The 46,582-nt window shown below is 68.6% G+C and carries 40 protein-coding genes and 4 pseudogenes; 19 read left to right on the top strand and 25 right to left on the bottom strand.

Features of this window, described 5'->3' with window-relative positions:
• A partial coding sequence (locus tag ACNFOC_RS10800; protein ID WP_416958866.1) for a polysaccharide lyase family protein occupies positions 1-207 on the top strand: 207 nt, incomplete at its 5' end.
• Positions 208-274: 67 nt separating this feature from the next.
• Here ACNFOC_RS10800 and ACNFOC_RS10795 read toward each other — a convergent pair.
• Positions 275-1,228, bottom strand: a complete 954-nt coding sequence (locus tag ACNFOC_RS10795; RefSeq protein WP_416958865.1) for a MerR family transcriptional regulator — start codon at positions 1,226-1,228, stop codon at positions 275-277.
• Between the two features lie 279 nt (positions 1,229-1,507).
• On the bottom strand, positions 1,508-2,014 hold the full coding sequence (locus tag ACNFOC_RS10790) for a hypothetical protein (RefSeq protein WP_416958864.1): 507 nt from the start codon (positions 2,012-2,014) through the stop codon (positions 1,508-1,510).
• Positions 2,015-2,523: 509 nt separating this feature from the next.
• Here ACNFOC_RS10790 and ACNFOC_RS10785 point away from each other — a divergent pair.
• From ACNFOC_RS10785 to ACNFOC_RS10775, 3 genes and pseudogenes are all read left to right on the top strand, one after another.
• Positions 2,524-3,099 carry a hypothetical protein gene (locus ACNFOC_RS10785; RefSeq protein WP_416958863.1) on the top strand — a complete coding sequence of 192 codons (576 nt, stop codon included), beginning with the start codon at positions 2,524-2,526 and terminating at the stop codon, positions 3,097-3,099.
• A 93-nt stretch (positions 3,100-3,192) separates the two neighbouring features.
• The gene (locus tag ACNFOC_RS10780) at positions 3,193-3,681 is read left to right on the top strand and encodes a hypothetical protein (protein WP_416958862.1); all 489 of its coding nucleotides are present in this window, start codon (positions 3,193-3,195) and stop codon (positions 3,679-3,681) included.
• 29 nt (positions 3,682-3,710) lie between these two features.
• A pseudogene (locus ACNFOC_RS10775) lies at positions 3,711-4,477 on the top strand (transposase).
• Positions 4,478-4,679: 202 nt separating this feature from the next.
• Here the strand turns inward: ACNFOC_RS10775 and ACNFOC_RS10770 are convergent.
• The 3 genes and pseudogenes from ACNFOC_RS10770 to ACNFOC_RS10760 form a co-directional block, all read right to left on the bottom strand.
• Positions 4,680-6,081 (bottom strand): annotated as a pseudogene (locus ACNFOC_RS10770) (IS1380 family transposase).
• 121 nt (positions 6,082-6,202) lie between these two features.
• Positions 6,203-6,685, bottom strand: coding sequence for a nuclear transport factor 2 family protein (locus ACNFOC_RS10765; RefSeq protein ID WP_416958869.1), 483 nt, complete (start codon positions 6,683-6,685; stop codon positions 6,203-6,205).
• A 173-nt stretch (positions 6,686-6,858) separates the two neighbouring features.
• Positions 6,859-7,107, bottom strand: coding sequence for a hypothetical protein (locus tag ACNFOC_RS10760; protein WP_416958861.1), 249 nt, complete (start codon positions 7,105-7,107; stop codon positions 6,859-6,861).
• 158 nt (positions 7,108-7,265) lie between these two features.
• Here ACNFOC_RS10760 and ACNFOC_RS10755 point away from each other — a divergent pair, with 158 nt between their 5' ends.
• Together ACNFOC_RS10755 and ACNFOC_RS10750 are read left to right on the top strand one after the other, a co-directional pair.
• Positions 7,266-7,688: an ATP-binding protein gene (locus ACNFOC_RS10755; protein ID WP_416958860.1), complete on the top strand. Its 423-nt coding sequence runs from the start codon at positions 7,266-7,268 to the stop codon at positions 7,686-7,688.
• Positions 7,685-7,903, top strand: coding sequence for a hypothetical protein (locus ACNFOC_RS10750; RefSeq protein WP_416958859.1), 219 nt, complete (start codon positions 7,685-7,687; stop codon positions 7,901-7,903). Before ACNFOC_RS10755 ends, ACNFOC_RS10750 begins: the two co-directional genes overlap by 4 nt.
• A 113-nt stretch (positions 7,904-8,016) precedes the next feature.
• Here the strand turns inward: ACNFOC_RS10750 and ACNFOC_RS10745 are convergent, their stop codons facing one another.
• Entirely contained in the window at positions 8,017-9,171 is a 1,155-nt protein-coding gene (locus tag ACNFOC_RS10745; RefSeq protein ID WP_416958858.1) for a right-handed parallel beta-helix repeat-containing protein, read from the bottom strand.
• Positions 9,172-9,410: 239 nt separating this feature from the next.
• Here ACNFOC_RS10745 and ACNFOC_RS10740 point away from each other — a divergent pair, with 239 nt between their 5' ends.
• A complete protein-coding gene (locus tag ACNFOC_RS10740; protein ID WP_416958857.1) occupies positions 9,411-11,639 on the top strand; it encodes a glycoside hydrolase family 43 protein in 2,229 nt (742 codons plus the stop codon).
• Positions 11,640-11,643: 4 nt separating this feature from the next.
• Here the strand turns inward: ACNFOC_RS10740 and ACNFOC_RS10735 are convergent, their stop codons facing one another.
• Positions 11,644-12,435: an HAD family acid phosphatase gene (locus ACNFOC_RS10735; protein ID WP_416958856.1), complete on the bottom strand. Its 792-nt coding sequence runs from the start codon at positions 12,433-12,435 to the stop codon at positions 11,644-11,646.
• 202 nt (positions 12,436-12,637) lie between these two features.
• Here ACNFOC_RS10735 and ACNFOC_RS10730 point away from each other — a divergent pair, with 202 nt between their 5' ends.
• The 3 genes and pseudogenes from ACNFOC_RS10730 to ACNFOC_RS10720 all read left to right on the top strand — a co-directional run bounded on the left by ACNFOC_RS10730 (position 12,638) and on the right by ACNFOC_RS10720 (position 17,639).
• On the top strand, positions 12,638-13,000 hold the full coding sequence (locus tag ACNFOC_RS10730; protein WP_416958855.1) for a hypothetical protein: 363 nt from the start codon (positions 12,638-12,640) through the stop codon (positions 12,998-13,000).
• Positions 12,990-17,268, top strand: a pseudogene (locus tag ACNFOC_RS10725) (DUF6531 domain-containing protein). The gene ACNFOC_RS10730 and the pseudogene ACNFOC_RS10725 overlap by 11 nt, the downstream one beginning before the upstream one ends.
• Positions 17,265-17,639, top strand: coding sequence for a hypothetical protein (locus tag ACNFOC_RS10720; RefSeq protein ID WP_416958854.1), 375 nt, complete (start codon positions 17,265-17,267; stop codon positions 17,637-17,639). Before ACNFOC_RS10725 ends, ACNFOC_RS10720 begins: the two are co-directional and overlap by 4 nt.
• A 75-nt stretch (positions 17,640-17,714) precedes the next feature.
• Here the strand turns inward: ACNFOC_RS10720 and ACNFOC_RS10715 are convergent, their stop codons facing one another.
• The 15 genes from ACNFOC_RS10715 to ACNFOC_RS10645 all read right to left on the bottom strand — a co-directional run bounded on the left by ACNFOC_RS10715 (position 17,715) and on the right by ACNFOC_RS10645 (position 34,610).
• A complete protein-coding gene (locus ACNFOC_RS10715; RefSeq protein WP_416958868.1) occupies positions 17,715-18,827 on the bottom strand; it encodes a right-handed parallel beta-helix repeat-containing protein in 1,113 nt (370 codons plus the stop codon).
• A 63-nt stretch (positions 18,828-18,890) separates the two neighbouring features.
• Positions 18,891-19,931 carry a pectinesterase family protein gene (locus ACNFOC_RS10710; RefSeq protein WP_416958867.1) on the bottom strand — a complete coding sequence of 347 codons (1,041 nt, stop codon included), beginning with the start codon at positions 19,929-19,931 and terminating at the stop codon, positions 18,891-18,893.
• 7 nt (positions 19,932-19,938) lie between these two features.
• Positions 19,939-21,108: a pectinesterase family protein gene (locus tag ACNFOC_RS10705; protein WP_416958853.1), complete on the bottom strand. Its 1,170-nt coding sequence runs from the start codon at positions 21,106-21,108 to the stop codon at positions 19,939-19,941.
• Positions 21,109-21,209: 101 nt separating this feature from the next.
• A complete protein-coding gene (locus ACNFOC_RS10700; protein WP_416958852.1) occupies positions 21,210-22,490 on the bottom strand; it encodes a pectate lyase family protein in 1,281 nt (426 codons plus the stop codon).
• A gap of 47 nt (positions 22,491-22,537) precedes the next feature.
• The gene (locus ACNFOC_RS10695) at positions 22,538-23,326 is read right to left on the bottom strand and encodes a rhamnogalacturonan acetylesterase (protein WP_416958851.1); all 789 of its coding nucleotides are present in this window, start codon (positions 23,324-23,326) and stop codon (positions 22,538-22,540) included.
• A 92-nt stretch (positions 23,327-23,418) separates the two neighbouring features.
• On the bottom strand, positions 23,419-24,756 hold the full coding sequence (locus tag ACNFOC_RS10690) for an ABC transporter substrate-binding protein (RefSeq protein ID WP_416958850.1): 1,338 nt from the start codon (positions 24,754-24,756) through the stop codon (positions 23,419-23,421).
• Positions 24,757-24,870: 114 nt separating this feature from the next.
• On the bottom strand, positions 24,871-26,382 hold the full coding sequence (locus ACNFOC_RS10685) for a glycoside hydrolase family 43 protein (protein ID WP_416958849.1): 1,512 nt from the start codon (positions 26,380-26,382) through the stop codon (positions 24,871-24,873).
• Positions 26,379-27,224: a DUF6807 domain-containing protein gene (locus tag ACNFOC_RS10680; protein ID WP_416958848.1), complete on the bottom strand. Its 846-nt coding sequence runs from the start codon at positions 27,222-27,224 to the stop codon at positions 26,379-26,381. Before ACNFOC_RS10680 ends, ACNFOC_RS10685 begins: the two co-directional genes overlap by 4 nt.
• Entirely contained in the window at positions 27,224-28,360 is a 1,137-nt protein-coding gene (locus ACNFOC_RS10675; RefSeq protein ID WP_521985011.1) for a Gfo/Idh/MocA family protein, read from the bottom strand. The genes ACNFOC_RS10680 and ACNFOC_RS10675 overlap by 1 nt, the downstream gene beginning before the upstream one ends.
• Positions 28,361-28,478: 118 nt before the next feature.
• Complete coding sequence (locus ACNFOC_RS10670) at positions 28,479-29,363, bottom strand: carbohydrate ABC transporter permease (protein WP_366494281.1); 885 nt, start codon at positions 29,361-29,363, stop codon at positions 28,479-28,481.
• On the bottom strand, positions 29,360-30,295 hold the full coding sequence (locus ACNFOC_RS10665; RefSeq protein ID WP_416958846.1) for a carbohydrate ABC transporter permease: 936 nt from the start codon (positions 30,293-30,295) through the stop codon (positions 29,360-29,362). Before ACNFOC_RS10665 ends, ACNFOC_RS10670 begins: the two co-directional genes overlap by 4 nt.
• 109 nt (positions 30,296-30,404) lie before the next feature.
• On the bottom strand, positions 30,405-32,135 hold the full coding sequence (gene araD / locus ACNFOC_RS10660; protein WP_416958845.1) for an L-arabinonate dehydratase: 1,731 nt from the start codon (positions 32,133-32,135) through the stop codon (positions 30,405-30,407).
• Entirely contained in the window at positions 32,123-33,031 is a 909-nt protein-coding gene (locus ACNFOC_RS10655) for a dihydrodipicolinate synthase family protein (protein ID WP_416958844.1), read from the bottom strand. The genes araD and ACNFOC_RS10655 overlap by 13 nt, the downstream gene beginning before the upstream one ends.
• Positions 33,028-33,741 (bottom strand): GntR family transcriptional regulator, encoded by a 714-nt coding sequence (locus ACNFOC_RS10650; protein ID WP_416958843.1) that lies wholly within the window; start codon positions 33,739-33,741, stop codon positions 33,028-33,030. Before ACNFOC_RS10650 ends, ACNFOC_RS10655 begins: the two co-directional genes overlap by 4 nt.
• Positions 33,742-33,860: 119 nt before the next feature.
• Positions 33,861-34,610 (bottom strand): MBL fold metallo-hydrolase, encoded by a 750-nt coding sequence (locus ACNFOC_RS10645; protein ID WP_416958842.1) that lies wholly within the window; start codon positions 34,608-34,610, stop codon positions 33,861-33,863.
• Between the two features lie 124 nt (positions 34,611-34,734).
• On the opposite strand from ACNFOC_RS10645, the gene ACNFOC_RS10640 reads away from it, so the two are divergent.
• Positions 34,735-35,328, top strand: a complete 594-nt coding sequence (locus ACNFOC_RS10640; RefSeq protein WP_416958841.1) for an HD domain-containing protein — start codon at positions 34,735-34,737, stop codon at positions 35,326-35,328.
• Between the two features lie 17 nt (positions 35,329-35,345).
• On the opposite strand, the gene ACNFOC_RS10635 is transcribed toward ACNFOC_RS10640, so the two are convergent.
• A complete protein-coding gene (locus ACNFOC_RS10635; protein WP_416958840.1) occupies positions 35,346-35,939 on the bottom strand; it encodes a TIGR03086 family metal-binding protein in 594 nt (197 codons plus the stop codon).
• A gap of 186 nt (positions 35,940-36,125) precedes the next feature.
• Here ACNFOC_RS10635 and ACNFOC_RS10630 point away from each other — a divergent pair, with 186 nt between their 5' ends.
• Positions 36,126-37,379 carry an MFS transporter gene (locus ACNFOC_RS10630; RefSeq protein WP_416958839.1) on the top strand — a complete coding sequence of 418 codons (1,254 nt, stop codon included), beginning with the start codon at positions 36,126-36,128 and terminating at the stop codon, positions 37,377-37,379.
• Here the strand turns inward: ACNFOC_RS10630 and ACNFOC_RS10625 are convergent.
• Positions 37,316-38,479 carry a hypothetical protein gene (locus ACNFOC_RS10625; RefSeq protein WP_416958838.1) on the bottom strand — a complete coding sequence of 388 codons (1,164 nt, stop codon included), beginning with the start codon at positions 38,477-38,479 and terminating at the stop codon, positions 37,316-37,318. The genes ACNFOC_RS10630 and ACNFOC_RS10625 overlap by 64 nt on opposite strands.
• Positions 38,476-39,453: a 5-dehydro-4-deoxyglucarate dehydratase gene (locus tag ACNFOC_RS10620; protein ID WP_416958837.1), complete on the bottom strand. Its 978-nt coding sequence runs from the start codon at positions 39,451-39,453 to the stop codon at positions 38,476-38,478. Before ACNFOC_RS10620 ends, ACNFOC_RS10625 begins: the two co-directional genes overlap by 4 nt.
• Positions 39,454-39,681: 228 nt before the next feature.
• Between ACNFOC_RS10620 and ACNFOC_RS10615 the strand changes: the two genes are divergently transcribed.
• The 7 genes and pseudogenes from ACNFOC_RS10615 to ACNFOC_RS10585 all read left to right on the top strand — a co-directional run.
• Entirely contained in the window at positions 39,682-40,506 is an 825-nt protein-coding gene (locus tag ACNFOC_RS10615) for an NAD-dependent epimerase/dehydratase family protein (RefSeq protein WP_416958836.1), read from the top strand.
• 318 nt (positions 40,507-40,824) lie between these two features.
• Complete coding sequence (locus tag ACNFOC_RS10610; protein ID WP_416958835.1) at positions 40,825-41,595, top strand: DeoR/GlpR family DNA-binding transcription regulator; 771 nt, start codon at positions 40,825-40,827, stop codon at positions 41,593-41,595.
• A gap of 105 nt (positions 41,596-41,700) precedes the next feature.
• Complete coding sequence (locus ACNFOC_RS10605; protein ID WP_416958834.1) at positions 41,701-43,071, top strand: ABC transporter substrate-binding protein; 1,371 nt, start codon at positions 41,701-41,703, stop codon at positions 43,069-43,071.
• On the top strand, positions 43,068-44,006 hold the full coding sequence (locus ACNFOC_RS10600; RefSeq protein ID WP_416958833.1) for a carbohydrate ABC transporter permease: 939 nt from the start codon (positions 43,068-43,070) through the stop codon (positions 44,004-44,006). The genes ACNFOC_RS10605 and ACNFOC_RS10600 overlap by 4 nt, the downstream gene beginning before the upstream one ends.
• The gene (locus ACNFOC_RS10595) at positions 44,003-44,851 is read left to right on the top strand and encodes a carbohydrate ABC transporter permease (RefSeq protein WP_406128132.1); all 849 of its coding nucleotides are present in this window, start codon (positions 44,003-44,005) and stop codon (positions 44,849-44,851) included. The genes ACNFOC_RS10600 and ACNFOC_RS10595 overlap by 4 nt, the downstream gene beginning before the upstream one ends.
• Positions 44,848-45,837, top strand: coding sequence for a zinc-dependent alcohol dehydrogenase family protein (locus ACNFOC_RS10590; protein ID WP_416958832.1), 990 nt, complete (start codon positions 44,848-44,850; stop codon positions 45,835-45,837). Before ACNFOC_RS10595 ends, ACNFOC_RS10590 begins: the two co-directional genes overlap by 4 nt.
• 102 nt (positions 45,838-45,939) lie before the next feature.
• Positions 45,940-46,443, top strand: a pseudogene (locus tag ACNFOC_RS10585) (TerD family protein); the annotation flags it as partial.
• Positions 46,444-46,582 lie beyond the last annotated feature (139 nt).

The raw sequence follows: 46,582 nt of genomic DNA, 5'->3' as shown, positions 1-46,582 counted from the left end.
CCTCCCACCCAGCCCTCGACGCGCGATCTCACCACGGGTTCGTACCGCGGAAACAACCACACGTTCGTTTTCAACGTCCCCTCCAGTGCGTGGAGTTCGGACGCGACGCAATACAACGTGCTGAAGATCAATGTCGTCAGTGGTTCGACGGGCTCGGGATTCCTCAGCCCGGGCACGTCGTTCGACTGCATTGACCTGCTGGCCTGAGCCCCCCTCGGTCAGCAGAGTGACGCCCCCGCCGGTGACGACCGGTGGGGGCGTCGTCCCGTGGCCCTCAGGGACTCGTGCGCCGCGGTGTGCGGACGCGCAGAGCCTGGACGGACCAGTCGAACACCGGAGCCAGACTCTCCGGGGCCGGCCAGCCGTTGACCACCGCGAGCAGTTGGAGATATCGCTCCCTGCGAGGGTCGTTCACACTCTCCAGCCGAATCACCAGCCGCCGGCGGAGCTCGGCGTCGTCGGGGCGGCCGAGGAGGTGCGCGTAGTGTGCCGTGAACGCCGCGACGAACGGATCGGCCTGGGGTGAGGCCGGATCGATGTCGGCGGTCAGAGCCTCGCCGGCCTGGTCGCGGACGGCCGCGGCGATGTCGCGGCGCGGGACCGTCGTACCGCTTCGGAGCTGCTCGGCCGCTTGCTGCTCGGCCATCCGCCGCACGGAGGTGCGGAAATCCGGGTCCAGGGACAGTTCGGCCAACTCCACCCACGCCTGGACCTGTTCAGGCTCCGGGTTGTCGGGCAGTTCGGGGGTCATGGAGCGCATGACCCCGGCGAACGCGGGGGCGGCGTCGTCGAGACCGCCGAATACGGCGTCGAGGAAATCGCCGATCAGACGTCGGCGTTCGTCCTCTGAGAGCTGGGCCAGCCGGTGCATGAGTTCCGTCTCCTCAGGTGTGGACCCGCGCTCGGCCACCGCCGTCAGCACCGCGCACCGCAGGCGCAGGACGCGGATCTGCACGGCCAGCGCCTCGGCGTGCGCCGCGGCGACCTCGGGAAGCGAGAGCTCACGGTCCACGACCTGGCGGATCGTGGAGAGGTCAAGTCCCAGTTCGCGCAGGGTCCTTACGAGGTCCAGGCGTGCGACGGCGTCGATGCCGTAGAGGCGGTAGCCAGCCGGGCTGCGGTCCATCGGCGCCACGATCCCGCGATCGGAGTAGAACCGAACGGTCTTGACCGTGAGCCCGGTCCGCCGAGCCAGTTCACCGATCGAGTAGAGCGTGTCGCCGTCCATGCACCCACCTTCATGTCTCCCCCTGCTGGAGACTCAAGCGCCTTCGCCTGCCGACAGCCACGCCGGGGTCCGCAAGGACTACCGCCGGATGCTCGCTGCCATCAAGTCCGGCCACCCTGAACGGGGTCAAGATGTTCTGGGTGTTGTCGGGGATCTTGGGGAGCTGGGTTTTTGCCGGCCAGGAGCAGTCAGCCCGTGCGCCTGGTAGCCGTCGCTGGCCGTCTTCGGTCACTGTCGAGCGACCTCGGACGGCCCGGAGAGGGTTCAGGCCTCCACTCATCAGCCCGCCTCGCCGCTGCCACTTGGTGGTGTCAGGGACCTGGTGTGGCTGCGCTGGTGTGCCCTCATCGCGGCTCGCAGGGCTTCGAGTTCGGTCCGGGGAAAGGGCCGACCCCAATGAGTCTCGTAGGACTCTTCACCCTGCTCGCGATCGATCCGGTCGAAGGCACGGACGGCAGATCGTGCAAGTGCCGTGACGGTGTGGCGGCCTGACCACAGAACCTTCCCTGAGTCGTCCGGCGCCTGGTCGTCGTCAGCCAGGAGCAGGCGAACATCGACCGCAGAACCATCCCTGTGGAAGAACCACCGGTACACCTGCGGCTCCCCCTCCAACTCGGCGCGGGTGTCCACGTCACCAAGAACGAGCCTGGCGATGCCATAGAGGAACTGTTCCGGTCCGTCCGTGACGTAAGAAGCCATGGCCTCGCCTTGGCCGTGATCGTCGGCAACCTTGACGGAAGCCCAGCCGTGACTGAACAGCGTCCATGTGATCGCTAGAGACGTCATCTCTCCCCTTTTGGGGGACCCTACGGCCTAGGCTCGGCTGCGCGGCATGACTCTCAGCTTGGGAAGCTCGGGTCTTCTGGCGGCAGTTGCCAGATTGATCTGCGGCGGAGCAGCGCTGGGACTCTGGACACACTTGCGCAATTCCCTGCTGTTCCCCGTGATTCCCCGCAGGACCTGGCACGCGAATGGCACGACTTCTTCGCTCCGGAGCACCCTGGACCGAGACTGGGCTCTGGAACTCCTGAGCCTCAGCCGACGACAGTCAGCCACGACGGCCGGGTGTCCCTCAGAGCAAGTCGTAACAGCGGACGTGTGGTGGCGGGGTGCCTGGAGTGTGTTGCCTGTAGTACGTAAGCCGGGTGAGCCGGTCGCCCCATCCAAAGGGCGCTCTGACCTGGCAAGAGTCGTGCGCCACACGGCGATCGCTTGGCAGATTGCATGGCCTGGCAGGCCCCGACAGTTTGCGTGATCAGCACACTTGATCACGGTCGGAGAATGAAGATGATCCGGTGCTTGAAACTGCGTTCACGATCTTTAGCATCCTGCTTCAAACGCTCGGGTTGGTTGCGTCTGCGACTGGCCTCTACAAGACGTTCAAGGACTCCTCAGCTCCCGGCGATCGCTTCTTCAGCAGCGTGCTGGCGACTGAAGTCGAAGTGGCCCGGCAGGTTCGGACTGCCCTTGAACGTCTGCTTCGGCGTCTCCTTCGACGCCCTCGACCGGCCGTGACTCACGCCCTTGGTACGGCTCTGTCCGTCGAGTTTGCAGGGAGCGCCAGCGGGCTCGTTCAGTTCGGCCGGCTGCCGGACCCCGTGCAGGATACCGAGGCCTTCAGGGTCGAGATTGAGAACCGCTTGAACCGTGTCTTCAAGCTTGCCCAGGACGTGCAACACGATCTGGGCAAGGAGGCGAAAGTCCGAGGCCAGGAAGACCAGCGCCTAGGAGAAGATCTTCAGGCTCGTATCGCCGACATTGATCAAGAGTCGAAGCGGGCCACGATTCGAGGCTTGCGTGAGCAGGTGCTCGGTCTTTTCTGCGTTGCTCTTGGGCTAGTGGTGCAAAGCGTCCTTGAGCTGGCCTTCTAACCCCGGAACTAAGGGCCGTCCCGTAACTGCCCCGGTGCGGGTGGTCCGTGGGCAGCCCGTCGCTCTCAAGCGGTGAGTTGAGAGACTCCTGTCATGGGATCATGGGGAACCTTGGGGCCGGCGCTGTTGTCTCTAGCCGGTGTTGCGCTCGGCGCGGGCGGGTCGCTGTTTGGCCAGTATCTGGTGTCGCGAGCGAGCGCCCGACAGCTTGAGATCCAGGAGTCGGCTGCGCACCGTGCGGAGCTGAAGAACGTGATCCTGAAGTTCCTGAGCATCGCGTCGCAGGTGAAGAAGGCGGCGCCCACGCGCCCGCTCAGGGGCGGGACCACAGCGGATCCCGTGGTCGACCAGCTCGTCGATGACCTGTGGCTTGCGCAGGCGGAGATCGACCTGGCGGCCAGAAGCGAGCCCCTGCGGGGCGCTACGTATCGTTATGCGGCGCGCCTCGCTGAGGCGGCCCGAGGCGAGATAGCCGACGCGTCGGCACTGCGCGGTCCGCAGGTGGAGTTCATGGACGCCGCGTATGACGACCTGTGGCCCGGACAGCGACGCGCGGCCGGGGATTCCCCGACACCTTCGTGAGGCGGGACGGCGGGTGAGACGATCTTGCCGTGGCTGGTGTGATCACGGCGTCGGAGCCCTCCTGGATAACCCCGTTCTCCGGGCTGAGCCCGTCCTGCTTCCGCAAGTTGATTGCCGCGCTACGCCGCGAAGGCGCGGAGCCGGTGCGCAAAGGCCGTCCTTGGAGCCTGCCGCTGGAGGACCGCGTGTGCTGGTGACCGCGTATTGGCGCACGAACTTGACGCTGCGCCAGCTGGCCCCGCTGTTCGGCATCTCGAAGTCCGCGGCCGACCGCATCATCGACCATCTCGGGCCGTCGCTCGCGCTCCGGCCCTGCAAGCGGTTCCGCGAGGACACAGTGCTCATCGTGGACGGCACCCTCGTCCCTACCCGAGACCACACGATCGCCGAACAGTCCAAGAACTATCGGTACTCCACCAACCACCAGGTCGTCATCGAAGCCGACACCCGTCTGATTGTCGTGGTCGGCCGGCCGTTGCCGGGCAACCGAAACGACTGCAGAGCGTGGCAGGAATCCGGGGCCAAGGCCGCCGTCGGCAAGACCATGACGATCGCCGACGGCGGCTACCCGGGCACCGGACTCGTGATGCCGCACCGCCGCCTGGCCGGTGAGGAACTGCCCGACTGGAAGCAGGAACACAACCGCTCGCACAAGCAGGTCCGGGCCCGCGTCGAGCACGCCTTCGCCCGCATGAAGACCTGGAAAATCCTCCGCGACTGCCGCCTCAAGGGCGACGGAGTGCACCACGCCATGCTCGGCATCGCCCGCCTGTACAACCTCGCCCTCGCTGGATAGACCGCCAAGTCACCAGCCAGACGGCCATGCTTGTCCATTCGGAGATCATTTACGGGACGGCCCTTAGCCTCGATGTTGCGTGACGGTCTGTCGACGGAGTCGGCAGGCTGTTTTGCAGTGGCCGGTAGGTGAGGGGCAGGTCGGTGGCCCGGCTGACGTGTCGGGTGGGCGCCGGGTTCCACTGTTCCGGTCGGTGGTGCTGCTAGTTGGGACGGGGAGTCTGCTGGTCAGCCGGGGCCGGGAGTTGGGCGAGCCGGTCGAGGGCGGTGGTGATGTGGCTGTTCCAGGGCCAGTGACGGGTGAGGCGGAGAATCCGCCGGCGGCCGGTGGTGGCGAGTTGTCCGGCAGTGGTGAACAGGCGGAGCCGCAGGCGGCGGGGCTCCCAGCATCTGGCCTTGCCGGTCAGCGCGAGCATCGGCATCGAGGCCAAGAGGTCCAGCGCAATCTGCACGGCCTCAAGCCAGACCTGGTTCTGGTCGGTGTGGTGCAGGGGAGGTTGCGCAGGCCGGTGGTCCGGGCGGCCCGGATCCGGTCCTCGGCCCGGGCCCGCAGCCGGTGACGGAGTTCGAGTTCGGCGATCGGCCGCCCGGTGGTGTTGGTGGCACAGCAGGTCCGCCGCTTGCCATCCGCATCCGTGATCCTCAACTGCGCTCCTGGATGCGGCCGTTCCTTCCGGACGATCAGTCGTATGCCCTTCGGCCGGCCGTCCAGGACGTCACCGGCGAGTTCGGCGACCCAGGCCCCGTCGCGGATCTCGCCGTCCGCTTCGATGGCAGGAGTCCAGGCCGATGCCGGGACTTCCAGCACGTGCTGGTGGATCGCGTCGGTGATCACCATGCCGACCGAGTAGAACAGCCATCGCCCGCGCTGGGCGAGCCAGGCGACGAAGTCATGGGTGCCGCCGCCGGAGTCGGTGCGGATCAGGGTCTGTCCGCCCGCGCCGGTACTTCATCGGCAACTGGGCCAGCGCCTGGCGGGCCGCGGTGATGTGGTCGGCGGAGGTGTTCGAGCCTGAGTTGCCTGGTCTGAGCAGGGCCGCGATGGGTTCCCCGGTACCGCCCGGGCCGTGGGCGACGAACCCCATCAGCGGGTGGTGGCCATAGGTCCGCTTCCAGGTCGGGGCGGCGTCCTCCTTGTCGGAATGGGCAATCACCAGCACTCCGTCCAGGCCGACGGTCACCATTCCGCTCGCATCAGGGGCTCTCTCACCGGCCAACCGCCGGACACGTTCGCGAACTTCGGACCGGGCGGTGCGGATCGCTCTCATCACCGTGTCGCCGCAGGCGGCGAGAGTGTCGACCGAGCGGGAGACCGTCGGGTCGGATGCCACGGGGCCGAAGACGGCCGGCTCGGCCCCGTGGCATGCCGGCATCGGCCAGACCGTCCCCTCCCAACGCGACCGCCGGCGCAAGGTCCAGGAGGATCTTCCCTGGATCGTGGACGGCCCGTGGCTTCCGCCAGGGCACCAGTGCCGCGGATATCGCTCGGTCAAGACCGGTCTTGCGGACCGTCTCCACCAAGAGGACCGCACCGGCCTGCGAGACCACCTGCCGGCCGTCACCCCGGACACGGACACGTGGGTAGGACGCGATGGGCTCTCTCACCTGGAAAGTACTCTTCCCCTCGCAGCCGACAGGATCCTCAGAAAGTCCTATCGTTGCAGGTCAAGAGCGCTTTCCGTGTTTCTGGTCAACTCTTGGACAGCCCACCTCGGAAAGCACGGGGTCAGGAAACGCCCTTGCGCAACGACGCGATGAGGCGGTCAAGGTCCCCGCGTGCCGTGTACGTACGGATCGGGTCGACGTAGTCGCGTGACTCGATGATCTGACCGTCCCGCACGCGCATGACGAAGATGCAGGGCACCTTGGCCATGGAGTCGTCCGGCAACGTGAACTCGTAGGCGAACTCGGCGACGATCACTTCAGGATCGGCGGTCTCGTGAACGACTACATCGACGACACTCCTCTTCGGCAAGGACTCCCGAACTTCCGGCGGCACCGTGAAGTGCTCCCGGAGCGCACGCCGACTCGTCAACGGCTCGGACTCCGGCGTCGCCATCGGATGCCGGACATCGGTGACCTCGCCATACAGGTCAGGCAACTCGCTTGAGTTCCCGTCGGCCACCCCATGAACAAGCCGGAGAAACACCTCGCGCGGACTCAGACTCACATGACCCCCTAGTAATACGCACAGACAGCTAACGATCATTATCGCCTGACGCGGGCCGGTACTGCGCACTGTCTCGACCAGCAGCACCCCACCCGTCCGACCCCACCGTGACGCTGGACGCGGACATGCGGATATGGGTCAGAACTCTTCACCTGAGAAGTGCTCCTTCGACAGCAACGGCCAGGACCTTCCACAGGTCTCATCGCTGCAGTTCAGGAGCACTTCTCGCGTCTCTGAGCAAGCGGTAGACGGCACCGCTCGTGAAAGCCCGAGGCTAAGGCTTCGCGTTGACGGGGGTGGGGCCAGCGGGTTTTTCCGGTGAGCCAGTTGCGGACGGTCCGGTCGCTCACCGTTCCTTCGTCTCCGCGAGTGCGCAGGAAGTCGTTGACGGCCTCGGCCAACTCGGCCTGTTTGAGGCCCGATTCACCCATGGCGCTGATGAGGCTCGCGTTCCCCTCCATGCACCCACGGTAGCCACTTCAGCCCCGTGAGTAAGTGTGAGTAGCGAGAAATTTCCGGTTGGCCTCGATCGACGCACGGCGGATTTTTCCTCCTCGCGGCGGCCGCACGGCCGTTGACTCAGGCAAGGCCGTCGTACACCGACACCCCTGAGGTCCAGATGATCGTGTCAGCACAGCCACGCCCTACCGGGCACCCCGAATACTCCGAGACATTCCCCGCTTCGGAGGAAAGCGCCGAGGCAGCACGCAAGTTCGTCAAAACGGCGTTAGCCGCCTGGCACTTGGAGCAGCTGACGGACTCCGGAATCCTCCTCGTCACCGAGCTGGTGGCCAACGCGATCAAGCACACGAACACCCGGAACATCCGGGTCATCGTCTCCAGACCGAGCGAGCGCTTCGTACGGATCGGAGTGGTCGACAAAGCCCGCGCACTGCCACAGATGGTCAAGCCCGGTGACGATCTGCTCACCAACGGTCGGGGGCTTCTACTGATCGATGCCCTGGCTGAGCGTTGGGGCACGGACATGTACCGCTGGGGCAAACAGGTCTGGGCAGAGTTGCTGAGCGAGTCGGCCGTATGACCGAGAAAAGGCCCAAGGTGTGGGTTGGTGACCAGGTGTACGACGCCGACGCGGGCAGAGAGGGCATTGTCACCGACGTGACGGGCGACGGAACGTACGTCCTGGGCCCCGTCTACATGTGGACGGGCACCTGGACGGTTCCCGGCGACGAGAAGCTGAAGGTCACCCTCTCCCGCGACGAGCGGAACAGACAGCATCGGGACCTGGGTTGGTGACTCGCCCCGGAGACCCTCACGAGGCGGGGGGCATCACACGGAGACGAGGCCCCGGTCGCTGCGAGTCGACCGGGGCCTCTCACGCGTCAGCGATGAGTTCGCGGTGAGGCACGTCAGTTCATCGTCGCGCCGATAGTCGTAGACCCCGTCGTAAGGAACGTCGTCGTCGGCAGCGTCCCGCTCGACGAGCGCGCCCCGTACGCCGTAGTCGCGTCCGTCGACTTGAAGGACGGAGTGGCAACGCCGCTGTCCCAGTTGTTGGCGGCGGAGACCGCGGACGAACCGAGCTTGTCCAGGCCGCCCTTGTTGCCGACCGCGAGGTTCCGTGCCAGGCGGGACTTGCTGGTGGCGAAGAAGAAGCCGGACTCCGTGTTGGCGTACGCGGTGTTGCGGTTGAGGACGATCGCGCCGGTGTTGGAGTTCTCGGTGAAGCCGTTGAGGGTGTTGTCCCAGGCCGCGTTGTCGTTGACGACGTGTGCGACCGAGACGCCTCCGCCGCCCAACTTGAAGCCGTTGCCGTTGCCCTCGAAGGCGGAGTCGTTCCAGCGGTTCTTGCCGTTGCCGAAGGCCCAGGAGTGCTCGATGGTGACCGGCGAGGAGAACTGCCACAGGTCGAGGCCGTCGTCCGAGTTGTTGTAGAGGCGGGCGCCGGTGACCTTGTTGCCGGTGCCGGAGCCGAACTTGATGGCGATGCCGTCGGCGTTCTGGCCGTGTCCTGCGGCGTCGTAGTTGCCGTAACTGTCCAGGTTCTGGACGAGGTTGTTGGTGGTGCCGTCGCCGCGCAGGGTGAAGCCGGAGTCGCCGTTGTTCGCGGTCACCAGGTTCTTGAAGATGCCGCCGATGGAGGACGTGGCTACGAAGCCCTGGGCCGGGGAGTTCTGGAAGGTGAGGTTCTGGACGGTCCAGTAGTCGCCGTAGATCCCGGCCAGCCACTGGCCGGCGGGCAGCTTGGAGCCGTCGATCTTCACCTTCTCCGTGCCGTACGCCTCCAGTGTGATGCGGGCCGAACTGGTGCCGTTCGCCGTGGACTTGAGGGTCGCTGCCGGGGTGTAGGCGCCGGCGCGGACCTGGATGACCGTCCCCGCCGTGGCGTTGGCGACGGCCGACTCCAGCTGGGCGGTGGTGGACACGGTGACCGTCGACGAAGCGGCTTGTGCGCCACCGCTGTTGAGGCCGAGGTAGACGCCGCCCGCCCCCGCGGCGACGGCCACCGCGGCGGCGATCGTGAGGGTGCGGGTCCTGCGGTGGCGTCCGGTGCTCGTACGCACGGCGTTGGTTCCTTTCCTGGATGACGAGGACGAAACGGGCCGGAGGGGCCACCCCGGCCCGTTTCTGATCCCTGGTCGTCGCCGTGGCCGGAAAGGTTGCCACGGCCACGGGAAGTGAACCGAAACTTTCGATCAGCTCGGCCCCACCCGCACCAATTGACGCACCGCACCCCGCTGGTGACACTCCGAAGGCAGCACAGTCATTCAACAGAATCCCCCACACCCCCACAGGATGTGCCATGCGACCCCGCACCGCCCGCACCCTCCTGCTCCCCTTCCTGGCCCTCCTCACCCTTCTTCTCGCCCTGCTCGCCGCCCCGCCCAGCACCGCGCACTCAGGAGCACCGCCCGTGACCCACCCCAAGTACGCCGGCTACCTCTTCGCCTACTTCACCGGCGAGGGCACCGCCGACGGCGAGCAGATCCGCTACGCCCTCAGCCGGGGCAACGACCCTTTGCACTGGCGGGAGTTGAACCAGGGCAAGCCGGTCCTGACCTCGACGATCGGGGAGAAGGGGCTGCGGGACCCGTTCGTGATCCGCTCCCCGAAGGGCGACAAGTTCTATCTGATCGCCACCGACCTGCGGATGTACCAGAACAGCAGCGGGAGTTGGGACGACGTCCAGCGGCACGGCAGCAGGTCCGTGATGATCTGGGAGTCGACCGACCTGGTCCACTGGACCGACCAGCGGCTGGTGAAGGTGGCCCCGGACAACGCGGGCAACACCTGGGCGCCGGAGGCCTATTGGGACGACTCGCTCGGTGAGTACGTCGTCTTCTGGGCGTCGAAGCTGTACGCCGACGACGACCCCGACCACACCGGCTCGACGTACAACCGCATGATGTACGCGACGACGAAGGACTTCCGCACCTTCAGCGACCCGAAGGTCTGGGACGACCCGGGTTACTCGGTCATCGACTCAACTGTCGTGAAGTACAAGGACACTTACTACCGCTATACCAAGGACGAACGCGACCCGTCCTCCAGCTCCCCCTGCTCGAAGTTCATCACCGGCGAGAAGTCGACCTCGCTGACCTCCACGTCGTACGACTTCGTCTCGGAGTGCATCGGCAGCGGCGCGATCGAGCGCGGCGAGGGGCCGACGGTGTTCAAGTCCAACACCGAGAAGAAGTGGTACCTGTTCGTCGACGAGTACGGCCTGCGCGGCTACGTCCCCTTCGAGACCACCGACCTCGACTCCGGCCGGTGGACGCCGTCCACGGACTACCAACTGCCGGCAAGTCCCCGGCACGGCACGGTACTTCCGGTGACGCAGGCGGAGTACGACCGGCTGCTGGCCGCGTATCCGGCGACACCGGCGTCGGTCGTGGACGCGACGGCGGGCGGGCAGAAGGGGTACGCCGTCGTCACGGAGGCCTCGTCGAAGGTCGTGCTGCCGATGCAACCCGGCGCGGATCTGCGGCACTTGGCGCCGTCGCTCGCCATCGGCGCGGGTGCGACGGTCAGCCCGGCCTCCGGTACGCGACGGGACTTCCGCACACCGCAGGCATACTCCGTCAGGGCGGCGGACGGGACGAGCCGTACCTGGACGGTGGAGGCGGTGCCGACGCGAAGTCCCGTGCTGCCGGGGCTGACCGCCGACCCGGACGTGCACTATCTCGACGGCCAGTACTGGATCTACCCGACGAGCGACGGCTACGCGGGCTGGAGCGGGACGAGCTTCAAGGCTTACTCCTCAAGGGACTTGGTCCACTGGCGGGACCACGGGGTGATCCTCGACCTGGGTCCGGACGTGTCCTGGGCCGACAAGAACGCGTGGGCGCCGGCGATCGCGGAGCGGGACGGGAAGTACTACTTCTACTTCTGCGCCGAGCAGCAGATCGGGGTCGCGGTGGCGGACTCCCCCGCCGGCCCCTTCAAGGACGCGCTCGGCAAACCCCTTGTGGCGAAGGGGGGTTCACTGAGCGGCCAGATGATCGACCCGGCCGTCTTCACGGACGACGACGGGCAGTCGTATCTCTACTGGGGCAACGGGCACGCGTACGTGGTGCCGTTGAACGACGACATGACGTCGTACGACGCGACGAAGGTGAAGGACATCACGACGGGCGACTTCCGTGAGGGGTCCTTCGTGGTGAAGCGCAAGGGGACCTACTACTTCATGTGGTCCGAGGACGACACCCGCAGCGAGAACTACCACGTGGCCTACGCGACGGGACCGTCCCCGCTCGGTCCGTGGACCAAGCGGGGCACGATCCTGTCCAAGAACCCCGAGTACGGCATCCTCGGCACCGGCCACCACTCCGTGGTGAACGCTCCGGGGACCGACGACTGGTACATCGTCTACCACCGGTTCGCCCTGAACGGGCCGGGAAAGCCTGGTGGGGACGGCACCCACCGGGAGACCACGATCGACCGCCTGCGCTTCGCGGCGGACGGCACGATCCTGCCGGTGGTGCCCACCCTCGGGTCGGTCAGCCTCGTACGGACGACCCGTACGAACTAGCGAACTAGCTGACGAAGTAGGTCGGGTTGGGGATCTTGTACGTCTTGTCGGCGTAGCCCCCGTCGAGGTCCGAGTACTGGTCGCCGAAGTTGGCGATGATGTTGTACCCGAGGTCCTCGATGTGCTTCCTGGTGCCGGACTTGTACTGCACGGTGGTGCAGGTCCAGGTACCGGCGGTCGCGCAACTGCTCAAGTACGACGGCGGGTTGGCCGTGTTCTTGAGGAACATGTGGTCGGCGTCGAGGTTGACGTCGGCGCCGACCTTCTTCAGGTTGTCGACCGCGTAGGTGCGCTGCGCCTCGCTGAGACCCGAGTTGTAGAACACCGTGACGCCCTTGGACGCGGCGTACTTGACCAGCTCGGGGGTGCCGAAGACCTCCGGGCGGTTGGCCTGGGCGACATACGCGGCCCAAGTGGCCGAGCTGTAGCCGTAGTTGTTCTTCTTCTCGTAGTCGAGGCTGAGCAGCAGCGTGTCGTCGATGTCGAAGACGACCGCGGGCTTGACGCCCTTGTGGTGCTTGCGCACGGCCTCGTCGATGTACTTCTTCGCCGACGCGTCGATGCGCGCCAGGTCCTTGGCGTACGGGCTGGTCGCCGAGGCCTGGTAGACGCCGCTGCTGTCGAGCGCGGTGCCGTAGTAGGTGTCGATGTCCTTCGACAACAGGCCGATGTTGTACGGCTCGTGCGTCGAGTTCGCCGTCGACTGGCCGGCGGTGGCGACACCGGTGCCGTACAGGGCGGCACCGGCGACGACACAGGCGGCGCCGAGGGCGGCCGCTCTAAGGGACTTCCGCATGGAATCTCCGGATCTGGTTCTGATGAGTGATGCACCAGGTCACGGACTGTCTACGCGCATCACACGCCAGGCGCGAGGAGCGTTATCCAATTGATACGCAATCCACAGGGCAGGGAATTACCCGCGCATGGGCGTCACTTGACCTTCTCTTGGTGGGCTTCTCCTAGGGTCGTGCACGCGACTGCGAACGGGGGAACGCGCGATGGGCGACGGCAAGGACCCGGCCAAGGTCCTCGACATCAAGACCGCCGACATAAAGCGGGCGGCACCGGACTTCCAGACGGCGGCCGTCGATCTGAGCAAGGCGCTGACCGCGCTCGTGAAGTCTCTCGACGGACTGGGCGAGCCCTGGGGAAACGACAAGCAGGGCAAGGAGTTCGGGGACTCCTACAAACCGTTGCAGAAGAAGATCGAGAGCGCGGCGGGCACGCTGGTCCTCGGTCTGACGAGCATCCACGAGGCCATGGTCGACATGGCGGACGGTCATGTCGACAACGACGAGTTGATCGCCGGAATGTTCACCGACGTGAAGGTCACCAAGACGGACGGTCCCGGTGAGCGTTGAGGACGAGGCCCGGAAGATCCTGCTCCATCTGGGCCTGTGGTGGCCGGAGGCCGACTCCGGGAAGCTGCGGTCGGCGGCGACGGCCTGGCGTACGTTCGGTTCGCGGACGCCGTGGACGATGTGCGCGGGCCCGTCCAGCAGAGCGCGTCGTCGATCATCCACAACAACACCGGTGAGTCGATCGAGGCGTTCGACAAGTTCTGGGGCCGCTACGCGCAGAACTCCAAGGGCAAGGACAGCGGCTGGCTGAAGGACCTGGCCGACTCCGGGCGTGAAATGGCCACGGCGCTGGAGAAGTTCGCCGACGCGATCGACGACGCCATCAACAAGCTCTGGACGCAGATCGGCATCGACGCCGCCGTGATCGCGGGCGGTGTGGCGCTGGCCTTCTTCACCGCGGGCCTGGCCTCCGGCGCGGCCCTCGCGGCGGCCGACCTGGTCATCGAGTTCGGCGCCGGTCTCGGTGTCGCCGTCTCCACGACGATCGCCGAGATCGCCGCGGGCACCCTGGTCGCCGCCACCTTCGGCGGCATCGAGTCGGTGACCGTCGATCTGGCCGTGGCCCAGCCGCTGAAGATGGCGACCGGACTACAGCAAGGCTTCAGCCTCGACGAGGTCAACCAGGCCGCCAAGGACGGCATGATCTTCGGCGGCGCGCTGGGCGCGGGCGGCGGGGTCGTCAAGGCGGGCATCGAGGGCGCCTTCAGCGACACGACACCGCTGTTGCTACGGCCGCCCTCACTCCGCCCCGACCTGGTCGAACTCGGGCCGGCTGCCCGCAACACCGACCGCACCCCCTGCGTCGGCGAGCCGATCGACGTGGCGACCGGCGCGATGCTGATGACGCAGACCGATCTGGCGCTGCCGGGGAGCCTGCCGCTGGAGTTCACCCGCACCCACCTGTCCTCGTACCGGGGTGGCGTCTGCTTCGGCCCGACGTGGATCTCCACCCTCGACGAGTGCCTCCAGATCGACGGCGAGGGCGTGGTGTTCGCCGCCTCCGACGGCATGCGCCTCGTCTACCCGGTCCCGGAACCGGGCGTCCCGACCATGCCCTTCAAGGGCGTCCGCTGGCCCCTGGAATGGGACGGCAAGCCGGACAGCGCGATGACGGTCACCGACCCGGCGACGGGAGTCGTCCGCACCTTCGCCGCCCCCGTCCCCTCCCCCACCTTCGGCGTCTTCCACCTCGCGCTGGACTCCTGGAGCGACCGCAACGGCACCCGCGTCGACGTCGAACGCGACGACGAGGGCGTCCCGTTCGGCCTCCGTCACTCCGGCGGCCACTACGTCGCCGTCGACACGATCGGCCCCCGCATCACGGCATTGCGCCTGCTCGACGAACCCCCGTCGCGCTACGGCCCCGACGGCCCGGTGAGCGAGGGCACGGTCGTGATGCGCTACGGCTACGACGATGCCGGCAACCTCACCGAGGTCGTCAACTCCAGTGGAGAACCACTGCGGTTCGCGTACGACGAGCAGGGCCGGGTCACCAAGTGGACGGACCGCAACGGCACTTGGTTCGCCTACGTCTACGACGACCGCGGCCGGGTCGTTCGAACCAAGGGCGTCGACGGCATCCTCTCCGGCACCCTGACCTACGACGACACGACGCGCACGACGACGTACACCGACTCCCAGGGCCGCGCCTCCACGCACCGCCACAACACGGAGGGCCTGGTCGAGGAGGAGACCGACCCGCTGGGCAATGTCACGCGGACGTGCTGGGACGAGTACGGCTCCCGGCCCGTCACGGTCACGGACCCACTGGGGCACACGACCCGGTACGGCTACGACGACGCGGGCAACCTCACCGAACTCGCCTTGCCCGACAGGTCGTTGGCGCAGGCCGCCTACAACGCGCTCGGCCTCCCGACGGAGGTGGTGGAACCGGGCGGGGCGGTGTGGCGGCACACGTACGACGAGCGGGGCAACCTGCTCACGACGACCGATCCGACCGGCGCGGAGACCCACTACGCGTACGACACGTCGGGCCACCCGACCTCGATCACGAACGCGCTGGGGCACACGCGGACGGTGGCGTACGACGCGGCCGGTCTGCCGGTGTCCCTGACGGACGAGCTGGGCCGCACGACCTCGGTCCGCCGGGACCCGTTCGGCCGAATCACCGCTGTGACCGACCCGCTCGGGCACACCACCCGCATGGGCTGGACCCCCGAAGGCAGGCCTGCCTGGCGTGAACAGGCCGACGGGACACGGGAGTCGTGGACCTGGGACGCCGAGGGCAACCTGCTCGCCCACACCGACGCCGCGGGAAACACCACACACCACACGGCCACCCACTTCGACGTACCGGCCACCCGTACCGACCCGGACGGAGCCACCTACTCCTTCGCCCACGACACCGAGCTGCGGCTGACGGGCGTCACCAACCCGCAGGGCCGTACCTGGTCGTACACCTACGACGAGGCCGGCCGGCTGACCGCGGAGACGGACTTCAACGGTCGCACCCTGAGGTACGCGCACGACGCGGCGGGCGGTCTGCGGTCACGGACCAACGGCGCCGGGGAGACGCTGTACTTCACGCGGGACGTGCTGGGCCGGGTCGTCGAGCAGCACAGCGATACGGGCGAGGTCACCACCTACGAGTACGGCCCGGACGGACAGCTCTCGCACGCCGTCTGTGCGGACGCCGAACTGACCATCGCGCGCGACGCGTCGGGACGCGTCCTGGCGGAGTCCGTGAACGGCCGGACCACGGTGTTCTCCTACGACGCGACGGGGCGCCGCACCCACCGCACCACCCCGTCCGGGCTGACGTCGCACTGGACCTACGACCGGGCGGGGCACCCCACCGAACTCGGCTCGGCCGCGGGAACACTGACCTTCTCGTACGATGCCGCGGGCCGCGAGACACGACGGGGCCTGGGCGAAGACATCCACCTCGCGCAGAGCTGGGACGCGAACGGCCGCCTCACCGTCCAGTCCCTGCACGCGACTTCGGGCACGTCGGTGCCGGACCGCCTCCTCCAGCACCGCGCCTATGCCTACCGGGCGGACGGCTGCCTCACCGAGATCCAGGAACTCGCCTCCGGCACGCGCCGGTTCGACCTGGACGCGATGGGCCGGGTCATCGGTGTGAGGGCGCACGGCTGGAGCGAGAGCTACGCCTATGACACGACGGGCAACCTCACCCACGCTGTGGCTCCTGCCCAAGGGGCCACCGGTGACCGGGAGTTCGAGGGCACCCTCGTCCGTCGCGCGGGGCGTACCACGTACGAGCACGACGCCCAGGGGCGTCGCGTGCGCAAGACCCTCAAGCTGCTCAACGGGCAGCAGCACACCTGGACCTACGTCTGGAACGCGGAGGACCGCCTGACGGAGGCCGTCACACCTGACGGCAGCCGCTGGCAGTACGGATACGACCCACTGGGCCGCCGAATCTCCAAGTACCGTGTGTCGCGGACAGTTCGCCGACAGACCGTACGGAGTTCGTCTGGGACGGCACGCGCCTGGCCGAGCAGACCGGCCCCGACGGCGAAGCGACCACCTGGCACTACGCCCCGGGTACGCACCGCCTCCTGGCGCAGACCGCCCACCGGCCGCGTGTCCGTAACGAGGGAACCTCCTTCCTCGCGCGACTGGCCGAGGACACGACCGCCGATCGCACCGCTCGCTTCCATGCCGTCGTCACGGACACGGTCGGCACACCGACCGAACTGGTCGACCCGGACGGCGTCGTCGTCTGGCAGCGGCGCACCTCCCTGTGGGGCAGCCCGATGCCCGCGATCGCCGAGACCGATTCCGTGGACTGCCCGCTGCGCTTCCCCGGTCAGTACGCCGACCTCGAGACCGGTCTCCACTACAACCATCTCCGCTACTACGACCCGGAGACGGCCTGCTACCTCGCCCCGGATCCTCTCGGTCTCGAACCCGCCCCGAACCATCACGCATATGTCCGCAATCCGCTCCGGTGGATCGACCCGCTGGGGTTGCAGAGCTGCACCCAGGAGGCGCTCGACAAGGCCTTTGAACTGGACAACACTCCTCGGAAGCTTGAGCACGTCATCGATCCACCGAAACACGGCTTCGAGCAGATCGTGGAAAACTCGGGAGGACGCTCGGAAGCGTTCCGGCGAATCCTCAACAGTCTCGCCGACAATGACGACCTTCCGAAATCAGGCGGTTTCGTCGTCGACCGTACGATCGACGGGGAGACAGTGACCATTCGTGGTGCCATGGTGGGCGGGGTTCCCCGTATCGGCACCGCGTTCATCTCGGAAAAATTCCCAGGAACGACATCATGACGGATCACCCGCACGGCCGTGCCCTTTCCTCTCGTGAACAAGCAGTCCTCGACAAGTTGCTCTCGGCGGAGTTCACGGGTGCGCATGAGCTGAGGAGCCAGCTCCCGGAGGTTCGTGCCACAGGCAACTGGGGGGAAGAATCCCCGAGCATCGACCTGGAAGCGTCGACCGGGACGCCGGCAGCGCCGATCAAGGACGGCGTCATTCCGTCCTGCGGCACAGTCACGGACAGCTCCGGAGAACTCTTCGGGGAACTGCTTGTCTGGGTGAGCGGCGGAAGACTCTCCGCACTCGAGTTCTCCTGGTACGGCGACACCGCTCCGACAGAACTCCCGGACCCGGAATTCGTCACCGTCGCCGTCTCGGGCTGACCCACCACACGGAGACGGTCCGATGAGCACGTGGGCCCAGCCCCGGGAAACCCCCGACCGGGCCCACCGCACAGGTCAGTTCATCGTCGCGCCGATCGTCGTGCTCCCCGTCGTCAGGAACGTCGTGGACGGCAGCGTGCCGCTCGTCGAGCGGGCGTTGTACGTCGATGACGCGTCCGTGGAGATGAAGGACGGGGTGGAGATGCCGGAGTCCCAGTTGTTGCCGGACGAGGTGACCGCGGAGCCCTTGGTGACCGAGCCGCCGCCGTTGCTCACGGCGAGGTTCTTGCCGAGTTTGGCGGAGCTGGTGGCGAAGTAGTAGCCCCACTTGCTGTTGGCGTACGCGGTGGTGCGGTTGAGGACGAGGGCACCGGTGTTGGAGTTCTCGGTGAAGCCGTTGCCCGCGTTGCCCCAGGCCGCCGAGTTGTTGATGACGTGCGCGACGACCTCGCCGTCACCGCCCAGCTTGTAGCCGTTGCCGTCGCCCGCGAACGCCGAGTCCGACCAACGGTTGTAGCCGTTGCCGAAGGACCAGGTGTGCTCGACGGTGACGGGCGTGGAGAAGGACCAGAAGTCGATCCCGTCGTCGGAGTTGTTGTACAGCCGCGCGCCGGTGACGAGGTTCCCGCTGCCGGAGCCGAACTTGATGGCGATCCCGTCCGCGTTCTCGCCGTGCGTCGCGGCGTCGTAATTGCCGTACGCGTCAAGGTTCTTGACCGTGTTGTTGACGGTGCCGTCGCCGGTGAGCGTGAAGCCGGAGTCGCCGCCGTTGATGGTCTTGACGTTGTTCCAGTTGGTGCCGGTGCAGGACTGGCAGACAACCGCGCTGTCCGGGGAGTTCTGGAAGGTCATGTTGGAGACGTTCCAGTAGTCGGCGGTCAGCTTGAAGATCCAGGATCCCGACGGCAGCGACGAACCGTCGATCTTGACCGTCTCCGAGCCGTACGCGGTGAGCGTGACCGGTGACGACGACGTGCCGTTCGTCGTGGACTGGAGGGTGGCCGTCGGGTAGTACGTGCCGCCGCGCACCTGAATGACCGTGCCGGCGGTGGCACTTGAGATCGCGCTGGTCAGTTCGGCCGTCGTGTCGACGACGACCGTGGCGGCCTGGGCCTGGGTGGGGAGGACGGCAAGCCCGGCGCCGAACGCCAGGACTGTGCCGAGGGTGAGAGCGGTACGACGAGACAGACGAGACATAGGAGTGCGGTCCTTTCCTCGTACGGGTGTTGGGGACGGTTCGTTGTACGGATTTCAGGGACGCCAGTCACCGAGGTATGTCGCGGGGGTGTGCAACGCGGCCTCGGTGGCCGTGAGTTGGGGCCGGTTCTCCGCGACGGTGATCACGGAGCCCGGTCCCGTGTTGCGGTACTCCTGGAAACGCATCGACTGCCAGGGATAGGCGTCGCGCATGTTCGTGTAGGGCGCGACCGGGTCGATGCCGGACCCGATCCGGGTGTCCCGCACGACGAGGGACGGCCAGGCCGTCGTCTCGTACGACGGGACCCACGGCCGGGCCAGCTTGTACGCGGCGTCCTCGGCGCCGGAGGTGATCCGCGAACGGACCGCGAGGATGCCGTGCGGGTTGGCGCGGGCGGTGGACGGGGCGAAGACCATGCCTTTGGGGGTGAAGTTCACGTCCCGTTGCAGGGTGTGGAATTGGCAGTCCGCGAACACCGCGGTGGCCCGCCCGAAGACGAAGTCGACGTCCCCCTCGATGTAGCAGCGGGAGAAGTACTGCCGGTCTAAGGAGTCCAGCGCCGTCGTGTCCACGAAGAGCGTGTCCTGGTGGGCCAGGAGACGGACGTGCGTGAAGTGCGAGCGGTCACCCGTCACATACGCGGCCACCGCCTGCGTCCCCGTGATTTCCGGATGGTCCGCGCGCAGCCAGTCGTTGGCGAGGGTCAGGTCCCGTACGGTCAGCCCGGGCGCCGCCGATGTGAAGGTCGCGGAGCCCGCCGTGCCGTACGTCCCCGAACCGTCCGGCTTCTGCGTCCCGTTGGCGTTGTCGTAGACGATGACGACGTCACGCGGATCGCGGGTGGCGCCGCGCAACGTCAACTCACCCAGTCCCACGGGCACGTTGACGACTTCGCGGTACGTCCCCGGGTGCACGACGATCGTCCAGCCGCTGCCGTCCACCGCGTCCACGGCCGCCTGGACCGAGCCGCCGGGCCGGACGTGCAGGACACGGCGCCGGTCGACAGCGGAAGCGGGCCCCGCACCGGCGGCCACCAGACCACCGGCGATCCCCGTCAATCCCGTCAATCCCGTCAGGAGTGTGCGTCTGCGCAGGGTCATCTCAGCGCCTCCGCCCCGGTGTCCAGTCACCCAGATACGCCTCACGGGTCGCCGACTCGGCCTGCTCGGCGGTGAGTTGGGGCCGGTTCTCCGGGACGCTGATCACGGCACCCGGGCCCGTGTTCCGGTACTCGGCGAACCGCTGGCTCTGCCAGGGATAGGTGTCCGACATGTTGGTGTACGGCGCCACCGCGTCGATCCCAGCACCGAGCGCCGTGTCCCGGACAGTGAGCATCGGGTGGGCGGTGGTGTCCGAGCCGGGCACCCAGGGACGGGCCAACTTGTAGTAGCCGTGCGGGGCTTCACTGCTCACGCGGCTGCCCAAAACCAGATACCCGCGCGGGTTCGCGACCGCCGTGGAGGGCGCGAAGACGAAGCCGTACGGCGCCGCCGCCAGGTCGGTGCGGTTCAGGGTGCGGAAGTGGCAGCGGTCGTAGACGGCCGTCGCCCGCCCGAAGACGAAGTCGACGTCTCCCTCGACGTAGCAGCGCGCGTAGTACTGGCGGGCGAAGACGCCGAGCGCCAACGAGTCGGCGTACAACGTGTCTTGATGGCCCAGGAAGTGGCAGTCGAAGAAGGCCGAGCGGTCGCCCTGCACCTTGATCGCGACCGCCTGCGTGCCGGTGATGCCGGGGTGGTCGGCGCGCAGCCAGTCGTTGGCGAAGGTGATCCGGCGGGCGGTGAAACCGTCGGTGCGGATGGTCGTGGTGGCCGAGCCGGAGGTGCCGTAGGTGCCCGAACCGTCCGGCTTCTGGGTGCCGTTGGCGTTGTCGTAGACGATGACGACGTCACGCGGGTCCTCGCTCGCGCCGATCCAGGTCATCTCGGAGGCGGCGTCGGTGAGTTGGCCGGTGGCCGGGTCGGTGACTCCGGCGGTGACCGTCTCGCGGTAGACGCCGGGTGCGATGACCAGGGTGTACCCGGCAGTGGTGGCGGCGGTGACGGCGGACTGGACGGTGGTGAAGTCGCCCCGGCCGCGCGGGTCGACGTACAGGGTGAGCGGGGTGAGGCGCGCGGCCGGCGAACCGTAGCGGCCGAACGGGTGTGGTCTGCCGACGGCGACGGCAAGGGCGGGGACGGCGGTGAGGCCGAGCGCGGCGCCCGCGCCGGCGCTCGCGATGAGGAATCCCCGTCTGGACAGGGGTAGTTGGCGGGAGTGGTGCGAGGGCATGCGGGTGCTCCTTCGCGGTGCGGCTCGTGAGGTGGGCGCCGGTGCCGGGCCGGTCGGACGGAACCGGCCCGGTTCCCGGCGTGGTTCCCGGTGTGGTGGTGTCAGCGCAGACGGCCCGCGCCCGCGCCTCGGTCGACGATGAACGGCACGGCCTTCGCGGGGTCGATCTTCGTGCGCAGGGTCGGTGTCCAGCCCGCTCCCGACTGGAGGATCTCGGTCGGAACACCCGCGTTGTGGACGGCGATCAGGTCGGTGAGCCTGCCGTTGACGTAGTTGTCGTCGGCGGTGAGCGGCGCCTCGGACCACTTCTTGAGGATGGTCGCCTCGGAGATGCCGGCCGGGACCGTGAACGCGTTGTGTTCCGCGACGAGTTGGGACTCCAGACCGATGCCGTAGCTGTAGCCGAAGCCCGGCTCGGCGACGAAGTGGTTGTTGTACGAGTCGACTTGGCCGAAGCGGACGCGCGGTGCGCGCTCGACGAGGTTGGCGAACAGGTTGTGATGGAGCGTCACCTTCAAGTGGCCCCGGTCGACGGCGGCCGTGGAGGCGCTGTCGCTGTTGCCGATGAGGATGGTCTTGTCGTGGTCGGTGAAGACGTTCCAGGAGGCGGTGACGTAGTCGGCGCCCTTCACGACGTCGAGTTCGCCGTCGTGCTGCTCGAAGATCCGCCCGTAGTAGGTGGGCAGCGAACTGTCCGGGTGGTCGCCGTCGGTGAACGTGTTGTGGTCCAGCCACACATGGGTGGAGCCGTAGATGACGGCGCTGTCGTACTCGGAGTTCCAGTTGCCCGTGTCGCCGTCGGTCGGGTCCCACTGCGGGAAGCAGTCCAACGGGCTCTCGAAGGCGAGGTTGCGGACGATGACGTTGTCGACCGCCGTGATCTGGAGGCTGGCGCCCTTGAAGCCGGCGTTCTTTCCGATACCGATGATGGTGGTGTTGGCGGGGACGAACGCCTTCATGGCGGTGTTCTGGTTGGCGGCGGAGACGCGGCGCAGACCCTCGGGGCTGTCGGCGGGCTCGTTGTCGAGGTTCTGGTCGTAGCCCCAGACGGCGGGGTCGTAGGTGGCGAGGTACTGGGCGAAGTCGTAGCCGGGCGCGGCGAAGGAGTCGCAGCCGTCTGCGTTGGCGTCGATCGTGCCCTTGATTCTGATGATCTTCGGCGCGGTACCGGCGGCGGCCAACGCGGCTTTGAAATCAGCCCAGTTGGTGACGGTGTAGACGTGCTCGGGAGTGGCGGCGGCGCCACCGCTGGTGCCGGTGCCGTAGGAGGCCCAGCCGTCAGCGGCGCCGAGGGTCTCGCGGGCGAGACTGCGCGGGTGGGCCTGGGCGGTGGTGCTGGTCAGGGCGAGAGCCAATGCCGTGCAGCCCACGAGCGACGCCATGACGCGTGCATGACACATAGATATACGCACTGTGCGGGTCTCCTTGCTCAGAGGACCGAGGCGTCCGTCGCCTCGGGCCAGGTGATCCAGGACGTGGGAATGTCGTCGCGCAACCGGACGACGTCACGCGGCGCGAGCACCCGGGAGCGCAGCAACTCCCGCGCCACCAGCCGCGCCACGGCTATCGCACCGGGCGGATTGAAGTGCGTGTTGTCCTGCTCGGTGTCGGTCCAGTTGAAGTAGACCTTCGTCTCCTCCACCCCGAGCCGCTGCCACAGCGCCAGCGACAACGCCTCGACGTCGAGCAACGCGACGCGCTCCTGCCGAGCGAGCGCACGCATCGCCGCCGGGTAATCACCGTGCGTCGGCAGCGCGTTGCCGTCGACGTCGAACCTGCGCCGCTCGACGGGGGTGACGAGCACGGGCCGGGCGCCATGAGCCCGGGCCCCTTCGATGTAGAGCCGCAGATAGTCCTGGTAGGTCGTCCAGGGCTCGGTGTAGCGAGTGGGATCGGCGGTCTTCTCGTCGTTGTGCGCGAACTGGACGAGGAGGAGATCGCCGGGCCGGATGGCAGCGAGGATCACGTCCAGCCGCCCCTCGTCGACGAAGCTCTTCGAACTCCGCCCGTTCACGGCTTGGTTGGAGACCTTCACCTCCTTCCGCAGAAAGAAGGGGAGGGCCATTCCCCATCCCGTTTCCGGAGCTTCGGTCGAGTACTTCTGGGCCGCGGTGGAATCTCCGGCGATGTAGAGAGTGCGGTCCCGTCGAACACCGCCACCACGTAACGGAACAGCAGCGAGAGCACCTAACGCGACTTGCCTGCGGGTAAGGGACACGATTGGTTCACCTTCCGGTTGTTAGGGGCGCGGGGAACTGCGCGACCAGCCACACACGGCCCGCAGTCCCCCACAAACCGAAACCACCCAGTTCAGTGGTTCTGCTTCCAATCAGCCTGAGCCTTGTTCAACTGGTCGGCCAACGTGTCCAGGAACTCCTTCGCCGTCATCTTCCCCAGCAACAGCTTCTGGAAGTTCGGCTCGTTGTCCGCCTTGGAGATCGTGTTCCAGTCCGGCAGGTAATACGGCAGCTGCACAATCTTCGTGGAGGCCCCGTTCAACGCAGCCGCCGCCAACTGCGTGGGCTCGGACTTCTGAATCCACGCCGCACTCGCCGCATCCGTGTTGGCGGGGACCTGCCCGGCGGACTCGTTGTACTTCGAGTTCTCCGCCGCGGACACCGCGAACTCGATGAACTTCCAGGCCGCTTCCTTGTTCTTGCTGGACTTGAACAGACTCAGCCCGTCAACGGGGTTGGAGATCTGCACCCGCGTACCGTCGTCCTGCGTCGGATTGGGAATGCCCTTGAACTTGTCCACGCCCAGAGCTTTCAAGTGGTCCTGATAGGACCCGAGGTTGTGACTCAGCATTCCGATCGTGCCGCTGTCCCACTGCGCGACCATCTTCGTGAAGTCGTTGTTGAGGTCGGCGGACGGAGTGTCCTTCTTGAACAGGCTGATGTACTTCGCCAACGCGGCAACGTTCTTGGGGTCGTTGACGGTCGTCTTGTCGCCGTTCCAGAAAGACGTGATCCCGGTCTGCCCGTACACCGCGTCGAGCGCCGGCGCGATGGACCCCTCGCCACCACGAATGGTGAAACCGAACTTGTTCTTCGCCTTGTCGGTGAGTTTGTCGGCGGCGGCGTAGAACTTCGACCAGGTCGTCGGCGCGTCCAGACCGGCCGCCTTGAACAGGTCGGTGCGGTACCACAACGTGCCGTTGTTGGCGGACGTCGGAATCTGGTACAGCGTGTCCCCTCCCCCCGCGCTCTTACTGACGTCGAGCAGGTTCTGGCTCAACTTGCCGTTCAGGGAACTGGACTTGAGCCGGCTGTCCAACGGCTCCAGCGCCCCCTGCACCGCCACCTCGGCGAGCACCGCGGTCCCCACACCGCCGACGTCGGGCAGCCCGCCGCCCTGGATCGCGGTGTCGTACTTGGACTGGGCGCTCGCGGCCGGTATCCCGACGTACTTGACCTTGATGTCGGGGTTCTTCTTCTCGAAGTCCGCGATGATCTGCTTCCAGATGTCGGTGCGGACACCGCCGTTGTTGTCCCAGAAGGTGATCGTGCCCTTGCCGGACCCCTCGTCGCCCTTGTCCCCCGCGGCGCCGCTGCCGTCGTCGCCGCACGCGGTGGCGGTCAGCGCGAGCACGGAGCCCAGGGCGACGGCCACGGCGGCACGCCTGCTTCTGCGGATGCTGGTCTTCATAGAGCGGCTCTCTTCTTGTGGATACGACGGTGTGGTGGCCTCGCGGGCGGTGGGCAAGCGCTTGCCACGGAGGTGCGTCATTGCGACTCCCAACAGGCGGACGGGCAGGGTGAGTTAGAGAGAACTGATCCGGAACCGCGTGAAACCGGCCGCGCCGGCATGTCCCGTGCCGACGGGCGCGAGCGCGAACAGCCCGAGCAGGGCGCCGACCCAGCGCCAGGGGGTGGCGGCGAAGACCTGGCCGCTCGGCCGCGGCCCGTCCCCGACGTCGTGGAAGAAACGGCACCGTGCGCCCGCGCCGATCTCGATGCGGAGGCGGACCCGGCCCTCGGGGGCCAGGCACGGCTCCCCCGCGTCCCGTTCCCTCTCGGCGACGGCCTCGGCGAAGCGGTGGACGAACATCACCCGGCCGTCCGCGCCCCGCTCCAGCCCGATCCAGCTGTACGCGTCGCCGAGCACGGCGAGCCCGGCGCGCGCTCCCAACTCCTCACTGTGCAGCCGCAGTTCGACCTCGACCGCGACGGGCGTACCGGGCAGGCGCTGGGTGAGGAGGTTCGGGAGTTTGCGCAGGTCATGCGCGTCGGCCGTCCGGGCGCAGGTCAGTCGTAGGCCGTCGCCCGAGTGGTGGGTGGCCCAGCCGTCCTGCGGGTTCGCCGTCCACTGCCACTGGCGGCCGTACCGTCCGCCGGGGAAGTCGTCGTCGGTGGCGGGTGCGGCGGGCCGCTGCGGCGGGAGGTCCGGTTTCCGGTGTACGGCTACGGGGGTGCCCGCGTCGCCGATGACCGGCCAGCCCTCGTCGTCCCAGCGCATCGGCTGGAGGTGGACCAACCGGCCGTAGGCGCCGCGCTGTTGGAAGTGCAGGAACCAGTCCTCGCCGGACGGGGTGCGCACCCAGGCGCCCTGGTGCGGGCCGTTGACGTCGGTGTCCCCCTGTTCCAGGACGACCTTCTCCTCGTACGGTCCGAAGAAGCCGCGTGAGCGGAGCGCGCCCTGCCAGCCGGTCTCAACTCCCCCTGCGGGGGCGAGGATCCAGAACCAGCCGTCGTGCTGGTGGAGTTTGGGGCCCTCCAGGGTGAACCAGCCGGGGATGCGGTCCGCGTCGACGATCACCTTGCCGTCGTCGAGCAGGGTCGTGCCGTCGGGGTGCATACGGTGGCCGGTGAGGCGGTTCTTGATGCCCGCGCGGGACTTGGCCCAGGCGTGGACGAGGTAGGCCTCGTCGTCATTTTCGTCGTCCCACAAGGGGCACGGGTCGATCAGGCCCTTGCCCTCCTTGAGGAGGTGCGGGCGGGTCCAAGGGCCGCGTATCTCGGGGGCGTTGACCTGGAAGATGCCCTGGTCGGGGTCGCCCCAGAAGATCCAGAAGCGTTCGTCGTGGTACCTCAACGCCGGTGCCCACACGCCGCCGTCGTGGCGTGGGGTCCTGAACTCCCTTGCCGGTTCGAGGCGTTGGAGAGCGTGGCCGACCAGGGTCCAGTTGACCAGGTCGCGGGAGTGCAGCAGCGGGAGGCCAGGTACGCGGCCGAAGCTGGACGCGGTGAGATAGAAGTCGTCGCCGACACGGATGACGTCCGGGTCGGACCAGTCGGCGTTCAGGACGGGGTTCGTGTACGTCTCGTGCGTCACTGGCTGACCGCCTTCCGCACGAGCGCCGCGGCCTCGGCCCGGTCCAGGCCGCCGTCGGCGACGACGGTGACGATCCGTCGTACGGCCGTGTCGCCGGGCGCTATCGGCAGCCGCTCGTCCGAGGCCAACGACGCGCCCACGCCCGGGTATTCGGCGGTGCGGACGAACCACGGATCGCGGCGGGAGCGGTCCGTGGCGCCGGCGAAGACGAGCGTCCAGCCGGTGCCGGCGAGCGCGAGCCAGTCGGCGCGGGTGCCGTGGACCTCCGGTTCGCCCTCGTGGTCGGCGGTGAAGACACGCGGGGTCTCCGCCTCCTTGCGGGCCCGCCAGAAGAAGCCGCCGTACGCGGCTCCGGGGCGGCCGTTGGTGGCGGGGCTGCCGATCGAGAGGGGGCCGGGCGTCACATTAGTGAGGGAGAAGGTGAAGTCCAACGCCCAGGCGGTGTCGGTGAGTTCGGTGGCGGCGACCGTACGGCGTTCGCGGAGCAGCTCGGCGCCGGAGGCGACCCAGCGCAGTTCCTCCACGAAGCCGTCGGGGTCGCGGAGCTGGAACGTGGAGTGGCGCTGGGCGCCATGGTTGTCCAGTTCCGTGGGGCCCTGGTCACGGACGTAGGTGCGGCCGCCCCAGAAGTTGTGCCCCTCGACGTCGGGAACGGCGACACCGACGCCGAGGTGGTGGGTGTGGTCGACGGGGCTGAGTTCGGTGACCGCCGTGCCGGCCAGGGTGGTGACGGGGTGCAGATACGGGCGCGGGGAGAGCCGGTCGGGCAGCTCGGGCCGGGTGACGTACCGGGCGACCGGGCGGCCCGCGACGCGCAGCACCGGCGTGTCATGGGTGATCATCAGGTGCTCACCTCTTTCGGTGGGGCCCAGGAGGCGCCCAGCTCGGAGTAGAGGGCGAGGGTGTCGGCCGCCGCCGTGACCAGTGCGTCGATGCCGGGGACGACCCGGCGGTTCTCGGTGGGGATCAAGTGCCAGGCGTCGGCGGGGAGTTGGGCCGGGTCGGGGGCCTGACGGATCGCTTCGACGACCTTCATGAAGGCGCCTGTCGCGTCCGGTTCGGCCAACAGCGCGTCGCCGTCGGTGAGATGGGCGACCAGGTTCTCCAGCAGGTCCGTGCTGCCGTACTCGAACTCCTCCGGGCCGTGGCCCGCCCGCTGGAGCAGGACGCGGTCCTGCTTGTACCAGTAGGTGATCCGGCCCTGGCTGCCGTGCACCAACACATAGGGCTCGCCGGGGTGTTCGGCGCACAGGGTCACGGCGACGGTGACCGGGCGGCCCTGGACGGTGGTGACGCGGACGCAGGAGGTGTCGTCGGACTCGATGTCGTTGGCCCGCAGGAGTTCGGTCTCGATACGGACGACGTCCTCGGCGCGGGTCGTGTCGTTCAGGGCGAGGGCGGTGGCGACCGCGTGCGCGAGGGGGTTGGTGAGCGCGCCGTCGATCACGTCGACGCCGTTCAGGCGCCGCTTGCCCGCCCAGGGGGCGCGCCGGTAGTACGCCTCGTCGCGGGCCCAGGCACCGGCCCCGCCGACCCCGGTCACCGTGCCGATCGCGCCCTTCTCGATCAGCCCGCGGATCCCGGGCACGGCGTGCGAGCCCAGCGACTGGAACCCGATCTGGCAGACCACCCCGGCCGCGGCGACCCCGTCGGCCATCCGGCGGAACTCGGCGTACGAGGGCGCGGGCGGCTTCTCCAGCAGCAGGTGCACGCCTCGCCGCGCGGCGGCCAGGGCGAGGTCCGTGTGGGTCGGGATCGGGGTGCAGATCACCGCGACCTGGGCACCGGTGGAGTCGAGGAGGGCGCCGAAGTCCGGTGACTGCGCGGGGAGTTCGCCCCCGAACTCCTCCTCGGTCAGCGGTGTCAGCTCGCAGATTCCGGCGAGGCGTACGAGCCCCTTGTCCTGGAGCCGGCGGATGTTCTCGACGTGCCAGCGGCCGTGACCGCGGGCGCCCGCGAGGACGACCGGGACGGGCATGGCGACGGGCGCGGTGTCGGTCGTAGCAGCGGGCGTGGTGGCGGTCGTAGGACCGGTGTTGGATGTCATGGGATTCTCCCTGCGTCGACGATCTTCGCCAGCAGGGTAAGCGGTTGCCTCATCCCTTCACCGCCCCCGCGCTGAACCCGGTGATCAGCCACTTCTGGATGAAGGCGAACACGATCACCACCGGTATCGCCGCGACGATGCCGCCCGCGGCGAGTGCGCCGAGGTCGACGCTGTCCGCGCTCATCAGGGTGTTGAGGCCGACCGGGATCGTCTGCTTGCTCTGGTCGGACAGGAACATCAGGGCGAACAGGAAGTGGTTCCAGGCGTGCACGAAGGCGAAGGAGCCGACGGCGATCAGCCCGGGCCGCAGCAGCGGGAGGACGACGATGCGGAACGCGGCGAAGCGGTTGCAGCCGTCGACCCAGGCGGCCTCTTCCAGGGACTGCGGGACGTTCCGGATGAAGCCGCTGATGAGGATCATCGACAGCGGCAGCTGGAAGACGGTCTCCGCGAGGATGACGCTGCCCAGCGAGTTGATCATCTGGAGCTTGGCGAAGATCTGGAACAGCGGGACCAACAGGAGGGCGCCCGGCACGAATTGGGAGCAGAGGAGGGCCAGCATGAACGCGCGCTTGATCCTGAACTCGAAGCGGGCGAGCGCGTAGCCGCCGGCCAGGGCGACGACCGTGGTGAGGATCAGGGTCGCGACACCGACGTAGACGCTGTTCTGGAAGTAGACGCCGAAGCTGCGCTCGGTCCACACCTTCTGGAAGTGGTCGAGGGTCATCGGCCAGGGGACCAGGGAGGTCGAGCCGGCCGGGCGGAACGCGAAGAGCAGGATCCAGTAGAAGGGGATCAGGGTGAAGACGAGGTAGATCCCCAGGGGGAGGTAGATCTGCCAGCGCGGGACCTCGTCCCAGGCGCGGCGGACCTTGCGCGGCTGCTGCGGCGCGGCGGACTCCCGCTCGCGGGCCGGAGCGATCTCGGTGATCACTTGTCGCCGCCTCCGAACTTGCTCAGCCGCAGATAGATGATCGAGAAGAAGAGCAGGATCACGAAGGCGACCGTGGTGAGGGCCGACGCGTAGCCGAAGTTGTGGCCCTCGACGCTGGTGTTGGCGACGTAGAGCGGCAGCGTGGTCGTCTCGCCGGCCGGGCCGCCGCCGGTCAGGGTGTAGAGGAGGTCGACGTTGTTGAACTCCCACACCGCGCGCAGCAGTGTGGACAGCACGATCGCGTCCTTGAGGTGCGGCAGGGTGATGTTCCGGAACTGCTGGAAGCGGCTGGCACCGTCGACCTCGGCGGCCTCGTAGAGGTCCTTCGACACGGACTGGAGGTCGGCGAGGATGAGGATCGCGAAGAACGGGACGCCTCGCCAGAGGTCCGCGACTACGGCTGCGGAGAAGACGGTTGAGGGGTCGGACAGCCAACTCGTGCCGTACTGGCCGATGCCCATGTCGGCGAGGTAACGGGTCACGCCTGTCTGGGAGTTGTAGAGCAGTACCCAGATCGCGGAGGTCAGTACGCCCGACACGGCCCACGGGGAGAACACCAGCGCGCGGCCGATGGACCGGCCCACGAAGGTCTGGTTGACGATGAGGGCGAGTGCGAGTCCGAAGAGCAGTTGGAGGCCCACCTCCACGACGACCCACTTGGCGCTGAACGTCAACGTGTCCCAGAACTGCGGGTCGTTGGTGAAGGCGTGGGTGAAGTTGTCGAGGCCCGCGAAGCCGTTGCGCCATGGTTTGGTGGGGTTGTAGTTCTGGAGGCTGTAGTAGAAGACGCTGATCACCGGGTAAGCGATGAAGCCCAGCATGAGCAGGGCCGCCGGGGCGATCAGCAGGTACGGGAGCCTGCGCGGGGTCGCGGAGGCACGGCGCCGCCGGGGTGGCGCGGGCGGTTTCGCCACGGCTGCGGCTTGGGCCATGACTGTTCTCCGTTCAGTACAGGACGCTCAGTGCGGAAGCTCGGTACAGGAGGCTCGGTACAGGAAGCGCTTGCTCGACGGGCACGGGAAACGGGCGTGCGAAGGGTGCTCAACCGGCATACGGATCAGGCACCTTGCCCGGCCGGGCCAGGAACTCGAAGTCGCAGCCGGTGTCCGCCTGGGTGATCTGGTCGTTGTAGAGCGCGCCGTAGCCGCGCTCGTACCGTGCGGGCGGCGGTGTCCACTCCGCCCGGCGTCGCTCCAACTCCTCGTCGTCCACGTTGAGTTGGAGGGTGCGCGCCTCGACGTCCAGGGTGATGGTGTCCCCGGTCCGGACGAGCGCCAGCGGTCCCCCGACGTACGACTCGGGCGCGATGTGCAGCACGCAGGTGCCGTAACTCGTCCCGCTCATCCGGGCGTCGGAGATCCGGACCAGGTCCCGGACGCCCTGCTTGAGGAGGTGGTCGGGGAGCGGGAGCATGCCGTACTCGGGCATGCCGGGGCCGCCCTTGGGTCCCGCGTTGCGCAGCACCAGCACGCTGTCGGCGGTGATGCCCAACTCCGGGTCGTTGATGGTGCGTTGCATGGTCCGGTAGTCGTCGAAGACGACCGCGGGGCCGGTGTGCTTGAGCAGGTGCGGTGCGGCGGCGATGTGCTTGATGACGGCACCGTCCGGGCAGAGGTTGCCGCGCAGGACGGCGACCCCGCCCTCGTGCGCGACCGGGTTGTCGCGGGGTCGTATGACGTCGTCGTTGTGCACCCGCGCGCCGGCCAACTGCTCGCGCAGGGTGTCGTACGAGACCGTCGGCCGGTCCAGGTGGAGCAGGTCCGTGATCCGGGAGAGGAAGCCGGGGAGGCCGCCGGCGAAGTGGAAGTCCTCCATGAGGTACGTCCGTCCGCCGGGCCGTACGTTCGCCAGGACCGGGACCGTGCGGGCGATGCGGTCGAAGTCGTCGAGTGTGAGGTGGACGCCCGCGCGGCCGGCCATGGCGATCAGGTGGATCACGGCGTTGGTGGAGCCGCCGAGGCCGAGGACGGTGGTGACGGCGTCCTCGAAGGCGTCCTGGGTGAGGATCGACGAGAGAACACGCCCCTGGTGGACTTGTTCAACGATCCTCATGCCGGATTGCGCGGCCATCCGATCGTGCCCCGAGTCCACGGCGGGGATGCTCGACGCGCCCGGTACGGTCACCCCGAGCGCCTCGGCGGCGGCCGTCAGCGTGGACGCCGTCCCCATGGTCATGCAGTGCCCGGGCGACCGCGCGAGGCCGCTCTCCAGCTCCGTCATCTCGCACTCGCCGATCAGCCCGGCGCGCTTGTCGTCCCAGTACTTCCACATGTCGGTGCCGGAGCCGAGGATCTCGTTGCGCCAGTGGCCCGGCAGCATCGGCCCGGCGGGGACGAAGACGGTCGGCAGGTCGACGCTCGCGGCGCCCATGAGGAGCGCGGGGGTCGATTTGTCGCAGCCGCCCATCAGCACGGCACCGTCCACGGGGTACGACCGCAGCAGCTCCTCGGTCTCCATCGCGAGGAGGTTGCGGTAGAGCATCGGGGTCGGCTTCTGGAAGGTCTCGCTGAGCGTGGAGACCGGGAATTCGAGCGGGAAGCCGCCGGCCTGCCACACGCCCCGCTTGACCGCCTGGGCGCGCTCGCGGAGGTGCACATGACACGGGTTGATGTCGGACCAGGTGTTGAGGATCGCGATGACGGGCTTGCCGAGGTGTTCCTCGGGGAGGTAGCCGAGTTGGCGGGTGCGGGCCCGGTGGCTGAAGGAGCGCAGCCCGTCGGTGCCGTACCACTGGTGGCTTCTGAGCTCTTCCGGTGCCTTCATACGGACCATCCGGTGGCTATCGCGGCGACCTCGGCGCGCTCGCTCTCGGGCAGGGGCCTGCTCGGCGGTCGGACCTCGCGGCGGCACAGGCCGAGGGACGCAAGCGCTTCCTTGACGATCGTGACGTTGTTCGCCGAGCCGTTCGAAGCCCTTAGTTCCTCAAATCGGCGGATCTGTTCCCATACCTTCATCGCCCCCGGATAGTCCCCTGATCGAAGCGCTTCGATCATGTTCAGCGAAACGGACGGGGCGACGTTCACGAGTCCTGAGGTGAAGCCGGTGGCGCCCGCCGAGAAGTAGGAGGGCGCGTACGGTTCGGCCAGACCGGCCACCCACACGAAGCGTTCGAGGCCCGCGTCCCGGGCGAAGGCGGCGAAGCGGGCCGCGTCCGGGACTGCGTACTTGACGCCGATGACGTTCGGGCAGTCGTCGGCGAGTTCGGCGAGGCGTGCGCCGAGGAGCTGGGCGTTGCGGATGTACGGGACGACGCCCAGGTCGGGCACGGCCTCGGCGATGGCGCGGTGGTAGTCGACCCAGCCGTCCTGCGAGACGTACGGATGCACGGGCTGATGGACCATCACCATCTGGGCGCCCGACTCGCGGGCGTGCAGGGCGGATTGGACGGCGGTGGGCACGTCGTGGCCGACGCCGACGAGGATCGCGGCGCGTTCGCCCGCCTCGTCGATGGTCAACTCCGTGACGAGTCGCCGCTCTTGGGGAGTCAGGGCGTAGAACTCGCCGGTGTTCCCGTTGGGCGTCAGGATCCTGACCCCGCCGTCGAGCAGTCGGCGCAGCAGGGCCCGGTGGGTGTCCTGGTCGACGCCGCCGTCCTCGGCGAACGGGGTCACCGGGATCGCCACCACGTCGGCCAGGGCGGTGCGTTGGGCCTCGAACCTCGCCGTCATGCCCGACCGTCCTCTCCGTGGGTGTCCGGTCCGTGGGTGTCCCGTCCGCGGGTGTCCCGTCCATGGGTCTCCAACTCGGTGCCGGGGAAGGCCCGTTGGACGAACGACGCGATGTGGGCGTGCAGCGCGGTGGCCGCGCCGTCCGCGTCGCCGTCGAGGGCGAGCCGCAGGATCTCCCGGTGTTCGCCGGCCTCCCGCTCCCAGGAGGGCGAGGCGGCCCAGGCGACGGCGGAGACGAGGGCGGCCTGGTCGCGGACCTCGTCGAGCATCCGGCCGAGCAGCGGGTTGCCGCACGGCAGGTACAGGGCGCGGTGGAACTCCCGGTTGGCGAGGGAGCGTTCGGCGGTGTCGGTGGCCTCGTCGGCGCGGGTCAGCGCCTCGCGGGCGTCGTCGAGGGAGGCGTGGCGTCGTACGGCACGCCGTAGCGCTTCCGGCTCCAGGAGCAGCCGTACGTCGTACACCTCGCGCGCCATGTCCGCGTCCACCATGCGCACCGTGACGCCCTTGTACTGGTTCATCACGACGAGCCCGGTGCCGGCCAGGGTCTTGAGCGCCTCGCGCACCGGGGTCTTGGACACCCCGAACTGTGCGGCGAGGTCGGTCTCGACCAGTGGCTGACCCGGCGTCAACTGCCCGGTGAGGATGCGGCGTTTGATCTCCTCCTGCACGTACTGCGTGCGGGAGGGGATCGGCGTGGGCACAGAGGTCATGCGCGCCTCTCGGATCTCACATATGGCGTCTCATATATGACGTACGAAGTACGACGCGTTGAAGGTAGGAGCGGCCCTGTGTTTCGTCAATGCTTCTGACAAAGGAAGCAGAAAGCGCTTCACATGGTCTTGGTGACGCCTTCCAGTGCGGCGGAAGTGCGGCCGGGAAAGATCGCGGCGGCACGCTCCAGGGCCGCTTCCCTGGTGAGGGTGGGTCCCACGTGGGTGATGAGGAGTTCGCGCGCGCCCTTCGCGCAGGCGCCGGCGTCCTCGGGCGTGAGGTGGACCTGGCGTTCGCCTTCGCGATGCCGGTCGATGTCGGCCTCGCAGAGGAACACGTCGGCGCCGCCCGCGAGTTCGGAGAGTGCCTCGCAGGGTCCGCTGTCCCCGGAGTACCCGAGCACGCTCCCCTGGCACTCGGCGCGCAGCCCGTACGCCTCGATGTCGTGGACGACGGCGCGCGCGGTGAGCCGGAGGTTCCAGTGCCGGACGGCGTGGCCGTCGTAGAGCGGGCGGAAGTCGAAGACGCCGCTCAGGAACCGTACGTCGGGCTGCCCGAAGAAGCCGGCGAGCCGGCTGGCGCAGGCCTGCGGGGCGTAGACCGGGATCGGCGCGGCCGGGGTCATCCCGCCGAACGCGAACGCGTAGGCCGCCGCGAGGAGATCGGCGCTGTGGTCGGCGTGCAGATGCGAGATCCAGATCGCGGTGAGCCGCGCCGGATCCGTGTGCCGCTGCAATTCCGCGAACGTCCCGGTCCCCGCGTCCAGCCACACCTCGGCGCCGCCGCCGCGCAGCAGGTACCCGGAGCAGGGGCGGCCGGGGCGCGGATGCGGGGAGGCGGTGCCGAGGACGGTCAGACTGAGAGGCATGGTGGGGAAGAGTACGGTTCCGGGACCCGGGGCACTCACAGTTCAGGGCGTTCCGTGGCGCCCGGCCTCCGGGTGGTCTACGGGGATCCACAGGACGAAGCGCGGTCAGTACCCTGACGCGGTGATGACCGACGCTCTCCTGTCGAAGGCGATGAGCGGCACCGTCGACCCCCCTCTGCTCCCCCTGCCGGATCGGGTCGTCGAGCTTCTGTCGGAGCTGGGCAGCCCGCCGCGGCTGGCGGCTCACCTGCGAGCCGTCCATGACGTCGCGCATCAGCTGGTCGTCTGGGTGGAACAGCGCTACCCGGACGTGGTCTTCGACCGCGATGCGGTGCTCTTCGGGGCGGCGACGCACGACGTGGGCAAGACGGTGCACGTCTCCGAGCTCTCCGGGCCAGGGGCCGCGCACGAGAAGGCGGGGCAGACCCTCCTGCTCGGGCACGGCGTCAGCCCGGAGTTGGCCCGCTTCGCCGCGACGCACGCATCGTGGGCGCGGTCACCTGTCGGTCCGGAGGACCTCCTGGTGAGCCTCGCCGACAAGATCTGGAAGAACAAGCGCGTTCCCGAACTGGAGGATCTCGTCGTGGCCCGGCTGACCGAAGCGACGGGCAGGGCGGTGTGGGAGGAGTTCCTCGCGCTCGACGAGGTTCTCGCCCGCATCGGTGACGGGGCCGACGAACGCCTGGCGTTCCAGGCGTCCTTCCCGATTCACGTCTGAGCGCTCGCCGGACGCTGCTACGGCTTCCAGCCCGGGTCCCGTCCACTGAGCCCCAACGCCCTTTCCAGCAACGGCGCTTGCTCCGCCACCGGCACCACCGGCCCGAAGATGCCACCCCCGCGGGTCGGGTCCTCCGTGGCCGCGAGCAGGAAGCCGTACGACGCCTGGAGCGCGGCTGGGTCGGGCTCGTAGGGCCGGCCGGTGGCCACCGCCAAGTCCCAGCCGTGGATGACCAGTTCGTCGGCGGCGACGGCTGCGGCGACCGCGCCGGGGAGGTCGACGCCACCCGCGCGGGTCATGCCGGTCCAGGCGGCCGGATCGCGCCAGGCCTCCGCCAACTCGTCGAGAACCTTGGGGAGTTCCTCGCGCCAGGCGGGGCCGAGGTTCGGGGCGGCGGCGCCGCCCGGGTTGGAGTCGGTCGTGACGCCCAGGTCCTTGCGCGCCGCGTCGCGGAAGGCGACGGACAGCCCGAGCACGTGCCCCATCAGATTGCGTACGGCGAGTTCGGGACACGGCGTCCCGGCCGCCAGCTGCTCGTCGGTCACCCCCTCGGCGAGCCGCGCGATGACCCGGGTCTGCGGGCCGAGGTCGAGGATCGTGTCGTCGGTCATGCGAATCTCCTCAGTGATCGAAAGGGCGTCGAGAGGGGGCCGAAAGGGGATTGGACTCCGCTCTTGAGGTAGACCGACGGCGGCCCCGAAACTCATCGCGGGCCCCCGCCGCTCCCCCGCCGCCTCACCTTTCTACGGCACCTGCCCGATGCCGTCTCCCCCGCCTTAGACCCACGATGACCAGGCATGACGACAAACTGGACGGTGACGCGCATCCTGCGGGACCGCAATGCGGGGCTGTATTTCACGGGCCTGGTGGTGTCCGCCTTCGGCTCGTCCGCGATGAACCTGGCAGCCGGCGTGTGGGTGAAGGACCTCACCGGCTCGAACGGCCTGGCCGCGCTCTGCGTGTTCGCGATCTGGGCCCCGACCCTGTTCGGCCCGGCCCTCGGCACGATCGCCGACCGCGTTCGCCGCAAACCCCTGCTGATCAGGACGAACCTCGGCCTCGCCGCCCTCCTCCTCACCCTCTTCGCCGTCCACTCCCGCGCCGGCCTGTGGCTCCTCTTCACGGTCTTGTTCGTCTACGGCACCACCATCGTCGTCCAGGACCCCGCCGAGTCGGCCCTCCTCGCCACCGTCGTCGACCGGGACCTCCTCGGCGACTTCAACGGGCTGCGGATGACCGCCGTCGAGGGCATGAAGCTCGTGGCGCCGCTGACGGGCGCCGGCCTGTACGCCGCGTTCGGCGGGTCCGCGGTGGCCGCTCTGGACGCGGTCACGTTCGTGCTGGCGGCCGGCCTGTGGCTGCTCATCCGTGCCCACGAGGAGCGGCCCGAACGCCCCGCCGGTACCTGGCGGACCCAAACCGCCGAAGGCGTACGCGAGTTGTGGCGGCACCCCCTGCTGCGCCCGCTGGTCCTGGCGGGCGGGGCCACGATGTTCCTCGCGTCCTTGAGCAGCAGCACGATCTACGCGATCGTCGACGCCCTGGGGCACACCCCGGCGTACACCGGCGTGCTGTACGTGGCCCAGGGCGCCGGCTCGGTGGCGGTCGGCCTCGTCTCCGGACCTGCTCTACGACGGCTCGGCGCGCGTCGGTTCGGGGCGGCCGGGATCGCCCTCATGGCGGTCGCGGTGGCCGCGCGGGCGGTGCCGTCCGACCCGGTGGTCCTGGCGTGCAGCGCGGCGATCGGACTGGGGCTGCCGTGCGTACTGATCGCCGCGTTCACCGCTGTGCAGGCCGAGTTGCCGGGCCCGCTGCTCGGCCGCGCGACCGCCACCGCCAACACCCTGATCTTCACGCCGAACGTGATCGGGCTGGGGGCGGGGGCGGCGCTGGTCGAACTGGCCGACTACCGGGTGCTGTTGGTGCTGATCGGAGTGGCGTTGCTCGCGACGGGCGCGGCCTTGGCGCTGCTGGACACGTCCCCGCCTCAGAGCCCGCCCAACGCCTCCCGCACCTCCACCAGGTCCCCCTCCGACGCCAACCCCGCGTGATACAGCCGCAGTTCCGTGGCCCCGAGGTCCCGAGCCCGCGCCGCGTCCGCCGCCAGCGCCCCCGGCCGTCCGCCCATCCCGGAGACCACCGTGAAGTTGGCGGCCAACACGACCCCGCTCACGCCCTGTTCGGCGAACGGCGTCAGCAGGCCCGTGCCGCCCGCGCAGGGGACGACCACGCCGTCGGCCACGGACAGGATGTGCCCGGGGTCCACGCCCGCGTTGGCGCCGCAGTGGTACGACACCGGGTCCGCGTGGAGCAGGACCTGGAAGCCGGCGGGTGCGGCCGCCCGGACCGCCGCGACCGCCGTCTCCTGGAGGGTGCGGGCCCGGTCGTCGCGCCACGCGCGTGTGGCCGTCGCGTTCGCGTCGCCGAGGAGTTTCTCGACCCCCGCCCAGCCGCCGTCGGAGGGCGCGCCCTGCCACACCGGTTCCAGCGCGGTGCGTACCGTCGCCGCCAACTCCTCGGCGTCGAGGCCCTGTTCGCCGTAACCCTCCCGACAGGTCGGGCAGAAGCACAGGGCCATCAAATACTGGCCGGCGTCCCCGAGGCCGATGCCGGCGGTCTTGTCGTGGGCGTGCAGATGGGTGAGGCCGTACCAGCCGAGGGACTCCAGTTCGGTGCCGCGCGCGCCGGGGCGTACGGCTGCCTCGGCGGCGAGGTCGACGAGGTACGCGCGCGTGGCGGGCTGCGCGATACAGGGTGCCCAGGGGTAGCGGTCGCCGTAGGCGTTGACCACCGAGGTGTCCGGATGGTCGGCGCCCAGGCGGGAGTTGTGGGCGAGCACGACCCAGGTGTGCACCTCCAGGCCCGCGTCCGCGAGGGCGGCGGCGGCCTCACCGAAGGCGTCGCCCGGCGCCCAGTCGCCCGCCGGGTACGGCCTCAACTCCCGCCCCTGCCAACGGTCGTCCGGCGGATACAGGACGGCCGCGTGCTCGGCGGTGACGATGCGGTGACGCGGGTGGCGGGGGGTCAGCGCGCGCGTGGAGTGATACGCGGAGGCGAGGGTCGCCTGCTGGACGCCGAGTCCGGCGATCCTGCCGCCCGCCTCCGGGTCGCCGTTGACGTCCCAGGGGTAGACGAAAGCCGATGCCTTCACGCGCCCTCCTCCATCGCCGGCTCCATCGCCGACTCGATCTGTGACTCGATCAACGTGTAGCCGCGCTCGATGAGTTGGGCCAGCTGTTTGACATGGTCCTCGGTCGGTTCGGTCAGCGGCGGGCGGACCTCGCCGACGTCCAGCCCCCGCATGCGCACACCCGCCTTGACGAGCGAGACGGCGTAACCGCGTCCCTGGGCGCGCAGTTCGACGAACGGCAGGTAGAAGCCGTCCAGGAGACGGTTCGCCGTGGTGTCGTCGCCGGTCGCGAGCGCTTGGTGGAAGGCGAGCGCGATCTCGGGGACGAAGCAGAACACGGCGGAGGAGTAGAGGGTGATGCCGATGCCCCGGTAGGCGAGCTGGGTCTGTTCGGCGGTCGGCAGTCCGTTGAAGTACAGGAAGTCGCCCGGGACTTCGGCCCGTACGGTGCTCACGATCCGCTGCATCAGGTCGAGGTCGCCGAGGCCGTCCTTGAAGCCGATGATGCCCTCGGTGCGGGCGAGTTCGACCACCGTGGCGGGGGTGAACACGGCGTTGTCGCGCTGGTAGACGATGACGGGCAGCGCGGTCGCCGCGGCCACCTCCCGGTAGTGGCGGAGCAGTCCCTCCTGCCCGGCGACCACGAGGTACGGCGGCATGGCGAGCAGCCCGTCCGCCCCGGCGGCCTCCGCGAGCCGTGCGTACCGTACGGCGAGCGCGGTGCCGTAGCCCGCGCCCGCGATAACCGGCACCCGGCCCCCGGTCGCCTCCACGGCGGCCCGTACGCACGCCTCGAACTCCTCGGGCAGCAGCGCGTGGAACTCCCCGGTGCCGCAGCACGCGAACACGGCGGCGGCCCCGGCCTCGACGCCCCGGCGGACATGCGCGCGGTAGACGTCGAGATCGACGGAGCCGTCGGGGCCGTAGGCGGTGACGGGGAAGAAGAGCGGCCCGCTGGGGATACTGAGCCGGGCGGCGAGAGGGGCAGGCGTCACGGGCTCTCCCTTGAACAGGCGCGTGCGTTCTTCTGATCCACGTCTACATTTCTGAACGATGCCACCCTAAGGAGCTGCCTCAGGATGGGTCAAGCCAGCAAATGAGCAAGAAGGAAGCGGATTTCGCAGGTCCGCGCCACACTTGACGAGCATGGTGACGGATACCTAGCTTGTCCATGCATGTGAATGCAGTCCATGGATGAGACCGCCCACCCAAGGAGACCGAGGATGCCCGCTCCCCGCACCGTTCTGCTCACCGGCGCCGCAGGCGGACTCGGCACCCTGATGCGGGACCTGCTCCCCGCCTACGGCTACGAGCTGCGGCTGCTGGATCTGCGCCCCATCGAGGGCGAGCCGGACGCGATCACCGCCGACCTCTCCGACCGGGCGGCGCTCCGCGAGGCCGTGCGGGGCGTCGACGCGATCATCCATCTCGCGGGCATCTCCCTGGAAGCCTCCTTCGACAAGATCCTGAAGTCGAACATCGAGGGCACGTACAACCTCTACGAGGCCGCCCGCGAGGAGGGCGTCCCCCGCGTCGTCTTCGCCTCCTCCAACCACGCGGTGGGTTACACGCCGAGGCCCCAGGGCGACACACCCCTCGATCCGAGCGCGCTCATCCCGATCGACACCCCGCACCGCCCCGACACCTTCTACGGCCTGTCGAAGTCCTTCGGCGAGGACCTGGCGCAGCTCTACTGGGACAAGCACGGCCTGGAGACCGTCTCCGTCCGCATCGGCTCCTGCTTCCCCGAGCCCAGCAGCGTGCGCATGCTGTCGGTCTGGATGAGCCCCGCCGACGGCGCCCGCCTCTTCCACGCGGCCCTGACCGCCGAGGACGTCCAGCACACCGTCGTCTACGGCTCCTCCGCCAACACCCGCCTGTGGTGGGACCTGTCGACCGCGCGGGCGCTCGGTTACGAGCCGCGGGACGACTCCGAGCCGTACGCCGAGAAGATCGTCGCGGAACAGGGCGAGCTCCAGCCGGACGTCAAGGCCCACGCCTACCTGGGCGGCCACTTCGTGAACGACCCGCCGATCTGGCCGTACTGACAGCGGAGCCGTACAGACGGCAGAGACGTATCGGCATCGGTCGCACTGACCGGAAATGGAAGTCCAGGGCTGCGGGCGGGCACCGAACGGGCCCGCCCGCAGCCGTGTTCGGGCACGGACGCTGCCCGATCCCACGCCCCGGCGGACAGCCGTGCAGGTCCGCGACGGGCACACCGCGCGGTAAACGGTCACACACGGGCAGCATCGGGCGTGCAACAGGCCTGGTCAGTGCCGCGCACCCGCTGTAGAACTTCCCCCAAGGGTCGCACCGGGCCCGAACGGGCAGTTCTCCAGGTGAGCGGGAAGGCGGTGTCGGCCATGAGCACGAGTTCGGCGGAGGAACGTCAGCGGGAGATCGTGCGGACCGCGCGCCGCACCGGCGCGGTCGACGTCACCGCGCTCGCCGCCGAGCTGGGCGTGGCCAAGGAGACCGTACGACGCGATCTGCGCGCCCTGGAGGACCACGGGCTGGTCCGCAGGACCCATGGCGGTGCCTACCCCGTGGAGAGCGCCGGTTTCGAGACGACGCTCGCCTTCCGCGCCACCAGCCATGTCCCCGAGAAGCGCCGGATCGCGGCCGCCGCGGCCGAGCTGGTCGGGGACGCCGAGACCGTCTTCGTCGACGAGGGCTTCACCCCACAGCTCATCGCCGAGGCGCTGCCCAGGGACCGGCCGCTGACCGTGGTCACCGCGTCCCTGCCCGTGGCGGGCGTGCTCGCCGAGTCGGAGAACACCTCGGTACTGCTGCTCGGCGGCCGGGTCCGGCACGGCACCCTCGCCACCGTGGACCACTGGACGACGAAGATGCTCGCCGGTTTCGTCCTCGACCTCGCCTACATCGGCGCCAACGGCATCTCCCGTGAACACGGCCTGACCACGCCCGACCCCGCCGTCAGCGAGGTCAAGGCACAGGCCATCCGCGCCTCCCGGCGCACCGTGTTCGCGGGTGTGCACACCAAGTTCGGGGCGGTCAGCTTCTGCCGGTTCGCCGAGATCGGCGCCCTGGAGACGATCGTCACGAGCACGCTGCTCCCGTCGGCCGAAGCCCACCGCTACTCGTTGCTGGGGCCACAGGTCATCCGCGTCTAGCGCACCCCGAGTGCGCGGCACGCCGTTTGAAATCCCAACTCACCCACCAGGGGTGTGCCGTTCCCGAGCGCACCCCTTTTCTCCCCATACGTGCAGGAGCGATCCATGCGAACCCAGAGCCGACGACGGCCGCCGCGAGCCACGCTCGCCCTGGCCGCCGTAGGGACGCTGCTCGCCCCGCTGCTCTCCGGCTGCTGGGTCGGAGCGGGCGGCGCCGGATCAGGCGGCAACTCGGTCAACGTCCTGATGGTCAACAACCCCCAGATGACCGAACTCCAGAAGCTGGCACCGAACTTCACGAAGGAGACCGGCATCAAGGTCAACTTCACGGTGCTGCCCGAGAACGACGTCCGCGACAAGATCAGCCAGGACTTCGCCAACCAGGCCGGCCAGTACGACGTCGCGACCCTCTCCAACTACGAGATCCCGATCTACGCCCGCAACGGCTGGCTGCACGAGATGGACTCGTACGTGGCGAAGGACCCGGCCTACGACGAGCAGGACATCCTCAAGCCGATGCGCGAGTCCCTGACCGCCGACGACGGCAAGCTCTACGGGCAGCCGTTCTACGGCGAGTCGTCCTTCCTGATGTACCGCAAGGACGTGCTCGCCGAGAAGGGCCTCACCATGCCCGCGCACCCGACCTGGACCCAGGTGGCCGACATAGCAGCCGCGGTCGACGGCGCGAAGCCGGGCATGAAGGGCATCTGTCTGCGCGGGCTGCCCGGCTGGGGCGAGCTGATGGCGCCGCTGACCACCGTCGTGAACACCTTCGGCGGCACCTGGTTCGACAAGAACTGGAAGGCGCAGCTCGACTCCCCCGCGTTCGAGCAGGCGACGAAGTTCTATGTCGACCTCGTCCGCAAGCACGGCGAGTCCGGCGCGGCCCAGTCCGGCTTCGCCGAGTGCCTGAACAACATCACCCAGAGCAAGGTCGCCATGTGGTACGACGCCACCTCGGCGGCGGGCTCGCTGGAGGCCAAGGGCTCCCCGGTGAAGGGCAAGATCGGCTACGTCCCGGCCCCCGTCGAGAAGACCGATTCCTCCGGCTGGCTCTACACCTGGGCGTGGGGCATCCAGAAGGCGTCCCACAACTCCGACAAGGCCTGGAAGTTCGTGTCCTGGGCGTCCAGCAAGCAGTACGAGCAGCTGGTCGGCGAGAAGGACGGCTGGGCCAACGTGCCGGCCGGGAAGCGCGCCTCGACGTACACGAACCCGGACTACGTCAAGGAGGCCGCCGCCTTCCAGGAGATGACGAAGGCGGCCATCGAGGGCGCCAAGCCCAACGACCCCGGCGTGCAGCCGCGGCCCGCGCCCGGCATCCAGTTCGTCGACATCCCCGAGTTCACCGACCTCGGCACGAAGGTCTCCCAGGAGATCAGTTCGGCCATCGCCGGACGGCAGTCCGTCGACTCGGCCCTGAAGAAGTCCCAGAAACTCGCCGAGAAGATCTCCAAGGAGTACGAGGGACGATGACCGCCACGACAACGGCCCCTCTGGCCGCCACTCCGACCCGCACCGCGCGACAGCCCTCGGACAAGCTGCGCGCCTGGGCCACCCGCGCCCCCCTGCTCCCCGCCCTGATCTTCATGATCGTCGTGACCCAACTCCCGTTCGTGGCCACGCTGGTGATCTCCTTCTTCGACTGGAACGCGCTCTACCCGAAGGCCCGGCACTTCACCGGCGTCGACAACTACCAGCAGGTCCTGACCGACGCCGACCTGCGCCACTCGGTGTGGACGACCATCCTGCTCACCGTGGCGGTGGTGCTGGCCAGCCTGGTCCTGGGCCTGCTGCTCGCGCTGCTCCTGGACCGGAAGTTCAAGGGCCGGGGCTTCGTCCGCACGCTGCTGATCGCCCCGTTCCTGGTGGTGCCGGTGGCCGCGGCCCTGCTCTGGAAGCATGTGCTCTACAACCCTGAATACGGCCTGTTCAATGGGCTGTTGCACTATGTGGGCGGGCCGCAGCCGGACTGGATCTCCAACACCCCGCTGCTCGCCGTAGAGGCATCGCTCGTGTGGCAGTGGACGCCGTTCATGATGCTGATCCTGCTGGCCGGGCTGCAGAGCCGCGACCAGCAGCAGATCGAGGCCGCGAAGGTGGACGGCGCGAACGACTGGCAGGTCTTCCGCTATCTGACCCTCCCGCACCTGCGCCGCTATCTCGAACTCGGCGGTCTGCTGGGCTCGATCTACATCGTCCAGAACTTCGACGCGGTCTTCACGATCACGTCGGGCGGCCTGGGCACCGCCAACCTTCCGTACACCGTCTACCAGAGCTTCTACCAGGCCCACGAGAACGGCCTCGCCTCGGCGGCCGGCGTCCTGGTCGTCATCGGCTCGATCATCATCGCGACCTTCGCCCTGCGCGTCGTGTCGTCCCTGTTCCGTGAGGAGGCGTCCCACGCATGAGCAGTGTCGCCGTACGCGTGCGTGCCCGCCGCAAGGGAGCGGGCCTCGGCCTGGTGGCCTGGCTGCTCGGCATCGTGTTCTTCCTGCCCATCGCCTGGATGGCGCTGACGTCCTTCCACTCGGAGACGGACGCGGCGACCAACCCGCCGTCCTTCGGGGCCGCCCTCACCCTGAGCGGCTACCGGGAGTTCTTCGGCACGGGCGGCGGCGCGAGCCCCTGGCCCGCGCTGGTCAACTCGCTGGTCGCATCGGTGGCCTCGACGGTCTTCGTGCTGCTGCTGGCGTTCCCGGCGGCCTACGCGCTGTCGATCCGCCCGGTGAAGAAGTGGACCAACGTCCTGTTCTTCTTCCTGTCCACGAAGATGCTCCCCGTGGTGGCCGGCCTGCTGCCGATCTACCTGTTCGCCAAGAACGCCGGGATGCTCGACAACATCTGGCTCCTGGTCATCCTCTACACCTCCATGAACCTGCCGATCGCGGTGTGGATGATGCAGTCCTTCCTCGCCGAGGTCCCGGTCGCCGTCATCGAGGCGGCGCAGATCGACGGCGCCCGGCTGCCGACCATCCTCGCGCGCGTGGTGGCGCCGATCTCCCTCCCGGGTATCGCCGCGACAGCTCTCATCTGCTTCATCTTCAGCTGGAACGAGCTGCTGTTCGCCCGCGTGCTCACCGGAGTGGTGGCGGAGACCGCGCCCGTGTTCCTGACCGGCTTCATCACCAGCCAGGGCCTGTTCCTGGCGAAGGTGTGCGCCGCGTCGCTCGTCATCTCCCTGCCGGTGCTCGCCGCGGGGTTCGCCGCCCAGGACAAACTGGTCCAGGGCCTCTCCTTGGGAGCCGTGAAATGAAGGCCGCCGTCATCGAGTCCGTGGGCCGCGCCGTCGTCACCGAGGTCCCGGACCCGACGCCGGGCCCGCGCGAGGTCGTCGTCGAGGTCGCCGCGTGCGGCCTCTGCGGCACCGATCTGCACATCCTCCAGGGCGAGTTCGCGCCCAAGCTGCCGATCGTGCCGGGCCACGAGTTCGCCGGCGAGATCGTCGCGGTCGGCACCCAGGTCACCGAGGTCTCGGTCGGCGACCAGGTGGCCGTGGACCCGTCTCTCTACTGCTACGAGTGCCGGCAGTGCCGCAACGGCCACAACAACCTCTGCGAACGCTGGGCCGCGATCGGCGTCACCACGGCGGGCGGCGCGGCCCAGTTCGCGGTGGCCCCGGTGGCGAACTGCGTGAAGCTGCCCGAGCACGTGCGCACCGAGGACGCGGCCCTCGTCGAACCGCTCTCCTGCGCGGTGCGCGGCTACGACGTCCTCAAGTCCCGCCTCGGCGCGCACGTCCTGATCTACGGCTCCGGGACCATGGGCCTGATGATGCTGGAGCTGGCCAAGCGCACCGGCGCGGCGAGCGTCGACATCGTGGACCTGAACCCGGCCCGCCTGGAGACCGCCCGCACGCTCGGTGTCTCCGGTTCCGCGGCGAACGCGGACGAGCTGGACCGGCCGCAGGGCTGGGACCTCGTCGTCGACGCGACCGGCAACGCGGCGGCGATCCAGGACGGCCTGGACCGGGTGGCGAAGGCGGGCACGTTCCTCCAGTTCGGGGTGGCCGACTACGCGACCCGGGTGTCGATCGACCCGTACCGCATCTACAACCAGGAGATCACCATCACCGGCTCCATGGCCGTGCTGCACAGCTTCGAGCGGGCGGCGGAGCTGTTCGCGAACGGGGTCCTCGACCCGGAGATCTTCATCAGCGACCGGATCGAGCTGGAGCGGTATCCGCAGGCGCTGGAGCAGTTCGCGGCGGGTGTGGGCCGGAAGATCGTGGTGATTCCCTAGGGAATCGAAGGGGTTCGGGCCGGTACTTCCAAGGCTTGGCCAATTGGTCGCTTGGTAAGGGAACGGCAAAATGGTCTCGGTCGTTCACGAGTCATGACAGCTATGACCCCCGGCTCGAACATCCCTCTCTCCGCCGCGCGCGTGACGGTGGACGTCGCCGCCCCGGTGCGGCTCGACGTATCGGGCCTGCTGCTCACGGGCGACGGCAAGGTGCGCTCCGACGACGACTTCATCTTCTACAACCAGCCGACGGGCCCCGGCGTGACCTACCGCTCAGGCGGCGGTACGGCACCCGACGCGATCACCGTCGACACCGGCGCCGTCCCGCCGGGCATCGAGAAGATCGTCGTCACCGCCAGCCCGGACGCGGCCGGCCAGAGCTTCCAGGGCATCGAACCCACGGCCACGATCCGCAACGCGGACGACAACAGCGTCCTGGGCACCTTCACGCCCCCGCAGCTCGGCGCGGAGACGGCTCTCGTGGTCGTGGAGATCTATCTGCGCAACGGCGTCTGGAAGGCCCGCGCGGTCGGCCAGGGCTATGCGAACGGCCTGGCGGGCATCGCGACGGACTTCGGCGTCTCGGTGGAGGAACCGGCCCCGGCAGGGCGACGGTGGTCTTGGCGCAACCGATCGGCTTTGCCGAACTTCGCCGGAAGCGGGCCAATCACCGAACTCGGCCCGGACTCCGCCACGAGCGGCAGGATTCCGGTCCTGCCCCGGCCGGCCTGAGGAGACTCCATGT

The organism is Streptomyces colwelliae (assembly GCF_048158785.1).
Classification (GTDB): Bacteria; Actinomycetota; Actinomycetes; order Streptomycetales; family Streptomycetaceae; genus Streptomyces.
Note: the sequence above shows the minus strand (reverse complement) of the source record. Positions and strands in the feature narration are given on the sequence as shown.

Coding starts and splice junctions, on each gene's coding strand:
- ACNFOC_RS10765 (WP_416958869.1), bottom strand. CDS start 6,685: ATGATCGTTAGCTGTCTGTGCGTATTACTAGGGGGTCATGTGAGTCTG.
- ACNFOC_RS10750 (WP_416958859.1), top strand. CDS start 7,685: ATGACCGAGAAAAGGCCCAAGGTGTGGGTTGGTGACCAGGTGTACGAC.
- ACNFOC_RS10730 (WP_416958855.1), top strand. CDS start 12,638: ATGGGCGACGGCAAGGACCCGGCCAAGGTCCTCGACATCAAGACCGCC.
- ACNFOC_RS10720 (WP_416958854.1), top strand. CDS start 17,265: ATGACGGATCACCCGCACGGCCGTGCCCTTTCCTCTCGTGAACAAGCA.
- ACNFOC_RS10645 (WP_416958842.1), bottom strand. CDS start 34,610: ATGCCTCTCAGTCTGACCGTCCTCGGCACCGCCTCCCCGCATCCGCGC.
- ACNFOC_RS10740 (WP_416958857.1), top strand. CDS start 9,411: ATGCGACCCCGCACCGCCCGCACCCTCCTGCTCCCCTTCCTGGCCCTC.
- ACNFOC_RS10690 (WP_416958850.1), bottom strand. CDS start 24,756: ATGAAGACCAGCATCCGCAGAAGCAGGCGTGCCGCCGTGGCCGTCGCC.
- ACNFOC_RS10605 (WP_416958834.1), top strand. CDS start 41,701: ATGCGAACCCAGAGCCGACGACGGCCGCCGCGAGCCACGCTCGCCCTG.
- ACNFOC_RS10635 (WP_416958840.1), bottom strand. CDS start 35,939: ATGACCGACGACACGATCCTCGACCTCGGCCCGCAGACCCGGGTCATC.
- ACNFOC_RS10590 (WP_416958832.1), top strand. CDS start 44,848: ATGAAGGCCGCCGTCATCGAGTCCGTGGGCCGCGCCGTCGTCACCGAG.
- ACNFOC_RS10630 (WP_416958839.1), top strand. CDS start 36,126: ATGACGACAAACTGGACGGTGACGCGCATCCTGCGGGACCGCAATGCG.
- ACNFOC_RS10665 (WP_416958846.1), bottom strand. CDS start 30,295: ATGGCCCAAGCCGCAGCCGTGGCGAAACCGCCCGCGCCACCCCGGCGG.
- ACNFOC_RS10615 (WP_416958836.1), top strand. CDS start 39,682: ATGCCCGCTCCCCGCACCGTTCTGCTCACCGGCGCCGCAGGCGGACTC.
- ACNFOC_RS10595 (WP_406128132.1), top strand. CDS start 44,003: ATGAGCAGTGTCGCCGTACGCGTGCGTGCCCGCCGCAAGGGAGCGGGC.
- ACNFOC_RS10700 (WP_416958852.1), bottom strand. CDS start 22,490: ATGGCGTCGCTCGTGGGCTGCACGGCATTGGCTCTCGCCCTGACCAGC.
- ACNFOC_RS10655 (WP_416958844.1), bottom strand. CDS start 33,031: ATGACGGCGAGGTTCGAGGCCCAACGCACCGCCCTGGCCGACGTGGTG.
- ACNFOC_RS10755 (WP_416958860.1), top strand. CDS start 7,266: ATGATCGTGTCAGCACAGCCACGCCCTACCGGGCACCCCGAATACTCC.
- ACNFOC_RS10705 (WP_416958853.1), bottom strand. CDS start 21,108: ATGCCCTCGCACCACTCCCGCCAACTACCCCTGTCCAGACGGGGATTC.
- araD (WP_416958845.1), bottom strand. CDS start 32,135: ATGGTCCGTATGAAGGCACCGGAAGAGCTCAGAAGCCACCAGTGGTAC.
- ACNFOC_RS10680 (WP_416958848.1), bottom strand. CDS start 27,224: ATGATCACCCATGACACGCCGGTGCTGCGCGTCGCGGGCCGCCCGGTC.
- ACNFOC_RS10790 (WP_416958864.1), bottom strand. CDS start 2,014: ATGACGTCTCTAGCGATCACATGGACGCTGTTCAGTCACGGCTGGGCT.
- ACNFOC_RS10760 (WP_416958861.1), bottom strand. CDS start 7,107: ATGGAGGGGAACGCGAGCCTCATCAGCGCCATGGGTGAATCGGGCCTC.
- ACNFOC_RS10780 (WP_416958862.1), top strand. CDS start 3,193: ATGGGATCATGGGGAACCTTGGGGCCGGCGCTGTTGTCTCTAGCCGGT.
- ACNFOC_RS10795 (WP_416958865.1), bottom strand. CDS start 1,228: ATGGACGGCGACACGCTCTACTCGATCGGTGAACTGGCTCGGCGGACC.
- ACNFOC_RS10610 (WP_416958835.1), top strand. CDS start 40,825: ATGAGCACGAGTTCGGCGGAGGAACGTCAGCGGGAGATCGTGCGGACC.
- ACNFOC_RS10735 (WP_416958856.1), bottom strand. CDS start 12,435: ATGCGGAAGTCCCTTAGAGCGGCCGCCCTCGGCGCCGCCTGTGTCGTC.
- ACNFOC_RS10600 (WP_416958833.1), top strand. CDS start 43,068: ATGACCGCCACGACAACGGCCCCTCTGGCCGCCACTCCGACCCGCACC.
- ACNFOC_RS10650 (WP_416958843.1), bottom strand. CDS start 33,741: ATGACCTCTGTGCCCACGCCGATCCCCTCCCGCACGCAGTACGTGCAG.
- ACNFOC_RS10675 (WP_521985011.1), bottom strand. CDS start 28,360: ATGCCCGTCCCGGTCGTCCTCGCGGGCGCCCGCGGTCACGGCCGCTGG.
- ACNFOC_RS10640 (WP_416958841.1), top strand. CDS start 34,735: ATGACCGACGCTCTCCTGTCGAAGGCGATGAGCGGCACCGTCGACCCC.